Origin of the sequence: uncultured Anaerococcus sp. (assembly GCF_947253225.1) — a bacterium.
Taxonomy (GTDB): Bacteria; Bacillota; Clostridia; order Tissierellales; family Peptoniphilaceae; genus Anaerococcus.
In genome coordinates, this window is the sequence record NZ_CAMXYR010000003.1 from 1 (window position 1) to 57,671 (window position 57,671).

Below are 57,671 nucleotides of genomic sequence, written 5' to 3' on the forward strand. Positions count from 1 at the left end.
GAAAACCAAAAACTCGCCATAGCCCGTGCTATCTACAGAGAAAATGCCAAGGCTATGATAATGGATGAGCCAACGGCTGCCCTTGATGCCCTTGCCGAGGAGAAAATCTACAGGGACTTAGAAAAAATAAGCCAAGGAAAAACTTTAATCTTCATTTCCCATAGGCTAGCTTCAACTAGATTTTGTGATAGGATAATGCTCCTTGACGGTGGAAGGATAAGAGAAATCGGCAGTCATCAAGAGCTTCTAGCGAAAAATGGACTCTATAAAGAAATGTACGAATCCCAAAGAAAATATTACAAGGAGGATGCAGATGAAAAATAAATTTAAAGCCTTGTGGCTTTTTGCCAAAATAATAGCAAAAAACGACCCCCTCTACCTAGGAGTTATCCTCCTTAACGCCCTAATCAATTCAGCCGTAACCATGGTAGATGTCTTTGTGCCAATGATTTTTATCAATCAAATCACAAGTCCAAGACCTATAGGAGATTTTATAAAAATTGTAAGTATTCTAGTTCTAGGAAAAATCCTCCTAGATGTCATTAAGAGGGTAGCTGGCAGGGAAGAATTTGTAAGACGTCAAGGAATAAATGACTACCTAACCTTTGAGCTTGCAAAAAAAGCCATGGACTTAACCTATGAGAATATAGAAAATCCCCACACCCTCGACCTAAAGGAAAAAGCCAATGCTGCCATCCGTATGGGCTCTATCCACAACCTCCTATGGTGTTTGCGTGAAATAATCACAAGCCTATCAACCATGCTTGCGACAGCTTTAATCATAATAAATTTCTCCCCTTATCTTGTAGCTTTTTCTATAGGAATTTCTTTACTTATAATTGTAACGAGCATCAAAGAATCTGCCTTTACAAGAAAGTTTGACTTAGAAATTGTTGATGTAAATAGGAGATTTTCCTACTACTTCTCCTTGATGGGTGGACCTTCCTACCAAAAAGAAATAAGAGTCTATGAGCTAGGAGATTTGATAAATGCAAAGGTCAAAAATTACCTCGATAAAATGCTCAATCAATTTAACAAGAGATATGCCTATGAGGCAAACATGAGTGCTATAAAAATTTTCTTAGAAACTATTCTAAGATTTATCTCCTACAGCTATGTGGCAATGAGGACCTTGTCAGCGTCCTATGGCCCACAAATTACTTTTGGCGAGTTTTCTCTAGTGATTTCTGCCAATGAAAACTTCATGAAAGCCTTTCAAGCCATGTTTACTGAAACTGGCGACTTTATCCTAAGCCTTGCCAACCTCATCCCCCTCTATGACTTCATCAAACTTGATAGCGATAAGGAGAAAAACCTTAAGGATGCAGGAGCTTTTGAAAGCCTCGAATTTAAAAATGTATCCTTCGCCTACCCAGCTAGCGACAGGCTCATCCTCGATGATGTTTCCTTTAAGATAAAGAAGGGAGAAAAAATCTCCATAGTTGGAGTAAACAATGCTGGAAAGACAACCCTAGTAAAGTTAATAGCGAGATTTTTTGATATCAAAGATGGAGAAATCCTCTACAACGGGACAAACATCAAAGAAATCAACAAGAAATCCCTCTATAAAAAAATTTCTGCCGTCCTCCAAGATTTTTCCATCATGCCTTTTACAATCAAGGAAAATATCCTAGCTAACAAGGCTTACGACAAGGAAAAAATCGATAATATTTTAAAGGAAATAAGCCTTGATGAGAAGGTAGCTGACCTAGCCTATGGACTTGATACCTACATGAACAAGGATATCTACGAAAATGCAACCGACCTGTCCCTTGGCCAAAAGCAAAAGCTTGCCATAGCTAGGTGCCTTTACCAAAATCCCGTCCTAATCATTTTAGACGAACCGACAGCAAGTCTCGACCCCCTAGCAGAGGCGAAAATCTACGAGCAATTTAATCAAATGACCTCTGGGAAAACTTCCATCTTCATCTCCCACAGGATGAGTTCAACAAGGTTTACCGACAAGGTTCTAGTCCTAGATGAAGGTAAAATCAAGGCCTTTGACTCCCACGAAAATCTAATGAAAACCGATAACATCTATTCCAGACTCTACAAATCCCAAGCCAAATACTACCAATAAATCAACATTTGGGCAGGCTAGCTAAGACTACTTAGCTAGCCCTCTTTATTTGTAAAGTATCTTAAATATTTACTAAAAAAACATTGTTAAATTTATAATTATATCATATAATACTGGTGGAGATAGTATTTAAGGTTTGAAACTATACTCTTTTACACCATTATATTAATTTTGAAAAAATGAGCTTATATACTTAATGAGACTCAAAATATTTTGTTAGCAAGCAAGGTTTTTGTCTTTTTATTAAAGTGCATTTCCTTGCTTTTTTTTAGGAGATTTTATGAATATTGAAATGTTAGAAGGAAAAATTCATAGGGCTAGGGTAACTGAAGCCCAACTAGACTACGTCGGTTCTATAACTGTCGATGAAGTCTTGCTCGAAGGTGCTGGTATCAGGGAATACCAAAAAGTACAGGTAGTTGATGTAAATAATGGAAATAGAATTGAAACTTATACTATTGCTGGAGAAAAAAATAGCGGGGTTATTTGCCTAAATGGTGCCGCTGCTAGACTTTTTTCTGTCGGTGATAAAGTAATTATCATGGCCTATGCCTCTTATAGTGAGGATGATTTAAAGGATTATAGGCCAAAGGTTGTTTTTGTTGATGATGAAAATAAAATCAAAAAAATTTTATCATACGAAAAACACGGAACTTTAGCTTAGATAATTTTAGTGGTGTATGAGGCTATCTCTAAAATTTTTTAGAGGAGAAAAAATGAAAGTTATTAAAAAAGTCAAAGACTTAAGAGAAGTTTTGAAGGTCTACAAAAAAGAAGGAAGGACAATAGGTCTTGTTCCTACTATGGGATTTTTGCACAAGGGCCATGCAAGCCTTATCAAAAGAGCAGTTAGTGATAATGATATCGTAGTTGTTTCCGACTTTGTCAACCCTATCCAATTTGGTCCAAATGAGGATTTGGATGCTTATCCACGAGATATTGAAGCTGATAGCAAGCTTTGTGAGAGTCTGGGTGCTGATTTTATCTTTAACCCTGACCCAAGTGAGATGTATCATGACAAAAAGGCCTTTGTAGATATTGAAGGACTTTCTGATAACTTGTGCGGATCAAGAAGACCTGGCCACTTCAGGGGCGTTTGCACAGTTTGCACAAAATTATTTAATATAGTAGGTCCAGACAGGGCATATTTTGGGCAAAAGGATGCTCAGCAACTTGCTATAATCAAAAAAATGGTAGGTGATTTGAATATACCAGTAGAAATCATCGCCTGCCCTATTGTAAGAGAAGATGACGGTCTCGCCATGTCCTCAAGAAATACTTACCTTACTTCCGAAGAAAGAAAAGCCGCCCTCTGCCTTTCCAAAGCAATCTTTGCTGGAGAAAAAATGGCAAAAGAAGGAGCTTCTGTAAAAGAAGTTTTGACAAAGATGGAAGAAATAATTTCAGCAGAGAAACTCGCAAAAATCGACTACATAAGTGCAGTTGACCTAGAAACAATAAAAGATGTAGATGATTTTTCTAAAGCCACCTTGGTTGCCCTAGCAGTTTACATCGGCAAAACTAGGTTGATTGACAACTTTATATACGAGGTCTAGGATGGGAAGTTTTTCAAAAATCTCAGAGAAAATAACTCAAAATATCGGCCTAATAATTGTAATATTTTCTGCCATAGCCTACTTTGCACCAAGATATTTTTCTTGGATGACAACTTACACAACAATTTTTCTCGCCCTCGCCATGTTTGGAATGGGAACTAGCATAAACTCCGATTCCTTAAAGAAAATCCTTAGCCACCCTAAGAACATTTTCATAGGAGCTTTGGCACAATTTACAATCATGCCCCTCCTTGCTTGGCTTTTGGCTCTTGCTTTTAAGGTTGATAAGGATCTTGCCCTAGGACTAATCCTTGTTGGATGCTGTCCTGGAGGAACCGCCTCAAATGTGATAACCCACATAGCCGGTGGAGATGTTTCTATGTCAGTTTCAATGACAATTTTATCGACCCTCCTTGCTCCAATCCTTACACCATTTTTGGTATATCTTTTGGCAGGAAGGTGGGTTGACGTTTCAATCTTAGCTATGGTTAAATCTGTCCTTACAGTAGTTTTAATCCCTGTTCTAATGGGCATTTTCGCCAAAAAATTAAGTCCTGAGAAGATGGAAAAGTCCAAGGCAATTTTCCCCCTAATCTCCTCCCTTGCAATTATTTTAATAATTTCAGGCATAATCGGAGCAAACGCTGAAAAAATCGCTAAATCAGGCCTAATAGTTTTGTTGATAGTGATGATTCACAACGGCCTAGGCCTTGTGCTAGGACTTGGAGTTGCTAAAATTTTCAAAATGGATTATGACAAACAAACAGCCCTCGCAATCGAAGTCGGCATGCAAAATTCTGGCCTTGCCATCCAACTTGCTAGTGCAAACTTTGCCCTAAATCCCCTAGCAACCCTTCCTGGAGCCATATTTTCAATCTGGCACAATATATCAGGGTCAATTTTCGCATCAATAAGAAGAAAAGATAACAAACAATTCGCCTTTGCTAAGGTCCGATAATTTTATAAGCTAATATCTAAACAAGTAAAAGAGTGGTTAATGCTAGCTAAGCTAGTATCCAACCACTCTTTCCTATTGCTAAATTTTAAGAAGGACTTATATCCTTCCCGTCAAAATACCTTAAATTCTTCAACACTTAAATCCGTTTCTATGTGGTTTAAGAAATCGGTCATCTCTTGGCTAGATTTAGGATACATCCTAAAGCTCAAATAATAAAGTTGGTCCTTGTATTTGAGATTGTAGGCCCTCTTTGATATGTTATTTTTTTCTATATATTCATCTATATCCCCAACAACATTGGAATCATGCGACTTTATCACTATATTATATTGGTCGTGTTTTTGGAAGATATCTGCCTTATACAAGAAGTTTTGCAAGATTATAATTAGAAATGCCGTTACAATGGCAAGAAAATACATACCTGCCCCAAAGGACATCCCAACTATAGATGTTGTCCAAATTCCAGCAGCCGTCGTAAGACCTGTAACATCGTTATTTTTCACAAATATGATTCCAGCTCCCAAAAAACCAATCCCAGATACGATTTGAGCCGCAACCCTTGCTGCATCATAAGCCTCTACATCATAAAAGCCGTACTTGGAAATAATCATAGCAAGACAAGAGCCCAAACAAACTATGGTGTGAGTCCTAGACCCTGCCGACTTGTTTTTGCTCGCTCTCTCTGCCCCAATGGCATAACCACTTAGGCAAGCTAACAATATTCTCAAAAGTAAATTCAAATTCAAATCCCAATCCATAATTTCCTCCTAAAAACAAAAAGGCAGTGAGAAAAATAAATCCATCACTGCTCTTATCTATACAATTATAATGATAATTCTATCACAATATCCTAATATGTCAATAGCTTTTTTCCTAAAGGCAAGTTTTTTATAAAAATCAAGGAAAAGGTTTTAAAAATATTTGACGAATTATTTAGAATATATTATAATTATAAAAACTGAATATTTTAGAGATAAGAGAGTTGTAAGTATATGGGTTAACCTATACTTTTTTATTTTCTAAAAATTGTTTTCATTATCTATTTAGGAGGAATTATGTTAAATATTGCCCACCGTGGTTTCAAGGGATCCTACCCCGAAAATACCATGCTCGCCTTCAGGAAGGCAGTCGAAGTTGGTGCAGACGGGGTGGAATTTGATGTCCACCTTACAAAAGATGGACACCTAGTTATTATTCATGATGAAAATCTCATCAGAACTTGTGGAGTTGATGTTTTGGTTAAGGATTTAAGCCTAGCTGAGCTAAAAAAATACGATGCCGCTTTTGCCTATGAGGCCTACCATGAAGAAATTCCAAGTCTTAGGGAGTATTTTGCCTATGCCAAAGACCTCGACCTTGTAACAAATATCGAGATTAAAAATGGTCTTTATTTTTATGAGGGTATCGAAGAAAAACTATATGCCCTTATTAAGGAATATTCTATGGAGGATAAGGTGATTATCTCATCTTTCAACCACCAAAGCATCCTTAGGATGAAGGAGCTTGATGATAGCTTGGCCCTTGCCTTTCTGGAAGAGTCTATTCTAGTTGACCCAATAGGCTACCTAAAAGACCATGCTATAAAAATCTACCATCCAATCGCTCAGACTTTTGATAAGGCCTTGGTGGATAAGTTCCACGAAGAAGGAATTACGGTCAACGCATGGACAAGCGATAAGGTACCTTATAATTTTAAAGAATTAAACGATATTGGTTTTGATGCGATAATCTCAGATTATCCAGATAGGTTCGTTAGAGAACTTGGCTAAGAAAAGGAGAATATATGAAAGAATTTGAACTTATACTAGAAAATATTAATAAGATGCTCTGGGGCAACTGGCTTGTCTTTGTTTTATTGGGACTTGGAATTTTATATACCTTTGCGACAGGCTTCGTCCAAGTTAAGCACTTTGTTTACATAATGAAGGAAACTTTGATTAAGAGTTTTAAGGAAAGAAACCTAGAAAAAAGAGAGGGTTCTCTTTCAACCTTCCAAGCTATGATGGTAACCTTGGCAGGAAATATCGGCGGTGGAAATGTCGTTGGTGTTGCAACAGCCATAGTTTCTGGTGGTTTTGGAGCAGTTTTTTGGATGTGGCTTGCTGCCTTTTTTGGCATGGCCCTAAAGTATGGAGAAATCATCCTCTCCCAATTGTATAGAGGCGAAGATCAGGAAGGAAATATCCTCTCAGGTCCTATGTATTACATAAGAGATGGTCTAAAATCACCAAAGTTGGGTATAGTTATAGCCATCCTCATGACCATAAAAATGATGGGAGCAAATCTTGTCCAATCAAATACCATTGCTACTATCTTGCAAGATAATTTTGGCTTCAATAATTTGCTTACAGGTTTCATTCTTACAGGTCTTTTGTTTGTTATAGCTATCGGTGGCCTAAAGAGATTGGCAAAGCTTGCAACTAGCCTTGTTCCAATAATGTCAATTTTTTATGTAGTTTTATGCCTACTAGTTATCCTTATAAATATTAAAAACGTGCCTTTAGTTTTTAGGGAAATATTTACCCAAGCCTTTTCTTTTAAGGCAGCAGCAGGTGGTGTGGCAGGTACTGTTATAGCCAAGGCCATGCAATATGGTATAGCAAGGGGTATGTATTCAAATGAGGCTGGTGAAGGTACTGCACCATTCGCCCACGGAACAGCTATAGTAAATCATCCAGTAGAAGAAGGAATAACAGGAGTTACAGAAGTATTTATTGATACAATCCTCATCTGCTCAATGACAGCTATCACAATAGGTGTTTCTCAAATACCTTTGGATGGAGAAACTATCAAGGCATCAAACATGGCAATCCAAGCCATAGGAACAGTTTACCAACCCCTATCCTACTTGGCAATTTTCGCCTTGTTGATATTCTGCTTTACAACCCTCATGGGTCAATGGTTCAACGCAGCCAAGTCCTTTACCTATGCTTATGGAGCAAAGTTTACTGACAAAATTAAATACATTTATCCTTTCCTCTGCATCATTGGATGTCTCGGAAAGATTAGCCTAGTATGGACTGTCCAAGATATAGCTATGGGACTTGTAATTATCCCAAATATGTTAGCCTTGCTCCTCCTAGTTAAGGAAGTTCGTGTCCAAACTAAAGATTATTTTGATAAGCTTAAAAAATAGCAAGCAAAAAAGGTGGCTAGAATAGATAGCTATTCTTCCACCTTTTATCTAAAGGGATTGTAGAATCTTCCCTTGTTTACAAAGAATAAAGCAATTCCTATTATTACTAAGAAAATGCTTAGACCTACCACCAAAAAATCTCTTTTGGTCAAGGGTCTTTTTTTGTACCAAGTTCTTGTTTTTTCTTTGCCAAAACGTCTAAGTTCCATGGCTTGGGAGATGGTTTCAATCCTTTCTAGGCTATCAAAGATTAGGGGAAGGATTATGGCTGTAGTCGCCTTAATTCTTTTGCCTAAGCTAGTTTTTTTGCTCATTTCTAGTCCCCTAGCTTGGCTTGCCTCCTTAATTTCCTCAAAGGATTTTTGGATATCTGGAATGTATCTTAGGGCAAGGGCAACCGCATAGGAAATCTTGTAGGATAGGCCTAGGGAGTTTAGGCTTGCCGCAAATTCAGAAGGGTCTGTCCCAAGGATAAAAACTAGGGCAAGGGGAATGGTAGAAAAGTACTTGAGGGCAACATTAAGTTCATAAAAAATTTGCTCCTTAGTTATAGAGTACCTACCAAATCCCTGGCAAAGAAGGCTTCTGCTAGCATAAAGCCCAACCCCATATTCTGGTTCAAAAATATAGATGGCGATGAGGTTTATTAGCGAAAATCCCGCAACTATTTTTACCAAAAAGGAAATATCATCCCATTTAATTTGGGCAAGTCTTAGGGCATAGATTGAAATTGCCATAACGAGAATTAGAAATCTGGTATCGTAGCTGGTCATGACTATGATTGACAGGAGGAGGAAGGATGTAAGTTTGCTCGTTCCTGAAAGTTTGTGGATAGGGGTGTCTTTTTCCATGTAGGCTAAGCTATTTTTCAATTCTTTGCCCCCTTTCATAGGCTATAAATTTCTCGATAAAGTCCTTGGCAGATGTTTGGGGAAGTCTTTCTCCAAGTTTGTAGAGAGAAGTTTCTGCCAAATGAGCTTTTTCTAGGAGGGTTTTGTCAGAAAAAAGCTCAGCTGGACTTATATCTCTTAGGATTTTCCCATCGACAACCACCAAGCTCCTTTCTGTGTATTCTTGAATTAGGTGCATATCATGACTAATCATTAAGATGCTTATTTGAAGAGTATCCCTCAAGTTTTCTATAAATTCCATCATTTGACTGTAGTGGTAGAAGTCTTGACCTGCTGTGGGTTCGTCCAAAATAATAAGCTCTGGATCTAGGACGAGGATGGCTGCTATACTAACCCTCCTTCTTTGTCCGTAGGAAAGAGCAGATATAGGCCAAGACTTGTAGGCCCTTAGCCCACATATATCGAGGACTTCCTCAACCTTTTTTCTAATCACTTTTTCATCTTCTCCCCTTAGCCTAAGACCTAGGGCAACTTCATCATAAATCATGGTTTTGGAGAGCATGGAGTTGGGATTTTGGAGAACGAAGCCGATTTTTTCGGCAATTTCCTTGATGGATAGGGTCTTGCTTTCGATATCTCCTATCCAAATTTCTCCCTCATCAGGTCTTAGAAACCCACAAAGAAGCTTGGCAAGGGTTGATTTGCCAGCCCCGTTTGGTCCTACTACACTTACAAGCTCTCCTTTTTTCAAGTTAAAAGAAATATTATCAAGAACTTTCCTCCCTTCATAGGAGAAGGACATATTTTTTACGTCAAGGATGACTTCTTTTGACTCCGACCTCTTGGTTGGCTTAATTTGCCCAACCCGCCTTTCAATTTTTTCCAAATCTTCCCTAGCTAGGGAAAGCTTGTCAAGGCTTGATAGGTCAGGGAATTTCTCAAGGTCAACTCCACCATAGGCTAGGGCATCGAGGTAGAGGGGGTTTCTTATGCCAACTTTTCTTAGAAGGTCAGTCCTAAGGAGGTCTTTGGGCTCAGAGTCAAAAATAATTTCTCCCTCATCCATCAAGATAATCCTATCTGGTTCAAGAAGGAGGGCTTCTTCAAGTCTGTGCTCGATTACAAGGAGGGTATAGCCTAAATCCTCGCACAAGCCTTTGACAAGTTTCATCACATCTCTTCCTGCCCTGGGGTCAAGGCTTGCCAAGGGTTCGTCAAGAAGTAGGATTGGCACATCAGATACCAAAACTCCAGCTATAGCCACAACTTGCTTTTGCCCACCGGATAAGTCCCTCGGCTTTTTATCAAGCAAGTTTAAAATATTAAGACGCTCTGCCCACGCCCTTACTTCATCAAGCATCTTTTCACGACTTACATTATCATTTTCCAAGGAAAAGGCTATATCTTCGCCAACGCTAAGGCCTACGAATTGCCCGTCCGTATCTTGGAGGACTGTTCCAACAGCAAGGGATAGGTCAAAAATCGTGGCTTGGTCAACTCTCTTGCAATTGACTATAATTTTCCCAAGCATAGATCCAGAGAAGGTGTTGGGAATCTGTCCGTTGATGGCTTTAGCAAGGGTTGATTTGCCAGAGCCAGAAGGCCCTGCAATTAGGATTTTCTCGCCCTTTTTTACCTTCAAATTTATATTTTTGAGATTGGCTTCTGCCTGACTTTTGTATTTAAAGCCGAAGTTTTCGAGGTCTATAATATAGTCCATCGGCTAGATATCTTTCCTAAGACTTCCCTCTTGGGTAGTTCTTTTAGCATAGGCTGTTAGGAGGATGCTACCTAAGATTAGGACAGATACCGAGTTAAGACCTGCTGATACCAAGCCTTGGGTAAATACCTTGTTGGCTGGTTCCTTATAAATTAGGATATCAAGACTTGGTGCAAGAAGACCCCAAGCTATGATGTTTGTAAGAATTTGACCGATATTAAAAACTATCAAATCTTTTTTGCTAAGAGAACCACTCCTTAGCTTAATTTTTCTTCCTACAAGTCCGTAGCCAAGCCCACTTACTCCTGAACAAATAACCCAGCTCCACCACAAGCCGTAAGTTAGCAAATCCTTGATGGCATGACCAATAAGGCCAACCAAGGCTCCTGTTACAGGACCAAAAATCACAGCCATGAGGGCCAGGAAGGGGTAGGTTGTTTCAAGAGATGTATTTGGAATACCGATTGGAATTGATATAAATCTGCCCAAGATAAAAAATACGGCAGCTCCAACTCCAGTGGCAACTATCTTGGTAATTGAATTATTGGTGTTCATAAAAAGTCCTTTCATTTCATATACTTATACAAATATTATAGTTAAAGCCCAAAGGCTAGTCAATCGCTAGGAATAAAATAAGAAAAGGAGTTGTTGCAAGGGATGAAATCCACTTATCTTGCAACAGCCCCTCCTATCCTTATTGGTCGGATGAATTGTCGGTATCTTTAGAATTATTGCCTAAGATTGAATCAAAAATCGACCTGAAAAATTCTATAATCTTATCCCAAAGTCCACTATCCTTGGCTTCTTGGGCAACCTTGTTGATGCTATCCTTGTTGTCTTCATAAAACTTACTAGCCTTATCGGTAAGATCTCCTGCAAGTTTTGTGAGATTTTCCTTAACCTCTGCACTATCTACAGCCGAAGTATTTTGGTAGTTTTCAAAGTAGTTAACCAAAATTTGGATATTATTATTTGAAAGAATATCTCCCATGTTTACATTATTTAGGGCATCTTTAATATAGACTGCGATTTGGTCGGCTGAAGCCGTTTCGCCAGTTTCTTCCTTGTGGTCGGCAAGTTTTTTCTTAACATCAATCACAACGCTATCGAGCTTTTTGCTATCAAACTTATCCTTGCCCTCATTTTCCTTGGCAACAGAAGATACAGTTTCAAGTTCTTCTTGGGCAGTTTTTGTTCTCTTGCTATCGAGCTTGTTGCCACGCATTTCTTCTGACTTATAAACTCCAACCAAGGCTGATTCTCCAGTAACTCTTGTGGGACTTGCCACAAGAATATCTGCTGAATTAATCCCAGCTGTGATTGCTGCATTGGTGTACTGACCTTCAGTGATGTCTGTAATATTATCCTTAGTTACAATATCAACCCTCACACCATTTTTCTTAGTTCTCTTAACAAAAACGGAAGAAATCATATTAGAATCTGGTGCAGAATAGCCTAGGTATTTTTCAAGGTCTGCCCCATCCACATAGCCAATATTTGCATTAGTCTTATCAGCCCCTACCTTGTCTGCTACAAGGTTCATTTGCTCTTCATTTAGGGCAACTCCATAAATCAAATCGTCCTTAGCTGGATCGAAGCCATCAGCAAAGCCTAGGCTAGGAAGGAAGATAGCTAGAGCCATAAGCCCTGCAATAATCTTATTTTTCATAGGTCCTCCTAAAGTTTTTCTATTTTTTCAATAATTGGGTCAAGGTCTGGCATGGAAATATCTTCTACTAGACCTGAGTCGATTTTTTCGGCAATAGTTGGGTCAATTGGAAGTTTGGCAATGGTATCAATATCATATTTCTTGCAAACCTCATCAAGCTTGCCCTTACCAAAAATCTCGTGCTTTTTTCCGCAATCAGGACACTTGAAATAGGACATATTCTCCACAAGACCAATGATATTTTTGCCCATCATCTTCGCCATCTTGATTGATTTTTCAACAACCATCTCCACAAGCCCTTGAGGAGTAGCAACAGCAACAACCCCATCAATAGGTAGGGATTGGAAAACTGTTAGGGGAACATCGGCAGTTCCTGGAGGCATATCGACAATCATATAGTCAATTTCACCCCAATCCACATCAGTATAGAATTGTTTCAAAACATTCGTTACTATAGAGCTTCTCCACACAACAGGATCAGTCTTATCACGAAGAATCATATTAACAGAAATCAACTTAATCCCATCACGGGTTGTGGCAGGATTCATAATCCCTTCCTTGGTGCCCCTAACTGGCTCATCTATTCCAAAAGCCTCTGGCATAGATGGTCCTGTAATATCGGCATCAAAGATTGCGACCTTGTAGCCTTTTTTGCTAAGACCACTAGCAAGAAGGGCAGAAACAGAGGACTTACCAACTCCTCCCTTACCGCTCATTACGGCAACAACCTTCTTGATGGAAGAACCCTCGTGGACTTTGATTTTAAATTTATCTAAATTAATATTTTTCTTTTGCATAATCTCTCCTTAACTTTTACCTGACTAGAAGCTACTAGCCAAGCCTTGTACCTTAGTATTATACTTGTACTTGTAAAGAAGTTAAGTATTTTTTCTCAATCCTTCTTTATTTTTCATCCAAAGGAGGATACTTGCACTTATTTTCATAGGGTGGATCTAAAACTTCATAAGAATTACTTATCTCTAAGAAAATCCTATTAAAACGCAAGTTCTCGCCCCTTCTATGAGTCCAAGGATAGTAGGAATACCTATAGGTTAAAGCTCTATCATCCTTGTACTTTACCAAAATCTTATAACCCCCGTTCTTGTAGTCCTTGAAAATCTCCTTACTTTCGATATTGGTATCCTCAATCCCCTGGGAAAGCCTATAGGCCTCATAGGCCCTTAGGGCGAACTTTCTTTCTACAGGATAAACAAAAATCAAAATCAAACAAGAAATCACAAGAATTCCAATAAATATTTTCCTCATCCTTCTCATATCAATCTCCTTTACTACTATTATAAGACTGGTAAAGAATTTTTCTAGTCGTCTTGGTTTTAAGCAAAAAAACAGGAGCCTAAGCTCCTGTAGCCTTAACTTCCTTTAGAAATCAATCTTCATATCTCCATCTTTGATAAGACCCTTATTTCTCATAATTTTATAAATAACAAAGGATAAAACGGCAGGTAGGATTATCTGTAGGACTAGGATACTTACAAGAGATCCTAGCCCCATAGCATTTACCGTTCCAATTTGACCAACTAGACCACTTGTTCCCATTCCAGAACCTAAGGGAGTGTTTTTCATCTTAAAGACCAAAGTCCCAACAGGAGCAAGGATGGCACTAGCAAGAGTTGGCGGTAACCATATCCATGGATTTTTGATAATATTTGGCACTTGGAACATACTAGTTCCAAGCCCTTGGGCGAGGAGTCCCTCAAGTCCATTATCCTTATAAGAAATTACAGCAAAACCAACCATTTGGCAACAACATCCCACAGTGGCAGCTCCTCCAGCAAGTCCACTAAGGCTTAACATCATGCAAATTGCTGCTGATGAAATAGGAAGAGTAAGAGCCATACCAATAGTAACAGAAACCACAATTCCCATAAAAAATGGTCTAAGCTCTGTAGACTTCATGATAAATAGACCTATCGCCTTCATAAAACTTGCCACATAAGGACCAATCAAATCTCCAACCAAAATTCCAACAAGGATAGTGATACTTGGTGTTATGATTATGTCTAGCTTGGTAGATTTTGAAACAAGCTTACCAAACTCAACCCCAAAAATCGTAGCAAGAAATACTCCTACAGGACCACCCAGCTCATAAGCACCAAGGCCAACAATTGTTGAAGCAAAAAGCACTAGATTGGGTGCCTTAAGAGATGCTGCTATGGCAACGGCAATGGCTGCCCCACTAGCCTTTTGGGCAAGAGGCCAGAGCCTTTCCGTAAGGTAGGCTATATGTAAGCTTTGCCCCAAACTATTTAGGATAGTTCCAACCAATAGTGAAGCAAAAAGACCAAAGGCCATAGCTCCCAAGGCATCAATAAAATAAGTTTTCCAAGATAAATTAATTCCTTTTTTTCGTAAAAATTCCATATTATTCCTCCAATGTATATATTCTAACACAAAATTTCCCCATTGTATATACAGTGGATAAGTTTTTCTTTATTCATATCACTTATGGAAGATATAAAGGAGTTTTTACCATTATTTCCAGCGGTTTCTATTTTTAATATTTTTGCTAATTTTCTAATTTTCTTTTGTATTTTTCTGCTAGAGTACTATTTGTTCTAGTGGTTGCTTTTTACTATCACAACTAGATCTTCTAATAGTTTTTTTCTATACCTTTAATGTTTCTTCTAACTGTTTTCTTGTCTGCTATCTCTAATATTTATTCTAATAATTTTTCTCTAATATCATTACTGTTTCTTCTAACTGCTTTCTTGTCTAAAAATCTCTTCTAACTCTTATCTTGTTTTTTTCTATTCTTGCCATCTCTTTTATTTTGAAAGCTAGTCTACGAGAAAACCCCTTTCTCTAAGCTTGTTTTCTATATCTAGCTTATCTTTCTCCCTTCTCACTTCTATGGTGTGATAGTGGATATTGTCGGTCAAATTTTTTAGGGGTGTTGCCTCATCGATGGATTTTAGGAAGGAATCGACCCCATTTCTTGAGCTTATGTCTAGGTCTTTTCTTATCATCCCATAGGTCTTGTGGTTTACAAAAACATCAACCACCCTTCCCCCTCCGTCAACTATGGTATTTAGCTCTTCTTTGATTCTCTTATCATCATGGCTAGATTTTATTATAAAGGTCAGATGATTTTTGCCAGCAAGCTTGTAGCCCTTGTTGGTGGATATTATTTCATAGCCAGCTGCCTTTAGGATTGATATATCTTTAACGATTACTTGTCTGGTTACCTTAAACCTTAGAGCAAGTCTTGAGCCAGATATTGGTTTTTCTTCATCTTGCAGTGTTTTAATTATTGCTAGTTGTCTGTTTTTTGTTTCCATATTAACCTCTATATCACTGTACCTCAAAATTATATTTGACATTTTATTTATTTGTTGTAATATATACCTAAGAACTTTGATGAGATGAGTAGCCAAAGTGTTTATAATAAAGAGAACCCATGGTTGGTGTGAATGGGAATTGTGAATCTTGGTGAATAAAGACTCTGAGTTTTGTCGGGGATGGTTTGATCTGGCAACGGGGCTTGCCCGTTATAGCAAGAGAGTATGATTGTACTTATTGAGATGTATGCCGTGAGGTCTACTAAAATTAAGGTGGTAACGCGAATTTCGCCCTTATTGCTTCCATGATGGAGGCAGTAGGGGCTTTTTTTTACAATCAAATTTATTGAGAAAGGATTATATTATGAAGAAATTTTTGAACTTAATGCTTGCGATTGTCTTGTTATTTACACCTTTGACGAGGGCAAAGGCAAGTGAGGATGACACTTTTAGGATAGGGATGGAAGTAAACTACGCACCATACAACTTCTCCCAAGTAGATGATAGCAATGGAGCCTACCCTGTAAAGAACTCTTCTGGAGAATATGCTAATGGCTATGACGTGCAATTTGCCAAAAAAATTGCTGATGGGCTTGGCAAAAAACTAGAGATTTATAAGATTGAGTGGGACGGACTTATTCCTGCCCTAACTAGTGGCAAGATTGATGCTATTATAGCTGGTATGAGTCCAACAGAGGAGAGGTTAAGGCAAATAGATTTTTCTAAGCCTTACTACCACGCTAAGATGGTTATGGTTACCCAAAAGGATTCAAAGTATGCTAGCGCTAAGTCAATTAACGACTTTGAGGGGGCAAAAATCACTGCCCAACTTGGTACTTTCCATGTGGATATGATTGATCAGATGAAGGGTGTCAACAAGCAAGAACCTATGGATTCTTTCCCAACTATGATAGCTGCTGCTAATGCAGGAACTATTGATGGATATGTTTCTGAGGAAGCTGGGGCTCAATCAGCTATTGCTTCTAATCCAAAGCTTACATATGTAAAGTTTGATGAGGGAAAGGGCTTTAAGACTAACGAATCTGATACAACTGTTGGTGTTGGTATTGCTAAGAATTCTCCTCTAACTGCCCAAATCAACCAAATCCTCGATGGGATGGATATTGAGAAGGAACAAGAAGAGATTATGGGAGCTATGACTAAACTTACAGCCGATGAGGAGAAAAGCGAGGGTTTCTTCGATGAAGTTAAGTCCATTTGGTCAACTTACTCAGCTCTTTTCCTAAGAGGTGTTGTTAATACCCTAGTCATAGCTGTAGTTTCAACTATCCTTGGATTTTTGATAGGTCTTGTTGTTGCAGTTATCAGAAGAAGTGAGGTTAAAAAGAGCGATAACGCACTATCCTACTACTTCCATAAGCTAGTTAACTGGATTCTTGCAGCCTATGTAGAAATCTTTAGGGGAACTCCAATGATGGTTCAATCCGTAATAATTTTCTATGGCTTGAAGCAATATTTTGATATAGACTTATCGACAATGTTTGCGGCAATTCTCATTGTATCTATCAATACAGGAGCCTACCTATCAGAGGTTGTTCGTGGGGGTATTAATTCGATTGACAAGGGACAGTTTGAAGCTTGCAAGGCAATTGGTATGACCGAGTCTCAGGCTATGGTTCATGTTGTTCTTCCTCAAACTATTCTTACCATCCTCCCATCTCTTGGTAACGAGTTTGTAATCAACATCAAGGATACATCTGTTCTTAACGTAATTTCTGTAACAGAGCTATTCTTCATGTCTAAGTCAGTTGCAGGATCAACCTACCAATATTTCCCAACTTACCTAATAACAGCAGTAATATACTTTGTCCTAACCTTTACTATCACAAGAATCCTCTTGGTTCTTGAAAGAAAGTTTAATGATAAGGACTTTATAATGGAATCATCAACAGGAGCGAGAAATGTCTGAGATAATTAGAGTAAATAATTTAGAGAAAAAATTCGGGGACAACATAGTCCTAAAGGATATCAATATGGAAGTAGACGAAGGAGAAGTAGTTTCAATTATCGGTTCATCAGGATCTGGTAAGTCAACCCTCCTGCGTTGTCTAAATCTTCTTGAGAAGCCAACAAGTGGAGAAATCCTCTACAGGGGATCTAACATTCTAGATCACAAGTTTGACCAAAGGAAGTTTCGTTCTAGGGTGGGCATGGTTTTCCAAAACTTCAACCTTTTCAATAACAAGACAGTCCTAGAAAATTGTATGCTAGGTCAGCTTAAAGTTTTAGGCAAAAGCCACGCAGAAGCCGAAGAAACTTCAAGAAAGTTCCTAGAGTCTGTAAATATGCAAAATTATGTCAACGCAAAACCTAGTCAAATCTCTGGCGGACAAAAACAAAGGGTGGCAATAGCTAGAGCCCTTTGCATGAACCCTGATGTTCTACTATTCGATGAGCCAACCAGTGCCCTTGACCCAGAAACTGTAGGCGAAGTTCTTGATGTAATGACTAAGCTTGCTAGAAGTGGGATGACAATGATAGTAGTAACCCACGAGATGGACTTTGCCAGGGACGTTTCAACTAGGGTGCTCTTTATGAACAAGGGAATTATCCTAGAAGATGGCAGTCCAGAAAAAATATTCACCAACCCAGACAACGACAGAACTAAGGAATTTTTAAAGAGATTCCTAGAAGATTAGATGAAAAAAGTAGATGAAGATTGACTCTCATCTACTTTTTTTGACTATTTTAGAAGGATTTTTATCTGTTGGCTGTGGCTACTAGTGGGATGCCTGTTTGGGCGATTGATTTTATTACAACATCGCCAACTTTGACTGGTGCTTTAATTGTGGCTTGGTTGATTTCTTTCATAGCTTGGGCCATCTTATCTTTTGGGATGGCTTCTAGTGTTTTTACTGGAACTGAGTAGGAGCTTCCACCTTCTAGCTTGACTGTTGAGGTGATTGTCCTTACTGGGTTTGTTACTTCATTTCTAGCGTAAACTTCTCCCCTCTTGCAGGTATTGCCTGTTATTTGGGTGATTGTTCCATCATCTTCCATGGTTACTGTTACACTACAACCTAGAGGACAATTTATACATGTTAATTCTCTTTTCATATTTCCTCCAATTTGATTTCTATTTCTTTAGCACCTTCGCCTAGGTCAGATTTTTTGAGGGTTAGGTTTTCCATCTCTCCTGGGGCATAGACTAGTTTTTTCTTTTTTGCTACTTCCTTACCATCTACAAACATTTTTAGGATTCTATTTTGGTAGACGTTGTTAACCCTAAATCTCACAATCGCTGTATCTGCCATGGTGTCTGGGTTGATATATTGAGGAAGGGTATAGCTGATTCCATCTCCTGCTTTTAAATAGATTGGTGCAGTTTGTGCTTCTTTGAACTTTTCTTCTATGTAGGCTGCTGCAGAGGTTGCTGCTAGTTCACTTTCTTCTGTTACATAGTCTACCAAATCGTGAACATGGAGGACGTTGCCACAAGCAAAGACTCCTGGGATATTGGTCATTAGTCTGTCGGATACAACTGCCCCCTTGGTTTTTGGATCGATTTCAATTCCAGCTTCCTTAGTTAGTTCGTTTTCTGGAAGTAGACCTACAGAAAGAAGGATGGTGTCGCAATCGTAGTGTTTTTCTGTACCAGCAATTACCTTCATGTTTTTATCTACTTGAGAAAGGGTACAACCTTCAACCCTTTCCTTGCCTTCTATGCCTGAAATGGTTGTGTTAAAGTAAAGAGGAATGTTAAAATCGTCCAAGCATTGGACAATGTTTCTCTTTAGTCCTCCTGAATATGGCATGATTTCTGCCACGCATTGGACTTCCGCTCCTTCTAAGGTCATTCTTCTTGCCATAATTAATCCTATATCTCCAGAGCCAAGGATTACAACTTTCTTGCCTGGCATATAGCCTTCAAGGTTAATCATCCTCTGAGCAGTTCCTGCTGAATAAACCCCCGCTGGACGGCTACCGGGAATGTTTAGGGCTCCCCTTGGTCTTTCCCTGCAACCCATAGCAAGGATTACTGCCTTGGGTTTTATGGTAAACATTCCATTTTCTTCATTCATCAAAGTTAAGGTCTTATCATTGGCAAAGTCCATTACTATTGTGTTTAGGAGCACATCTATATCTCTTTTTTCCACTTCGTCGGCAAATCTTTGGGCATATTCAGGACCTGTGAGTTCTTCCTTGAACCTATGTAGGCCAAAACCGTTGTGGATACATTGGTTTAGGATGCCTCCAAGCATCTCATCTCTTTCTACAAGCAATATGTTTTTTACACCGAGGTCATAGGCCTTGGCTGCCGCAGCTAGTCCTGCAGGGCCTCCTCCTACTACTACTAAATCATAATTTTTCATCCCTTAGCTCCTTACTTTACATGTCCCTTTATATAATATGAGTTTTTGCTATTTTTAACTATATCATCGTAGTTTTCGCCAAGCTCTCTGGCAAGAATCTCCATAACTCTTGGCAAACAGAAGCCCCCTTGGCATCTACCAGCTGTTGCCCTTACCCTTCTTTTGACGCCATCAACAGTTCTTGCACCCAATGGGCGATTGATGGCTGCAACTATTTCTCCTTCTGTTACCTTCTCGCACCTACAAATTATTTTTCCATAGCTCTTGTCTTTTTTGATTAGATCATCATGCTCTTCAATGCTTAATTCGCTTGTCTTTGGGATTGGCTTTCTGTCGTAGGTGAAGTCCTTATTTTCAGGAAGCTTTAGCTTATCACTTACAAGCTTTGCCATATATTCGCCGATAGCTGGAGCTGAAGTAAGCCCTGGAGATTCGATTCCTATACAGTCAAAAAATCCATCAAGACTTTCTTTAAGGATAAAATCTCCTCCTTTTTCGTGAGCTCTGTTTCCTGAAAATGATGTGATTACCATTCTTACAGGAACATTTACAACTGTGTCGTTGGATTTTTCTATAACTTCTTCAAGGTGTTCTCTAGTTGTCCTAAAATCTCCCTTATCATCTACAAAGTCAGATGTAGGACCCACCAAGGTGTTGTCATCAATGGTTGGAGAAACAAGGATGCCCTTACCCTTATCTGAAGGAAGGTTGAACATAACGTGGTTTACAAAACCCTTGGTGTCCTTATCAAGAAGGAGGTATTCCCCACGTCTAGCTCTGATTTCAAACTTCTCATCGCTAACCTTATTATGAATTTCATCAGAATAAAGACCTGCCGCATTTATAACTGTCTTGGTTTCATATGTAGATTTTTCTGTAACAACTTCCCAATATCCATCTTTTGAGTTAGTTTCGATCACCTTTTCATTAAATTTATAGTCGCATCCATTGATATTTGAAACCTCAGCAAAGGCAATATTCATCAAAAATGGATCAACAATTCCAGCTTCCTTGCAATAGAGGGCATAGCAAACATCTTCGGACACATTTGGCTCCATCTTTCTCACCTCATCGCCATTAAGGATTTCCATCCCTCCTACACCATTTTCAATCCCTTGGTCATAAAGCTCTTTTAATTTTGGGTAGTCCTTCTCATCGTGGCAGAGGACAAAAGTTCCGATTTGCTTGTAAGGAAAGGATAATTTCTTAGCCTCATCAGCCATCATATGGTTGCCTCTGACATTCATTTTTGCCTTCATTGTACCAGGATGGGCGTCATAGCCCCCGTGGCAGATACCGGAGTTAGCCTTGGATGTTTCAGTACAAACATCTTCATTTTTTTCTATTAGCAGGAATTTTCCTTCTTTCTTGGATAATTGGTAGGCAATGGATGTTCCTGTAACTCCTCCGCCTATAATTATAGCATCATACATATCTTCCTCCATAAATTTTCGGATAGAAAAAAGCAAGCCAAAGTAGGGTCATACTTTAGCTCGCTTCCTCTAATCATTATTCTCTTGTTATTATATTATCACAAATTTTATCTTTTGTAAATTATTCTTCGTAAGTTTTTGCCCAGCTAAAGGATCTGTCGACTGCTCTTTGCCAGTTCCTATCTTTCTTATCTCTTTCATCTCGACTAATTGATGGGTTAAATTCTCTATCAACTTGTCTATAGGCTCTGATTTCATCAAGGTCCTTGTAATATCCTACCGCAAGACCAGCAAGATAAGACGCTCCGAGGGCAGTTGTTTCCAAAGTTTTTGGTCTTTCTACCTTGGTTTGAATCATATCAGCTTGGAATTGCATCAAGAAATTGTTGGCACTTGCTCCACCATCAACCTTCAATTCGTGGAGATTTCTTCCACTATCCCTAGACATGGATTGGAGAACATCGTTGGTTAGGTAGGCAAGGGATTCGAGGGTTGCTCTTACTATATGGTATTTGTTAGTTCCCCTTGTAAGTCCAACTATAGACCCTCTGGCATAAGCATCCCAGTAAGGTGCCCCAAGACCAGTAAAGGCTGGAACAACATAGCAACCATTAGTATCGTCCACCTTGCAAGCCATATACTCTGTATCATCGGCAGCATCGACAATCCTAAGTTGGTCTCTAAGCCATTGGATAGCAGAACCTGCAACAAAGATTGACCCCTCAAGGGCATATGTAACCTTGCCATCCCCAAGTCCCCAAGCGATTGTAGTAACCAGACCATTTTCTGATTTTACAGCACTTTCTCCTGTATTCATTAGGAGGAAGGCACCTGTCCCATAAGTATTTTTGGCATCCCCCTCATCAAAACAAGTTTGACCGAAAAGAGCTGCTTGTTGGTCTCCTGCTATACCTGCTATTGGAATTTCACCATCGAAGTAACCTGCAAAGGTATTTCCATAAACGTGAGAAGATGGTTTTACATCTGCTAACATGCACTTTGGAATATTTAAGATTTCGCATAGTTCATCATCCCATTCTAGGGTGTGAATATTAAAAATCATAGTTCTTGAAGCATTTGAATAATCTGTTACATGAACCTTGCCACGAGTGAGATTATAAATTAGCCATGTATCGACAGTTCCAAAAAGCAGTTCGCCATTTTCCGCCCTTTGTTGACCATTTTCAATATGATCTAGAATCCATCTAATCTTAGTTGCTGAAAAATATGGGTCTACAACAAGCCCCGTCTTATCTTGGATAGTTTTTCTGTAACCATCTGCCACAAGTTTATCCGCCATATCAGCTGTACGACGACATTGCCAAACGATTGCGTTATAAACTGGCTTACCAGTCTCCTTTTCCCAAACTATAGTTGTCTCTCTTTGGTTGGTAATACCAATAGCCTCTATTTCACTAGCATCTATACCGAGTTTTGCAATAGCTTCTGTGCAAACTCCAAGTTGAGTTGACCAAATTTCTGTAGCATCATGTTCCACCCAACCTGGATGTGGGAAGAATTGGGTAAATTCTTTTTGGGCCACAGACATGATTTCACCTTTTTTGTTAAAAATGATTGCTCTATTACTTGTTGTTCCAGCATCTAGTGCCATGATATATTTTCCCATAATATCTCCTTTTACATTTTCCAAACATCTGTGTTAGAAGATGATATAGCAATAGCGTTAGCCTTTAGAGCCTCCACCACATCGGATTTCTCCTTGATAAGTCCTCCCGCAACAATAGGAATCCTAGTTCTTTTCGATAAATCAGCCAATACCCTTGGCATAATTCCTGGAAGAATTTCAATAAGGTCGCAATTAGCTTTTTTGACAGTTTCTTTGACATTCTCATAAGATAGAGAATCCAAAACAAAAAATCTTAGGATGGCAAAAAGTCCTATCTGCCTAGCATAGCTGGCATTTTGGGGCCTTGTCGTAATAATTCCATCAGCCTTAGTGTAATTTTTAATAAAAGATGCAGACAAAGGGGAGCTTGACAAGCCTTCTATTAAATCCTCATGAACCATAACTATTTTCCCCTTACTTTTAAGTTTATTTACTATGTGGGGGATGCTTTCTACAGTCCCAAAAAGCACGAAAACTATTTTGTTTTCACTATCCAAAGAGTCTCTTAAATCTTTGTTGTTCTTAGTAGCCATGATTATGGGATTTTCATACATAGCCTCGAAAATCTCTTCCTTTGTCATACAACCTCCAAAATACAGAAAGCGAGCATGTATATATCTACGCTCGCCTTCTCTTTTATATTCTCTTACAAGTAGTTTACCATAAAAAATAAATGCTTGCAATCATTTTCATATTTTTCTTTAATTATAAATAAAACTGGTATTTACTTAGTCAAGCCAAGGCTTTTCCTAGGAAAAGGATAGGAGTTACTTGAAGTTTTCATCGTCCTTCTTGCCCTCGCTGATACCTTCTGAGGAAAGCACTTGTGGAATAGTCTTTAGGATAATCTTTAGGTCATTTAGGAAACTAACTTTACTAGCATACTCGCCGTCAGTTTCTGCCTTCTTCCTAGGTGGGAGATTGTCCCTACCAGATATTTGACTAAGACCTGTAATTCCTGGCTTTACACGAAGAGCGTCAAAGTCTTTTCTTAGTTTTATAAGCTCTTCTTCCTTGAGAATTACAGGCCTTGGTCCTACAAGGCTCATATCCCCTTTGACAATATTTATTAGTTGGGGAAGTTCATCAATGGAAGTCTTTCTTATGAATGCTCCAACCTTGGTGATGTAGCTTGTAGCATTATCAAGCTCCCAAGTAGCTTGGTCTTTGGGCGCTTCCATCTTCATCGACCTAAACTTATAGCACAAGAAAGGAATCCCATCCTTACCCGATCTTTCTTGGATGAAAAAAATCTTGCCCTTGGGATCTTCAATTTTTATTGCCAAAGCTGTTAATAAGAATATCGGAGATAGTAAAATTAGGGCAAGTCCTGCCAAAAGTCTATCTATAATATTTTTAACATACTTTTCATACATATTTTACTCCGTCTATCAAACAATTTTCCTAGGAAACATCATCCTATATCTTACTCCACAAATAAGGAAATTTCATCATCGCTTAGTTCCCTGTATTCTCCCTCTTGTAGGTGACCATCAAGTTTTAAAGCTCCTATGGCAAGTCTCTTTAGGTCAACTACCTCGTTGCCACAATTAGCAAAGAGCCTTTTTACTAGGTGAAACTTGCCTTCGGTTACGGTAACTTGCGCCTCATTTTCTTTTAGAATTTTAAGGTTTGCTGGTCTTGCTGTGTAGTCGTCTTCCTTGATATAGACTCCCTCTTTGAAAATTTCTATAAGACTTTCATCAATTGGATCTCTTGTCTTAGCTAGGTAGACCTTTTCTGTGTTAGAATTTGGGCTTGTAACCTTGTGGATGAATTTGCCATCAGTTGACAAAAGCAAAAGTCCTGTCGTGTCCTTATCAAGTCTTCCTGCTATGGAAAGGTCAAGGTTTTTGTAGAAATCATCCAAAAGGTCAATGACAGTTGGATCCCTATCCTCAGTTGCTGACAAATATCCCTTTGGCTTGTTCATCATTATATACAAATTTTCAAAGTAGTCTACGAAGTGGCCCATGTAGTAAACCTCGTCGACCTTTGGGTCAACTTGGATGGAAGTATCTTTTACAAGATTTCCATTTACTTCAATAGCTCCTTTTTTGGCATTTTTCTTGATATTCTTTCTTGTATCAAGACCTGAATTGCCTATCATCTTATCTAATCTCATCTTCTGCCTTTCTCAAGCACCCTACTAGTAGCAAGGCTAAGCTCGTCAAATGATTCATAAAAACCACGCAAATACTCGCTACCCTTGGGACTTATATAGTAATACTTTCTCCTTGGTCCTATCTTTGACTTCTTGTAGGCACCTAGGATAAAGCCTTTTTTTGATAATCTTTGAAGGATTGGGTAGACCGTTCCCTCAGTCATGGCATAGAACCCAGAGTTTTTTAGCTCCTCAACGATTTCATAGCCGTAGGTTTCGTTATTTTTTATTATATGGAGGATAATCCCCTCGATTACTCCCTTTAACATTTGAGATTCTATCATAATATCACCTACCTATATTGTATAACATAGTAGACTAAATGCAAGCTCTCTTACAGTAAAATCGCATAGGGCAAAGCTTACACTCGCCCTTATCTGTTGTTTTTTCGTTAAAGTTTTCGTCTACAATATTTCTTGCTATCCTGTCTATGGCAAAAATATCAAAATCCTCTTCTTCAACCCTTATCTCCTGATCTTTTTCTATGAAGTAGAGTAACATCCCTGTCGGATTTTCTCCATTTTCCTTCATTAGATTTTTGTAGGTTATAAGCTGTCCCTTGTATTTTTCAAGAGCCTTTTCATCAAAAGAGCCCGTCTTTAGGTCGATTATGGTTCCGTCTTTTAAGATTAGGTCGAGGCTACCTTGGAGGATATAAAAATCCCTATCAGCCTTGTAATTTGCCTCGCTATTTCTCACATCAAATCCCATATTTAAAAGGTTTGATATGCTTGCTATATAGGCAGGATTCTTCTCTAGGAAGGCCTTCATATCATCCTTGATGAAATTATCCGAGTAGAGGTATTCAGCAAGGGCATGAACCCTGCTACCAAAGGTCAAACTTTTAGTTTTATGAGTTTTGTAGGAAAGTTTCCTCAAAAATAGGTACTTTTGGGGGCAGGTATGGTAGATGGCTATATCTGTAGTATAGGCTAGGATAGGCTTATCCTTTTTTTCTGCTTCTTTTTTGAATGCTATTGTAGAAAGATTGGAGCTTGAATCTAGGCTATTGGCAAAGGCCTTGATTCTTTTATCCCTTGAATTATCAAAGACGACCAAAAGATTTTTCGCCCTTGTAAAGGCTGTGTAATACTTCCTATAAAAATCTAGCTGGTCTTGGTCAGAACTTGGTTTTCTCTCATACTTTTCCAAAAATTTCTCCCCAAATCCCCTCGGATAATCATTAAGGCTTGAAACAAAAACTACATCAAATTCCAAGCCCTTGGCCTGGTGGATGGTCATAAAGTTAACCCCATCCTCGAAAGAATCTTCCTCATCGTATTCTGCTAGGGCGTTATTCTTATAATAAACATAGAGGTAGGAGAAGATAAATTTTAGCTTTGAACTTTCTTGGTAGGTAAAAATATCATCAAAGTCGACACATAGGCTAAGGAACTTGCCAATATTTTTCTGGATTCTCATCTTGGCACTTTCGTCTTTGGCCCAACCTATAATTTTCTGGTGAAAATCAAGGCCCAAGGCTCTATATACAATAGCAGAGAGTTTTTCTCCCTCTCCAATCTTATTTAAAAAGTCCCTTATTTCATCATTGGCCCCTAAGTTTTCATCTTCTAGGATACTTGCCAGATACTTTCTGTACTTATTTTTCTTCCAGTCCTTTTGGCCAGAAAAATCAAGGTGAATCTTATCGACTCCAGCGTATTTTAGGAGGATATAGACCATAAGACGAATTTCTTTCCTATAGAAATACTGATCACTCTTCCTATTTATCACCCTAAGACCCGATTTTTCCAAGGCTAGCTGGAGGGTTGAGGGAAAATCATTGTAGAAAGACGGAAAAAGAAAGGCGATTTGCTTGGCCTTGATTTTTTTTGTTAGGTGGTTGACTATAGCCACAATATTTCCAATATTTTCTGCCCTCGCCCTAACTATGGTGTTGGGGTTTTCCACTTGGTCAACTGCCATCAAGTCTTTTTTGCCCGTTGGCTTTACCTTGTCTATGAAGGTCTTGGCCTTAGCAACTATAAATTGGTTTGACCTATAATTTATCATAAGCTTGTAGGCTGTCGACCTTAGTCCAGTTTTTTGGTAAAATCTTTGGTCAAAGTCTAGGAGGTTGTTGGCTGATGCTCCCCTGAAGGAATAGAGGGCTTGGTCATCATCCCCAAAGACAATAATATTTCCCTTATTGCCTAAGTTGAAGGCGATTTCTTCTTGGATAAGGTTGGTATCTTGGTATTCATCCACCACAACAAGGTCAATTTCCCCTCTAATTTTTTCACCTATAAGGGGATCGGCTAAGAGGTCATGAAATCTCTTTAGGATTAATTGGAAATTGATAAGACCCAACCTATCCAAAAGCCCCTCATAGGTCCTATAAATTGCATAGGCAAGCCTATCCCTGGCATCTTCAGATTCTTTAAGGGCTTGTAAGTCGAGCAAATTGTTTACGATGCTTTCAAAGATTTCCAAAACCTTGGAGGTCGGATTCCCTTGGATTAGGTCAGAAAATCCTTCAAGGCTTGTGAAAAGCTCAATGTTTTCCATCAACAAATACTCTTCCATATTTGAGTCAATTACTGTAAGGCTGAAGAACTTATCATCAAGTTTCCTAAATTTTTTGATAAAATCAATGGCTAAGGAGTGGAAATTTCCTATCATCATATTTTTTAGGTCAACGTTTAGCTTATCTTGCTTGAGCTTACTAATAATTCTCGTATTTAACTCTCTAGCAGCCTTTTTGGTAAAGGTTGTGATTAGGATTTTGTTGGGAGAAAATCGTCCTCTCTTGATTTCTTCTGCCACAAAATTAACTATGGTATGGGTCTTTCCTGTACCAGGCCCTGCTAGGACATAGGCTGGCAATTTAGCGTTTTTTATTATCTCTTCTTGGTCTTTATTAATCATAAAACTTTCTCATAGCAAATCCTAGCCTTAGGAGTGCCATCCTCATCTATATGGATTTGTCCAAGTTCCCTAAAGTCAAACTTAGCCAAAAGCCCCCTCATCCTAAAATTATCCTCGTGAGTGTCAATCCTTAACGAATCCCTAGCTGATTTTTGTGCAAAGTCAAGAACCTTTTCCATAAACTTTGTCCCAAGACTTGGTATTTTCCCGCTGGTATCGACCATCATAGTGTGGACTACCAGATAATTTTTTCCCTTGAATTTATCCTCGTGGATAGTGTAAGTTTCTTCTACAGTAGGAGAAAGAAAGGCATAGCCGACAACTTTGCCATTTTCCTCAAGGACATAGGAACCCTTGTTTGCTAGTTGCTTCTTGACTATCTCGATATTGGGATTGGTCTTTTGCCATTGGTCGACCCCATCATCGTGAAGGGACTTTCTAGCCATGGCTATAAGCCCTCCTATATCCTTCAAATCATCAGTCCTAGCCTTTCTAAAATCCATAAATTTCCTCCTTCTTACTCTTCTTATTATACTCCCTAAATTCCTTAGCTTGGTTTGTAAGATAATTTAACAACCTGTATAATGATACTATAATAAAGACAGGAAGGAATTTTATGTACGATTATTTAATTATAGGAAATGGAATTGCTGGCCTATCAGCAACCGAAGAAATCAGAAAAAAAGACGAAAACGCAACAATCCTCATAGTTTCAGAAGAAAAACCATCTACCTATTGGAGAACAAGACTATCAGATTTAATAAGTAAAGACTTCACTGATGATGAAATTTTTGTTAAAAAACACCCTTGGTATAACGAAAGAAAAATCGAGGAAAGACTTGCCACTAAAGTAGAGAAAATAGATCCAGAAAAAAGAATTGCCTACCTTACAAATGGCGAAGAAATCGCATTTGCTAAGGCTCTACTTGCAACAGGAGCTACAGCCTTTGTTCCACCAATCAAAAATGTAGATGCCCAAGGAGTTTTTGCTATTAGAACTGTGGACGACTTGAGAAACTTCAAAAATTATGTAGCTGGCAAAAAAGAAGTTGTCGTAATCGGTGGAGGTATCTTGGGCCTTGAGGCAGCCTTTTCCGCCCAAAAACTCGGACTTTCAATTACAGTTATAGAAAGCTTCGACTACCTTTTAGCTCGCCAACTCGACCGTGAACTTTCAGAAAAACTTGAAAGTAAGCTAAATGAAATGGGAATTAAGACCTTCACAGGCAAAAATACCGAAGAAATCTTGACCAAAGATGGTGTAGTTTGTGGAATAAAACTTTCTGATGGCACAACAATCTCAGCTGATGCAATCATGGTTCAAGCAGGAATCAGATCAAATATCAAAATCGCCCAAGATTCAGGCCTTCAAACGGAAAGGGGAATCATGGTTGATGACCACCTAGAAACAGCCCATAAGGGCATATTTGCAGCTGGAGATTGTGCTCAAATCGGTAAATTTACCATAGGTCTTTGGACTTCTAGCCAAGAGATGGGCAAAATCGCTGGCCACAACATGACTGGAGATAACGAATCCTACATTCAACCAAAACCATTCTCAACCCTCATGCTTGGCGATATCAAGCTATTTTCTGCTGGAATGAACTCTGGCGAAGGAGTTGAGGAAGAGAAGAAAGAAGTAGGAGCAAATATCTACAAACTTTTCAAAAAAGATAACTCCTATGTTGGAGGCATCCTCTGGGGCGATATCAAATACCAAGCAGATGTCAAAAACATAGTATTTAACCATGTAGATCCACAAGAAACTAAACTCGGCACAGAAGTTTTTGGAAAGTAAGAACCCACCTATAAGTTATAGAAAAACCACTAGCCCGTAAGTAAGCCTAGGTTTACTTTATGGGCTTTTATAATAGATACCTCATCCTCATATCCCCATCAAAGCTTAAAGCAAAATATATTTACACTTAAAAAGAAGTCGGACTTTTATTGCCGACTTCAAGCTTTTTCAATTTTTCTCTATGATTGTATTAATAGCCGCCTGAACAGCTTGGTACCTATCCTTATCCGACTTTGCCGCTAGGCAGGTTATCAAATATCTTTTGCCATCTTTTTCATACAAGGCAAGTAGATTATAAGATTCAGCCATAGTACCAGTCTTTAACCCCTTGATATATTTATTGTAATATAGTGAACCTCTATCCAAAAACTCATTAGTGTTTTTCCAGGTAAAATCTCCCTGGATAGTGTGGATGGTAAAGGAGCTTTCTCCCACACATTCTCTGACAAAGTCATAGGCAAGGAGCTTTAAAGCTACCCTATTGATATCATCCAAATCTGTGTAAGCCTGAGTAGAAAAGCCACTAGGGTCGAAGAGGTCTGTATTTGTATAGCCTTCTTTTTGTAGGTAGTCTTTGAGGTTTTTCACAAAGTATTCTACATATTCTTTCGTGCTATAGCCATCTCCAAGCTCTTTTTTACCAATATTATAGGCCAGTGCATAGGCTGCATCGTTGCCAGAAGGGACAAGCATGGCTTGGATTATTTGCTTGACTGTATATTCTCCACTTCTTAAATCTGCTAGGGATGAGCCCTCAGGAACAAGGCTTATGAGTTCATCACTTATCTCGACCTTATCATCTAGCTTTACCTTAGTCATCGCATAATCTATTGCAAAAAGCTTAGCTAGACTTGCGACAGATGGCAATTGTTTGCCACCCTCATAGAATAAATACTTTCCCTCATCAAGGTCATAGACCGAAAAAGCCAGGGCATCTTCAGGAACTTTTACGTCTTTGGTATTCACTATAAAGTCTACCTTGTCATATAAACTTTTATAAAGTCTGGATTCTAGAATTTTATTCTTAAATAAGCCAAATGTTCCTAGAAGTATTAGCAAAAGAATGAATCCTCTAGTTAAAAATTTCTTTCCTTTATTATTTTTTTTCATATTTTTCCTATCCTCTTAGCTCTATTTATTAAGATTATATAAGTTAGCCTTTATTTTTCAATCATTAAATTCTATAATCCATATGAAAAAAATGATAAAGGTTTATTTAGTCTTACTTTTAAATTAGACCTATTGAGCTTTCAAGCAAAAGAAAAAGGGGAGTTTCCTCCCCCGCCTTACTCCCAATCATGGATTGAGGTTCTGGTTTTTAATACATACCTGGCATACCTGCTGGCATTTGTGGTGCTTCTTCTTTTGGTAGGTCTGCTACTGCTGCTTCTGTTGTTAGAATCATTCCTGCAACTGAAACTGCATTTTGTAGGGCAGATCTGGTTACCTTGGTTGGTTCTACGATTCCTTTCTCGAACATATTTACAAATTCATCATTGTAAGCATCGTATCCCTCGTCTTTAGCAGATTGTTTAACTTTTTCTACTATTACAGAACCATCCATACCAGCGTTTTCTACGATTTGTCTTAGTGGAGCTTCTAGGGCTTTTTGGATTATTATAGCACCAGTTTTTTCATCTCCCTTTAGGCTTTCTTCAAGTTTTACCACTTTTTCGATTGCACCAATTAGGACAACTCCACCACCTGCAACGATTCCTTCTTCTACTGCAGCTCTTGTTGCTGATAGGGCATCTTCAATCCTATATTTTTTCTCTTGCATTTCAGTCTCTGTTGCAGCCCCGACATTGATTACTGCAACTCCACCCGCAAGTTTAGCAACTCTTTCTTGAAGTTTTTCTTTTTCATATTCGCTATCTTCTTTTTCAAGTTGTTGACGAATTAGAGCTACTCTCTCACTTAGGGCAGTCTTGTCACCCTTGCCTTCTACGATTGTAGTGTTGTCCTTGTCAACCTTAACTTTCTTAGCTGAACCAAGCATTTCGATAGTTGTATCTTTAAGATCCATGCTAAGCTCTTCGCTTATTACATTAGCTCCTGTAAGGATAGCTATATCTTCAAGCATAGCCTTTCTTCTATCTCCATAGCCAGGTGCTTTCACAGCTACAACATTGAAAGTTCCTCTTAGTTTGTTGAGGATTAGGGTTGTGAGAGCCTCTCCATCAACATCATCTGCGATTATTAGTAGAGGTTTAGCTGCTTGAACAGCTTGTTCAAGTAGAGGTAGGATTTCTTGGATGTTTGATATCTTCTTGTCAGTTAGAAGGATGAATGGGTCATCAAGTTCTGCTATCATCTTTTCGTTGTCTGTTGCCATATAAGGTGATAGGTAGCCCTTATCAAATTGCATACCTTCAACTACATCTAGGTAGGTGTTGGTTGTTTTTGATTCTTCTACTGTGATTACTCCATCATTGCCAACTTTTTCCATAGCATCAGCGATGAACTTACCAATTTCTGGATCTGCTGATGAGATTGTTCCAACATTTTCTATAGCTTGTTTATCTTCTACTTCTCTTGAATTTTCTTTGATGTAGGCTACAACTTCGTCAGTTGCTTTCTTTAGTCCCTTTTGTAGGACTACTGGGTTTGCTCCAGCTGCAAGGTTCTTTAGACCTTCTTTGATTATAGCATGAGCTAGAACTGTTGCTGTTGTAGTTCCATCTCCTGCTACATCATTGGTTTTTGTGGCAACTTCTTTTACAAGTTGAGCTCCCATATTTTCAAACCTATCTTCAAGTTCTATATCTTGGGCAATTGTTACACCATCGTTTGTGATAGTTGGTGCACCATAAGCCTTATCAAGAACAACATTACGTCCCTTAGGTCCAAGGGTTACCCTAACTGCATTTGCTAGTTTATCAATTCCTGCTTCAAGACCAGCTCTTGCTTCTGATGAAAATTTAATATCTTTAGCCATATCTACGCTCCTTACCTATTCTACAACTGCTAGTATATCATTGTATTTAACTACGATATATTCACAATCATCAAGTTTTACATCAGTTCCTGCATATTGAGAATAAATTACCTTATCTCCAACACTTAGGGAACCTTTTTTCTTTTCGTCATTTTCTATATCGCTAGAAATAGCCACAACTTCTGCGTATTGTGGTTTTTCTTGGGCACTTTCTGGAAGTACGATTCCTGAGGCTGTTGTCTTTTCTGCCTCAGCTTTTTTTATAACTACTCTGTCACCTATTGGTTTAAGCATCATAATAATCTCCTTTTTATTTCTTTAGCACTCTTTACTATCAAGTGCTAACTTACAATATTAATATACTAAGCCTAAAAATTTTTGCAAGTTTTATTTACATAATAGGCCAAGCGACTTACAAGATGTGGGATTTTATCAAGACTAACGCTACAAATAGCCACACGAATCCCCTTATCGGAAGGAATAGTAAAGATATTTTCCCCCTCCAAGCTCTCGCTAATTTCAAAGGCCCTATCCGTTGGAACGAAGGTGAAAAATCCACCAAAATATGGAATCATAGTTAAGGACTTGTCCTTAGCCCTTCTTACAAACTCATCGGCTCTTTGCTCTAGCATTAGCCTAATATCTTCAAGTTCCTTTAAGTATTCTCCCTTATTTTCTTCCCTTTCAAGGTCAATCAAGATTCTTTGGGCAGCATGAGTTCCGTTTGACCAATTGCACCTAGCCGTAAGTGAAATAGAGGCCTCAAATTCTTCTATATTTTCCTTGCTTGAAGAAATCCCAATAGCAGCACCCGACCTAAGTCCATAGGCAGTGTGGGACTTACTCATTGAATAGCAAACTACCACCATCAGATTATCTGGTAAATCGGTAAATTTTTCAAAAAATCTCTTTTGCTCATCGCCATCACCAGCAAATTCTATATAGGCGACATCCACTATTAGGGTAATCCTTTTAGCCTTATCTCTAGCTTTTTCCCTCAGAAAACCAATAAGTAAGTCCCACTCGTCATCAGATAGGGAATACCCACTTGGGTTGTTGCCTGGTGAATTTATAAGTACCGCAAGCCTATCCTTATTTTTTAAGTTTTTATTAACCTCATTTTTGAAGGCTTCGATATTGAACCTATAGGCCTTATCAAAAAATTCATAAGTCTTAAAGTCTCTTTCAAACTCTTCACAGATTTTCTTGTAAGGAGACCAATAATAATCATGACAAACAACAGGATCTCCCCTATCCACATAGGAAAAAATCGCAGACCTAATCGCTCCAGTCCCTCCTGGTGTTGAAATAGCACTAATATAAGCCTTAGGCTTATAAGAGCCAAAAAGAGATTCAACAACCAATCTCCTATAATCCTCTTCTCCCTCAATCGGAGCATAGGAGGCTATGACCTTCCTATCCATCTCATCAAGCCTCTTGTAGACAGAAGCTAAGGCAATAATATTGCCATCATCATCAGCAAGAGTTCCAAGACAAGCATTGATAACTGCATCTTGCCCATATTTTCTCTTAGCATCAGCCACTCTCTTGTTAATCGCAAAGGCAAGGTCTGGTCCCTTATTCCAGCTTCCCTTCCTAATTGTCATTCCCATATCTTCCTCCTCGTTTGTCTTTATTATACTATTTAATTTTAAGGTACTTTGGGTATTTATAAAAAGTAAGGAGAATTTATGACTGATTTTGATAAAATAAAAGAAAATTTAAGCGATATTTCCTACAGGGTAACTCAGGAAAATGCAACAGAAAGACCTTTTTCCAGTCCTTATGATGATTTCTATGAAGATGGAATCTATGTGGATATAGTTAGTGGTGAGGCACTTTTCGCATCAATTGACAAGTACGACGCTGGTTGTGGGTGGCCATCCTTTACCAGACCCATTGATGGCAGGATGGTCTACGAAAAAACCGACCTAAGCCATGGCATGGTAAGAACTGAAGTCAGAAGCAAAGGGGCGGATAGCCACCTAGGTCATGTTTTCCCAGATGGTCCTGTCGAAGATGGAGGTTTAAGATATTGCATAAATGGTGCAAGCCTACGCTTTATCCCCAAGGATAAGTTAGAAGAAGAAGGCTATGGCAAGTATTTAGTTCTATTTGATTGAAAAAAGCTCCCAAAATCTGGGAGCTAGTTTAACTTTATTATCTCTGTATTTTATATTTTTAATAACCCAGCTTTAAGCCTTGTTTTTTAAAATCTCATGGCTTGTAGGGTTTTTTTATAAGTAAGCTTATTTTCTCTCAAAGTAATTTATAATCATCTTTCCTAGAATCTTAATTATTGCAAAAAACTTCCTATAAACCTAGATACATCTTCCCTAGCTCTTATATTCCAATATTATTGATATTTGTATAAGGATTTTTACAGGATAAGCCCTAAAAAATAGCAAAGTCTACCTAAATATCTTCCTCAAAATAAAAATCCAAGTTTAACAACCAATAATCCTGTAAAGCTCAAAATAGATATTTATTCTTACAAAGCCCCAAAGAAAAAGCAGATGAATTTTAGTTTTCATCTACTTTCCTATATCCTAGGCTCTTAAATAGAGCTTTCTTATTTTATTCTCAATCTTTGGACAAATCTACCTACTACAACAACCAATAGGATACTACCGACTATAGCACCGACTAGATAGAAAGTCTTGGCTCTTTTGGCAGACTTTGCCACACTACCCTTGGCAATTTTTATCTCTTCATCTTTACTAGCTTGGACTTCGTCCTTGTCATATCTTATGCAGTTGACAAGAAGTCTATCAGGTCTAGGTGGATAGAAAGGGTGGCAGGTAAGAAGGGTTAGGATATCTTCATCCCCTCTTTTTTCTAGCCTATCCCAATCATAAGGTCCTATTACTTCCTTGTCACTTACCTTGTAGTGGAGAGTCTTTCCAGCTCTTTTTACATAGACATCATCTCCTTTTACAAGGTCATTGATGAAAAGAAACATATCATCTCCCCACCAGTCCCTATGCCCTGCTATTACAGACCTTGTGCCCTTGCCACCTACAGGAATACTCGTTCCCTCAACTTGGGCAACTCCAATAGAAATATGGTAAAGACTTGCATCCAAATAGATAGGCAAGTTCTTGCCAAGCTTAGGAATGACCAGATAAGCAAAAATTTCATCAGAATTTTTGAAATAGTTGTAGGAATTTTTGTTATCATTTGTTGTGAAAGGGTCAAGGATGCTGGTGTCTGATTTTTTAACCAAGTCGTTATATTTTTTTGCTGCTTCATTTTCATCAGCTATTTCCTTGGCTGTCCTTTGAGCTTGTGCCTTATCAAATTCTTCCATCCTCTTATCATAAGCAAGGTCATTTATGGTTCTTTTGGCAAGGGGGAAGGTTATAAAACCAAGACCAAGTATAATCATCAAATATCCTAAAATGCTAATCTTCGTCAATTTTAAATGTTTTTTCAATATTTTCCACCTCTCTTCTAAGCCTGATTGACCTTCTTTTCTCCCTAGTTGATACTACAATTAGAAAGGCCAAAATTGGCATAAGGATTAGTAAAAGTTGCATGAAATCTGGTCTAAACCTTGGCGTGTTGGCTATACCATCATCGATGGCTGTTTGGTAGGGAATCCTATAGCCTCTTACCAAAAGTCTGTGGGAGTTAATCATGTAAGGAGTACAAGTAAGAAGGGTAGCATAGTCCTTACCTGCTTCCACAAGGATTGGTTCAAAATTGCTAGGCTCAACTACCATTATCCTATCAACCCTGTAGGCTAGGGTTCCTTGAATATTGTGAATATAGAAAATATCTCCTTCAACCAATTGGTCAAGATACCTAAACATCACAGCCTCTGGAAGCCCCCTGTGAGCTGTGATAACTGTGTGAGTCGAAGCTCCTCCTACTGGAAGAGAAGTTCCCTCCAAGTGGCCTGCACCTTTTTGGAGAACCTCTTCACTCGTTCCTGCATAGATTGGCAAATCTTGGTTAATCTTTGGTATTTCAACGTGACCGATCATCTCATTGACTTCAAGCATATGGGCATAGTAGGCACGAGCCTCTTGGGTTTTTTTATTGTAGGGATCTGAAATCTTGGATGGGTCTAGGGTCTGGTTATAAATCCTTGCAAGCTCCATCCTCTTGTTCATTTCCTTTTCATCAATATCCTTGCTCTGCTTGACAAACTCGACAATCTCATCTTGCGATTTCAATTCGTAATATTTTTGAGAAATCATAGGATAGGAGAAGATTAGAAGTCCTATAAGAAAGATTAGACCAAATTTTAATTTATCCTTCAAATTAGTCCTCATCTTCTGACACCTCTGATTGACCGCTAGCAGTCACTTCTTCTTGCCTTTTCTTAATATCTTCAATTTTCTTAAAGTATCTCTTGTTGTCCCTTCTTAGCTTGATTAGATAAATTATTAGGATAATTATTAGAAGTAGGGCTATAAAGAATAGGATTCTAAAGATCCAGTTGGCCTTGGTTGTCCTAATCAATTCTTCATCAACAGCTGGCACATATGGAACCCTATGACCCCTAACGATTAGCCTATGGGAGTTAATCATTATTGGTGTGCAAGTTAGAAGGGTTACATAATCATGGCCTGGTTCAATTAGAAGGTCGGAGAAGTTAGTTGGTTCTATAACCTTTTTTTGGTCAACTTGATAGGCGATAATCTCTTTTATGTTGTGTATATAGAATTTATCTCCGATTTCTAGTTCATTTAGGTGGGTAAAGAGGGTAGCCTCTGGCAGACCTGAGTGGGCAGTAAGAACTGCATGGGTTGAGTTTCCTCCTATTGGAAGAGAAGTTCCCTCCAAGTGACCTACACCTTTTTGCAAGACTTCTTCTGATGTACCTGCATAGATTGGAAGGTCTTGGTTGATTTTTGGTATCTCAACGTGACCAATCATCTCGTGGACTTCAAGCATTCTCGCATACTCTGCCCTACCTGCTTCTTTTTTCTTCTCGGAATATGGATCTTCAGATACGACATTGTTCAAAGATTCGTTATAGGCACGGGCAAGTCCCATCCTTCTTTCGATTTCTTCTGTTGCAAGTTTGTCAACACCCTCAGAAAAGACTGCTACTTGATTGTTGGACTCAATCCTATAATAGAGCCTACTAACCAAGGGATACAGAGCCACCATAAAGCCCAAAAGGAAAACAAGTCTAAATAACCACTTGGCCTTCCTACTGGGTTTTTTTCTTATTTTCTTTTTCTTATTTTTCTTAAAAATAGCCATCTAATTTTCCTTTACAAGCAAAATAGATACGATAAAGCACCGCATCTATTCTCTCAATTAAGCTCTTTTTACTTTCATATCTTGGTTTCTTACAATAGCGAACCCACTTGCTATAAGAATAAGGCCTGTAGCGAAGAATACTAAGATTCTAATATCACCAGTCTTAACAAGAGGTCCTCGTGGTCCTCTAGTTGGTGGAGTTGGAGGAACTTTCCCCTTTTTATTAGTTATAACTAGCTCAGCTTCAGCCAAAGATGAACCATTGATTTCAAATTCTATCGGAGAATTATCTATCACATACTCACCTGGTACAGAAATTTCCTTGAGATAGTAGGTTCCAAATTTAAGATCTCTTACTTCGAACCTACCATTTTCATCAGATTCTACTACATATTTTTTGCCATCTTTTTCTACATCGACAAACTTATCACCAAGCTTTTGGCTAAGCTTAAACTTAGCTCCCTTGATTTTTACCCTAGTATCATCGGCATCAACTTTGACGAACTTACGACCGCCCTTTTCTTCTTTCTTGCCCTTGGGCTTAACATTTATGATGTGGAGGAAGTCTTGGACTTTGACTTCATTTCCATTTTCATCTTTTTGGGTGTAATAAATTACTCCATTTTCATCTACATTAAATTCATATTTTTGACTAGACTTTTCATAACCTGCTGGAGCTTCTTTTTCCAAGAAATAATAGCCCTCGCCTTTTTTCATATCTCCCAAAAAGATAAGACCATCCTTGTCAGTAACAACTTCTGGACTTCCTTTTTCATCAAGGAGATAACCATACCCATACTTTTTGGTATCTTTGCTGAAATTTAGCTTCTTGCCTTCCTTGGTATAGACTTCAAAAACAACGCCTTCAAGAGCCTTTCCATTATCGTCAGTCTTCTTGGTAAAAGGGATTCTCTCGTTCTTAACCCTTACTTCCTTGCCATCCTCTACAGTAAAGTCCTCACCCTTGATATTAGCATTTTTGTTATTATCATATTCCCCACTAGCCTTAATTTCCTTGAAATAGTAGCTTGGACCTTCTGGCAAATCGCTCACTTCAATCTTTCCATCAGTATTGGTTTTAAGGACTGGAACATAAGCTTCAGTAATCTTATCAGCTGTAGGTTTATACTTATAAACTCCAGCCGACCCTTCTACAGAAACAAGCTCATCCTTTAAGCCTGTATCATCAACCTTCTTATAAAGCCTGAAACTTACCTTATCAAGCCTTACAGCTTCATTTCTTGAGTCAGTCTTAATCAAAGTTATTTTTTTGCTAGGAACTTCCATCTCACTTTTCATAGAAATAGCAAGAAGGCCATCTTTCATGTTCTTATTAGGAATTTCTACAAGGTTAGTAACTAATTTTTGAGACTTGCCACTTTCTATCCTTTTCGCCATCCTAGCTAGGGATTCTTTACTTTCCTTAATAAGATAATAAGATTTTTCACCCTTTTCTTGAACTAGAGGAATTTCTATTACTTCCTTTGAAATTGTTTCATCTAGGACAGACTCCTTGCTCAACTGACCCTTATATTTAAGTTCAGCATCAATCTTATCTTCATCATCAATTTCATCAAAGTGTTTGGCAGTTTTTAGGATATCTCCTTCAATAAGATTTTCTTTTGATAACTTCCATATTTTGACAGTTCTCTTGCTAGATTTGCCTGTTTTTTCCAAAACATCTATCAAAAGTCTAATAGTATATTTTTCTCCATCAGCAGGTGAACTTTCCTTGGCAGCTACTGAAATTTTTGGCAAAAATAGTATATGCACAAGCATAAGAACTGGCAGTAAGAGTGCAAGTATCCTCGATTTATACTCCCTTTTCATAATTCCTCCTAGGTAATATTTTAGTAAAATTCTAAATGTATTAAGTAATTTCTTGTATGTAAGCAAAGGCAAAGACCCTCTTTTGTAAGGGTTTATTGAGAAATATTAGTTTCTTAAATATCTATAATAAATCTCTACTTTTCATTATTATTATAACATAGTTTGCTAAACAATACCACAAAAAACTAGTAAGTTTGTAGCTTTTCTTAGATATATTTCTCGAATTACTTATTTCTAAATATTTTACCCAAATATGAGATGAAATTTACTTTTAACCCTAAAAGCTTGTGCAAAATAGTTACTTGTTTTAGAACTCGCCAAAAAACTGTAAGCTACCAATATAAAATTGCTATGCATTTTTTATTTATTTTCTGTCCTTATATTTGCTAGGTCAAAATTTATAAAAATAAAGAGCGTTTATAAAGCAAATTTTTTTACCTTATCTCCGCTCTTAGTTAAGCCTAGTTTTAGTCTTGGTTATTTAGTTAGGATTTTCTTTAGGTATTGACCTGTGTAGGATTGTTTAACCTTAGCGATTTCTTCTGGCGTGCCAGTGGCGACTAGCTTTCCACCCCCATCACCACCCTCTGGTCCCAGGTCGATTAGGTTGTCTGATACCTTGATTACATCGAGATTGTGTTCAATTACTACAACTGTATTATCTTGGTCTACTAGCCTATTTAGAACATCTATAAGCTTGTGGACATCTGCCATGTGAAGACCTGTCGTCGGTTCATCTAGGATGTAGAGAGTTTTTCCTGTCGATACCTTGGCAAGCTCTGTGGCAAGTTTTACCCTTTGAGCCTCACCTCCAGATAATTCTGTGGATGGCTGACCGATTTTTATATAACCAAGGCCTACATCATAAAGGGTTTGGAGTTTTCTTACTATGGTTGGGTGATTTTGGAAGAACTCTATTCCCTCTTCTACAGTCATATCTAGGACATCTGATATATCCTTGCCCTTGTATTTGACTTCAAGAGTTTCTCTGTTGTATCTCTTACCGTGGCAGACCTCACAAGGCACATAGACATCTGGTAGAAACATCATATCAACCTTGATTGTTCCATCTCCCTTGCAGGCTTCACACCTTCCTCCTTTGACGTTAAAGGAGAATCTTCCCTTGTCGTAGCCTTTCATTTTAGCTTCGTTGGTCATGGCGAAGACATCTCTTATGGCATCAAAGACCTTAGTATAGGTAGCTGGGTTTGAACGAGGAGTCCTACCTATTGGGGATTGGTCGATAGCTATTACCTTATCAATCTTATCAAGGCCAATTATCTCCTTGTGCTTGCCTGGTCTAATCTTAGTCTTGTTGATTTTTTTCGTGGCTGCCTTGTAGAGAATTTCATTTACTAGAGAAGACTTACCAGAACCTGACACGCCTGTAACTGTAGTAAGGGTGCCTAGAGGGATTTTCACATTGATGTTTTTGAGGTTGTTAGCTCCTGCTCCTTTGATTTCTATAAAGTCGTCTGACTTCCTTCTTTCTTTAGGAACAGGGATTTTCTTCCTTCCTGCTAGGTAGTCTCCTGTTATGGATCTTTTTTCTGCCATAATATCATCAAGGCTACCCTTGGCTACAATTTCTCCCCCATGGATGCCCGCCTTTGGCCCGATATCGACAATGTAGTCGGCCTCTCTCATTGTATCTTCGTCATGTTCTACAATAATCAAAGTGTTTCCTATATCGGTTAGGTTTCTTAGGGATGCTATCAATTTGTCGTTATCCCTTTGGTGTAGGCCAATGGATGGCTCATCCAAGACATAGCAAACCCCAACTAGGCCCGAACCTATTTGAGTAGCAAGTCTTATCCTTTGGCTTTCCCCACCTGACAAGGTTCCAGCCGCCCTATTTAGGGTAAGGTAGCTTAGACCTACATCATTTAGGAAGGAAAGTCTTGCCTTGATTTCCTTGATAATAAGCTCAGCGATTTTTATTTTCATTTCTGAAAGCTCAAGATTTTCAAAAAACTCTACGGACTTTTCTACAGAAAGTCTAGTTAGGTCGGATATATTTTTATCTCCTACTTTGATTGCAAGAACTTCAGGTTTTAGCCTATCTCCATGGCAAGTTTCGCACTCTTCCTCTGACATATATTCTCTAAATTTTTTCTTTTGGGCATCTGAATTGGTTCTTTGGTAACGGTCAAAGAGATTTTTGATTGCCCCCTCGAAAGGACCTGTATATCTCTTTCTTCCAGAAAAATGGCTATCAAAAACAAAAGAAAGATCGTAGGATGTACCCTTTAAGATATCATCGATCATCTTCTTTGGAGCATCCTTGATAGGCTTATCATAAGAAAAGTCGTAATGGTCAGCTATGGCTCTAACTACTTCATAATAATAGGACCCCTTGGTTGATGTTGCGTAGCAATCTATGGCTCCCTCGTTGATTGATAGATTGTAGTCGGGAATTACCAAGTCCTTATCGATTTGGAGGTGAAAGCCTAGACCATTACAATCAGGACACATTCCAATCGGTGCGTTGAAGGAGAACATATTTGGGCTTATTTCAGCTAGGCTAACATGGCCTTCTGGACAAGCAAGCTTGGATGAAAAAAGAATTGGGTCTTTGCCGATTACATCTACTAGGAGCAGGCCATCGGCAAGTCCCAGGGCTGTTTCTATAGAATCAGCAAGCCTTGCCTCTATGCCTTCCTTGACCACAATCCTATCCACAATTACAGATATATCGTGTTTTTGGGTTTTCTTTAGGTCAATCTCTTCTTCCAAATCATAACGAGTGCCGTCAATCATTACCCTCACAAAACCGTCCTTTTGGATGTTTTCTAGGGCTTTTTTGTGGCTACCCTTTTTGCCTCTAATTACTGGAGCAAGAATTTGTATTTTGGTTTTTTCTTCCATCTCCATAATCTTATCTACCATCTGGTCAACCGTCTGAGCCTCAATCGGTTTTCCACATACTGGGCAGTAGGCATCTCCAATTCTTGCATACAAAAGCCTGTAATAATCGTAAATCTCTGTAACAGTTGCCACAGTTGACCTAGGGTTTCTGTTGGTTGTCTTTTGGTCTATTGAAATTGATGGGGAAAGTCCCTCGATAGAGTCAACATCCGGTTTGTCTAGGTTTCCTAAAAATTGTCTAGCATAAGATGAAAGACTTTCTACATATCTCCTCTGACCTTCTGCATAGATTGTATCAAAGGCAAGAGTAGACTTACCAGACCCAGAAAGTCCTGTAAATACAATCATCTTATCCCTCGGCAAAGTTAGGTCAACATTCTTTAAATTGTTGGTCCTCGCTCCTTTTATTATAATATCGTGTTCTGTCAACTAAGCACTCCTGTAAAATTCTCTTTCATGTTCTTGATTTGGTCACGAAGGTTGGCTGCTCTTTCAAAGTCAAGCTCTTCGGCTGCCTTATACATCTCAGCCTCCATATTAATCAAGATTGTTTCTATATCATCTTTGCTAAATTCTTCAATCTCTTCTTCTTCGTTTTTCTTGGTGATTTGGATAATCTCGCCTATATTTTTCTTGATAGTAGTTGGAGTTATTCCATTTTTCTCATTGAAATCTTCTTGAATCTTCCTACGGCGTTCAGTTTCATCAATAGCCTTTTGCATGGACTTGGTAATCTTATCTCCATACATTATCACCCTACCTTCGGAGTTTCGGGCAGCCCTACCTATGGTTTGGATGAGGGAGGTTTCTGAACGTAGAAAGCCCTCCTTGTCTGCATCAAGGATAGCGATTAGGGAAACTTCTGGTATATCAAGTCCTTCACGGAGGAGGTTGATACCAACAAGAACATCAAATTCTCCCAGACGGAGCTCTCTTATTATCTCACTTCTTTCGATTGTTTTAATATCTGAATGGAGGTATTTTACCTTAATTCCATTTTCAGTTAGGTAGGTTGTCAAGTCCTCTGCCATCTTCTTGGTAAGGGTCGTAACAAGGACTCTTTCCTTCTTGGCAATAGTCTTGTGGACTTCCTCGATAAGGTCGTCAATCTGATTTGCTGTCGGTCTAACTTCTATAATAGGATCAAGCAGACCCGTTGGTCTTATGATTTGCTCGACCATCTTGCCATGAGTTTTTTCCATCTCATAAGGACCAGGTGTTGCAGAAACATAGATAGCTTGCTTGATAAGCTTCTCAAACTCATCAAATTTGAGTGGTCTATTATCTAGGGCAGAAGGTAGCCTAAAGCCAAAATCAACTAAGTTTTGCTTACGGGACCTATCTCCCTCATACATACCTCCAACTTGGGGAATAGAAACGTGGGATTCGTCCACCATTAGGACAAAATCTTCTGGGAAATAATCTATCAAGGTATAAGGTCTAGACCCTGCTGGTCTTTGGCTTAAATGTCTTGAATAGTTCTCTATCCCCGAACAAAAGCCAATCTCCCTAAGCATCTCTATATCATACTTAGTCCTTTGCTCCAGCCTTTGGGCCTCTAAGAGCTTATTTTCCTTATTTAACTCAGCTAATCTTTCCTCAAGTTCCTCTTCTATAGAGACAATAGCTTTCTCGGTTTTCTCGCTAGATGTAGCGTAGTGACTGGCAGGATAAATATAAGCGTGGCTAATTCTTGCTGTTACCTTGCCAGTTAGAGAATCAAACTCAGATATCTGATCTATTTCATCTCCAAAAAACTCAAATCTTATAGCCTTTTGGTCAAAACCTGCAGGGAAAACATCTAGGATATCCCCCCTACGTCTAAAGGTTCCACGAGTAAATTCAACGTCATTTCTCACATATTGAACGTCAATGAGCTTTCTCATCACATCTTCTGGACTGATTTCCTGACCAGGTCTAAGAGAAACTACAAGCTTTTGATACTCTATAGGATCTCCCAAACCATAAATACAAGAAACACTAGCAACAATAATTACATCTCTCCTCTCGAAAAGTGCCATAGTTGCTGAGTGTCTCATCTTATCAATCTCATCATTGATGGAAGAATCCTTGGCTATATAGGTGTCAGTTGCTGCCACATAGGCCTCTGGCTGATAGTAATCATAGTAAGAAACAAAATATTCCACAGCATTGTCTGGGAAAAAATCCTTGAACTCCGTAAAAAGTTGGTAGGCCAAGGTCTTGTTGTGGGCAAGGACAAGAGTTGGTCTTTGAACATTTTGGATGATATTTGCCATGGTAAAGGTCTTGCCCGAACCTGTTACGCCACGAAGAATTTGGTGGTGGCAACCATCCTCAATCCCCTTGGATAATTTTTCTATAGCTTGGGGTTGGTCTCCCCTCGGTTTGTATTCTGAATTTAATTGAAATTTCATAAAAACTTCTTTCTATATATAAATAATAACTATGAGCTTGTTATATAAATATACTAATTTAGCCCTAGATTTCAATTCTTAGTAAAAAGCTTGCCTATGCTTTTAATCCTTTAAAAAAATATTGACATCGCTATTATATATGATATAATATTCATATGAATAATTGTTCATATGAAAGGAGTGGCATGGATAAAAATTTAAGAAATATAGATGAAACAACTCTGATTGACCTTGCCGATTTGTTCAAGGTTTTCTCAGACTCTACTAGAATGAAGATAATGTATAGGCTCTTTGATGGAGAAGTCAGTGTAGGAGATATAGCTACAAACCTTGATATGAGCCAGTCAGCCATCTCCCACCAACTCAAATACCTAAAAGAGACAAATCTTGTCAAAAGCAAGAGAGATGGCAAGAGCATTCTCTACTATTTGGCAGATGACCATGTGAAAATTATTATTAAAACTGGACTTGAACACATAGAAGAATAAGGAGATATTATGAAAAAGAAATTTAAGATAGAAGGACTACTTTGCGCTAACTGTGGCAACAAAATTGAAAGTGAAATTAAGAACTTGGATGGGGTAAATGACGCAAATATTTCAGTTCTTACAGAAAAAGTTAAGCTTGACCTAGCTGATGATGCCAATGTGGAAGAAATTCTCGCCCAAGCAAACAAGATTGCCGATAAAATTGAGCCAGGTTCAAGGATTATAGCTGGGTAAGTATATGCTTAAAAATATGACCGATGCCCACAAACAGACTCTCCTCAACCTCATCGCCATTGGGCTACTCGCAACGGTTTTGGAGCTTTCATCAAGATTTTTCTTCTTGGGAGCTTTGAGAAAATGGGGATTTTTCCTCCTTTACATAATCTCTTCCAAGGAAGTCTTGCTGAAGGCTTTTAAAAATCTCAAGAGGGGTTCTGCCCTTGATGAGAACTTCCTTATGGCGATTGCAACTATAACTGCAATTATAATCGGGGAATACCTTGAAGCTGTTGCAGTTATGCTCTTCTACTCTTTTGGAGAACTTTTTGAGGAAATTGCTACCCACAAGTCAAGGGAGAATATCAAAAGCCTTCTTGACCTTGTGCCTGATGTAGCCAGACGTGTATTGGAAAATGGGCAAACCGAGGAAGTCGACCTTGACGATATAGAAGTCGGAGATATCCTCCTTGTTCGTGATGGTGAAAAAATCGGTGTAGATGGCAAGGTCGTAGAAGGAAGTGCCAGCCTTGATACTTCATCTATCACAGGAGAATCTATGCCAGTAGAGGTTGAAGTTGGAGATGAAGTTATATCTTCCTCCCTAGTCAACCAAGGTATAATTAAAATCATGGCTTTAAAGGAATTTGATGATTCAGTTGCGGCAAAAATTATGGAGTTAATAGAAGACTCTGCCTCCTCTAAATCAGATAGCGAAAAATTCATCTCAAAATTCGCAAAGATTTATACCCCAATAGTGGTTGCTTTTGCCATCCTTCTTGGAATTATCCCTCCCCTATTTTGGGGTGGCGTATGGCAAGACTACCTCCTTCGTGCAGCGACCTTCTTGGTTCTCTCCTGCCCTTGTGCCTTGGTGCTTTCAGTGCCCCTATCTTTTATGTCAGGGCTTGGACTTGCAAGCGAAAATGGAATTTTAATCAAGGGTAGCCAATACTTTGAAAGTCTAGCTAAGGCGGATGTCCTTCTTACAGACAAAACTGGAACTCTCACAACGGGTAAGTTCGCCATCCGAGATATCCAAATCGAAGAAGGTTTTGATAGAGATGAAGTCCTCGATTACCTCTATAATATCGAGCTAATGTCAACCCACCCTATAGCTAAGGGAATAGTTAAAAACCTAAATCGTCCTGCCAACAAAAAACTATTTACTGAGCTTGTTAATGAAAAAGGCTTGGGTGTTTGTGCAAAAACTACAGCTGGCAAGGAAGTAAAGGTTGGTTCTAGTAAGTACATCAATCTTACAGAAACCTCTTCTCGTGCCATCTACATGGCAATAGATGGCAAATTGTGTGCGAGCGTCTTTGTAGAAGATGAAATAAAAAATGGGGCCAAGAGAACCCTTACCAAGCTTAAAAAAATCTTCAAAGAGATTGCCATAGTTTCTGGAGATAGTCAAAAAGCCGTTGGAGAAACTGCCCAAAAGCTTGGACTTACTAAGTTTTATGCAGAAGTTATGCCTGATGAAAAGCTAAGGATTATGAAAACTTACCAAGCAAATGGACATCCATGTATCTTTGTTGGAGATGGGATAAATGATGCACCTGTCCTCAAAAATGCAGATGTGGGGATTTCTATGGGAGATACAGCGAGTGATCTGGCTATAGAATCATCCGATATCCTAATAACTAACGGAGAATTTAGTCAGCTTGCTAGGCTTATGAAAATAGCTGAGCTTACCAACTCTACAGTGAGGGAAAATATCATCTTCATCATGATTGTCAAAATCCTAATCCTAATCCTAGGTCTTTTAGGTCATGCCAATATGTGGATGGCCGTAGGAGGAGATGTTGGAGTATCAATAGTTTCCATCCTTTGGGCTATGAGAATTTTAAAAAAGAAAATATAATTTTAGCTGAGATATAAGCTATCTCAGCTTTTTTTGTCAAAATTTTTAACTATTGCCCAGATTTTTGATATAATGTTAGGGATAGTAATATAAGCTTAAATTTGCTTAATAAGGAGAAATTTATGAATTGTATAGTAGCTCAATCAGGTGGTCCAACAAGTGTGATAAACTCGTCCCTTGCTGGTGTAATCCAGGCAGGAATCGACAATGATTTTGACAAAATTTACCTAAGTCTAAATGGTATAGAGGGCATCCTCCATAGGAATATTAGAGAAGTTGATAAGGATAAGTTTGAGAAAAATAAGGCCAAAGACAGACTTATGGCTCGTCCATCATCCATCCTCGGTTCTTGTAGGTTTAAACTTCCCAAGGATATAGATGATGAAATCTATAGAAAGATTTTCGCCTTCCTCAAGGAAAAAGAAATAAATGTCTTTGTCTATATCGGGGGCAATGACTCTATGGATACAGTCAAAAAGCTAAATGAATACATCCAAAAATACAAGATTGAAGATATCAACGTTGTTGGTTGTCCAAAAACAATTGATAACGACCTAAATGGCATGGATCACTCACCAGGTTTTGGGTCAGCTGCCAAATACATAGCCCACACCCTAAGAAATATCAGAAACGATGTCGATATCTACGACCTAGAGTCTGTAACAATTGTTGAAATCATGGGCAGACACGCAGGTTGGCTCGCAGCCTCATCCCTTCTTGCCAATCACAAGATGGACAAGGATTTGGTAAATCTCGTCTACGTTCCAGAAATTAACAAGTCTATCGAAGAAATAGTTGCTGATATTAAAGAAGAGATGAAGGCAGAAAAAAACCTAATCATAGCTATGGCAGAAGGCTTTAGAGATAGGGACTCCTACCTAGACAAACAAATGTTCACCAACTCAGATGATGGATTCAACCACCCAATCATAAGCGGAGTTGCCCAAAGGCTCGCCGACTATCTAAGAGAAAAACTTGGCGTAAAAGCTAGGGCTGTCGAGCTAAACATAGTCCAGAGGACTGCCTCAACCATCTCAAAAACTGACACAGAAGAGGCCTTCAAGCTTGGCTACAAGGCCCTAAGTCTTGGCATCAACCAAACCAACCTCATCCCAGTTCTTAGGAGAAAAGAGAGCCAAGTTTACGAAATTTTCTACACAGAAGTCGAACCCGACCTTATCGCCAACAAGGAAATGAAAATCCCAGAAACATGGCTTGCTGACAAAAATACCTTCCAAGAAAAAATGATGGCCTACGCCCTTCCACTAATCCAAGGCGAACTCGGTCAAAGCTTCGAATCAGGCATGCCAGTCTATGTAAATCTTTGTGATTTTACCAAATAAAAAGGATGCTTAAAATTTATTAATAGTAATTGTCCCATCATCATAAAACCCTCCCAATTTTAGCTAAGCTAGTCAAGCTAGGTTAGGTATTTTAAAAATCTGGGGACTTGGACTTAACCATAAGTCCAAGCCTTATGATGGGACAATTTATTAATTTTAAATCATCCTTTTTTAATTTACTTTATCCAAGGCGAGAGTTTTAGTTTACGAAGCCTAATAAGACTTCTACAAAAAACTCTGATTTTCTCCCTAGACCAAGTAGTTTATCCTATAATTATCTTCTAGTCCAAGTCTTCTCCATTAGAGGCTATGACTTTCTTGTACCAATAAAAAGATTTCTTCCTAGTTCTCCTTAGGCTCCCTTTCCCAAAATCATCACAATCCACATAGATAAACCCATACCTCTTGCTCATCTGTCCCGTACTTGCAGAAACAAGGTCGATTGGACCCCAAGTTGTGTAGCCAAAAAGGTCTACCCCATCAATCTCCACTGCATCTTTCATATTTTTGATATGCTCTCTTAGGTAGGCTATCCTGTAGGCATCATCTACATAACCATTTTCATCAGCCACATCTCTAGCCCCTAACCCATTTTCAACGACAAAAATCGGTTTTTGGTACCTATCATAAATCTCATTTAGGGTTGTCCTAAAACCAAGAGCATCTACCTGCCAGCCCCACTCGGTTCTTTGAAGGTAGGGATTGTCAATAGTTTTCTGTAAATTCGACTTAGAAAGGGCCACCTTCTTATCACTTGTTACAGTCTTTGTCGTGTAATAAGAAATCGAAATAAAATCAACAGTGTTTTCCCTCAAGATTTTCTTATCTTCATCGGTAATTTCAGGCAAGATTCCCTTTTTCTCAAGCTCTCTAAGCTTGTAGGTTGGATAATATCCCCTAACTTGGACATCAGTAAAGAAATAATTATCTCTGGCTACCTTTTGAGCTTCAAAAACATCCTCAGGCTTGCAAGTTGCTGGATAAATCACTCCTGAATTAAGCATACAACCGACTTTTATAGTAGGATCAATTTCATGGGCGATTTTTGTGGCATAGGCACTAGCAAGAAATTCATTGTGGATAGCCTGATACATGGCTTCTTCTTGATTTTCTCCATCCTTAAATGAGAGTCCAGCTCCCATAAAGGGTGCTGCTAGAATCATATTTATTTCATTGAAAGTCAGATAATACTTAACCTTTCCCTTAAATCTTTCAATGATTGTCCTAACAAAATTTTTATAAAAACCAACAACTTTCCTACTTCTCCAACCTCCATACTTTTCGCAAAGGTTCATAGGAAAATCAAAATGAGTTATGGTAATAAGTGGTTCAATCCCATGCTTTAAACATTCATCAATCAGATTTTCATAAAATTCTAGCCCCTTTTCATTAGGACTTAGCTCATCTCCTTTAGGAAAAATCCTAGTCCAAGCTATAGAAAACCTATAGACCTTAAATCCCATCTCAGCAAAAAGACCTATGTCCTCCTTGTAGTGGTGGTACATATCTATGGCTGTTTTTGCTGGGTAGAAATTTTTGTCATCAAAGTCGTAAGCTTCTTTCTGGCCTGTAATTACTGGAACCCTATCCTCACCTACTGGACAGAGGTCTACATTGGCAAGCCCCCTCCCATCAAGGTCAAAGGCTCCCTCACATTGGTTGGCAGCAGTAGCTCCTCCCCACAAAAAATTTTTCCTAAATGTCATAACAACTCCTTTTCTTTATTAACGCAAGTCCTATGCTTTTCTATAACTACCATACCACAAATACAAGTTTATTAGCATAAAAAAAGTGCCCCAAGTTTCACAACTTATGAGGGCACTCCTATTTATAAAATTTACAATTCTTCCCTAGCTTGGTTAAGCTCGACAAAGATACCAACAACCTTGACTAGCAAGCTCGTAAATACCAAAACAAAGAGGCTTGGAAGTAGCCAAGATAGACCTTCTTCGTAAAGAGGAAGAGCCTTTAGGATATTACCTACAAGGCCTAAGTTTAGCTTAAAAGTCTTTATAAGAACTTCTATAAATGGCAAGACTACTGCAACTGATGCTGTTAATAGGTAGCTTTCCTTGGTATATCTTACATAATCGTGGCTTATGCCCATAACTATCAAAACTAGGGCTACAGGATAGATTATTTGCAAGAGGGGTACAGAAAAGGCTAGTAGCTTGTTCAAGCCAAAGTTCGCCATTATGAAAGAGAATAAAGTCCATATGCAAACCCAAGTTCTGTATGATAATTTGTTATTAAATAGCTTTTCAAAATAAGACCCACCACTTGTTATAAGACCTACACAAGTTGTAAGGCAAGCTAGAGTGAAGATAAAGGCAAGAAGAATTAAGCCAAAGTTTCCAAAAGACAACCTAACTGCTTCAGTTAAGACTTCTGCCCCATTTTCATAGCCTTGGAACTTCCCAGATCCAATCATTCCTACACTTGCAAGCATGGCATAGACTACAAAGAGGACAGAACCTGCAAGCAAACCTGCCTTTACTCCATACTTGGTAACTTCTTTCTCATCAGTAACCCCGAAACGTCTTACAGCCTGAGCAATTACAAAGCCAAAGTTTAGGGCAGCTACAGCATCCATAGTATCATAGCCTGCCAAAAATCCCTTAGTAACTGGAGCTTTTAGGTAGTCGCCACTTGGAGCTGCTACAGCCTTATCCATAGTTACAACCCTTAAAAACATCAAAGCTATCAAAAGCAAGAGAGCTGGAGTTAGGTATTTACCGACTCTTTCCACAAGCTTATTTGGTTTAAGGCAGATGGTTAAAGCTATGGCAAAAAATACTAAAGTATAAACAAGCCTTGCAAGACTAAGGTTGATGCTTACTGGTATATATGGAGCTATAGCCATCTCAAAAGGCACAGACCCTGCTCTAGGTATCCCAAGTCCAGGTCCTATGGATAGGTAGATAGCTGTTGTAAACACAACAGAAAACAAAGGACCCACCCTATTAGATAAGTTTGATAGACCATTAGTCTTGCCCACTACTATTGAACCCATAACAGGGAATAAAACAGCGGTAACACTAAAGGCTAATAAAGAAACAAAAGTAGCACTTCCTGCTAGATTTCCCAAAAGAGGTGGGAAAATCAAATTGCCCGCTCCAAAAAACAAGCCAAAGAGCATTATGCTAACTTGTAAGAATTCACTTCTAGTCAATTTTTTCATTATTTCCTCCCAAAATTTAATACAACAATACTTATCCATCAAAAAAGTCCCTTGTCTAATCTTAGACAAAGGACGAAAATTTCCGCGTTACCACCTTTATTCTTATATAAAATAAGCAGCTCAAGCATCCAACAATGCAGGGTTTCGATAACGCCAACCATGGCGACACATCCTACTTGGTTCAGACATGCAAAAGAAAAATGATTTTCGTACCTACTTCCGAGATTGGATCCCACCAGCTACCAACTCTCTGAGCTCATCCATAAGCCTACTCTTTTTTTCGTAATTTTTATAAATAATTATTGTTGAATATATTATAAGGTCAATAAGGAACTTTGTCAAATATTTTTTCAATAAAAATACATATGATTTTATATATTTCATCACAAGCTTTTGTATGCCACCCCTTACATAGTCATAGACTCTCTCCTTGGGAATAGCGTATAACTATTATATCCCTAATAAAGTCTAAATTCTTATGGCTATTAGCTTGTGAAATTATCATAATAATTTATAGGTGAAATTTATAAAGATAAAAGCCCCTAGCCCTAGAAGCTCCTCTTAGAAAAAGTCATAAAGGACAGGCTTTAAATCATAGACAATCCAAAGTCTCGGCTTGGCCCTTGATTTTTCCTAAACTTCCAAGGCTTGGGGCTTTCAATATTCATAATTTTAAGGGATGCTATAAGAAGTTAATATCCCAGACCAAAACCTAGTTTGTATTCATTTCCACACTCATCCTTGTAGGCGTAGGTCCTTCCTTCAGGCATGTACTTGTCTTTATCATAACCTGGGACATCGTTAGGACTTATGCAGATTCCTTCTTCATCTACTGCTATAGCTTCTTCTCCCTTAGGAAAGGTGAATGGGAGTCTACCTGTTGGGGAGTATTTTCCTGTTAGTATATCCATCTGGGCTGATGAAAGAGTTTCAAAGTGGGCTAGGAGGGCATCTGCTTTTTCTTCTGCTTTTCCTAAAAGCCAAGGCATGGTTGAGTTTACAGTTATTATTAGTTTCGCTCCATTTTTATCAGCAATTTTTCTGTATTCATCAAGCTTTCCTATATTTGCTACTGTTGTCTCGGTGTATTCACTGCCATCTGTTGCCTTGTTGGTTTTGTTTTCACAAAGGTCAAGTTCAAGAAGACCTGGAGTTGCTGAGAAGTAGTTGCCTGATTTTGGTGTGATTTGGACAAAGATATATTCTGCATCCTCAACATCTTCAACTATTTCTATATCTTTCCTATCTCTTAGCTCTCCGATGGTTTCTTTTCTGAAGGTCTCTGCCTTTTCTTCTTCCTTGTGGAGGAAGTCTATATAAACTTTTGCCTTATCCTTCATTGGTAGGGTCTTGTCCTTGTTTTTTAATAAAACTACTGAACGTTGGTGGGCAGAGTAGGCTTTTTTCTTATTTTCTATATCTGCTACAAAGTCTTTTGCCCTTTGTGGGTCAACGTAGGTTTTATCGTCAAATAAACCTAGGTCAAACATTTCTGTTAGCAGTCTAATATTTGCTTCAATTAGCCTTTCTCTTGTTATTTTTCCTTCATCATAGGCCTTGATTATCCATTCCACTTCATTGGTATCGGAAATTAGGTCAACTCCGTTGTTGATAGCACAGGCTGCACGGTCTTGTTTATCTAGGTGCATCATCCCCCAAGCCATGTTATCTAGGATTCCTGAATCTGAGTTGATGTAGCCCTTAAAGCCCATTTCTCCTCTTAGGATGTCTTGGATAAAGTATTTGTTAAAGGCAAAACCTACTGGTTCAAAAGGAATTTTTTCTCCCTTATAGTTTTGAACTGCTGATTTGTCGTGGGCAGGTATTGAATAGTAAGGCATGATTGATGAAACTTTTTTCTCTGCTGCTGCCTTAAATGGTGGAAGATGGTATTTTTCAAGGGAGCCAGGAGTCCTATAAACATTGAATTTACCTTCTTTATAGTGAGGGTCGAAGCCATTTTCCCTAGCTCCACCTCCAGGGAAGTGTTTCATAGTTAAGGCTACAGATTCGCTATTTAGTTCATCTCCTTGGAAGGCTTCGATTAGGTCTTCACCAGCCTTGGTTATTAATTCTACATCCTCTCCCAAGGTTCCGTAAAATCTTTGCCATCTTGGATCTGTTGCTGTATCAATCATATACATATAGCCTTTTCTTAGCCCAGAATATTTCCACTCATCTCTTGCAATTTCTCCAAATTCCTTGAAGATTGAGTATTCATAATCTCCATCTGGATGGTAGTTTCTTGCCTTATCTCCAAGGTAGGCTGCTGCAAGACCTAGGGTTGATGGGTATGTTGTAAATACACCAACTGCATCGTTCATACCGAAGGTTCTTTCTGCATTTTCATTTCTTGAGTTTGATGCTATTATTACTGGAATACCAAGTCTTGAGCTTTCTGCAACTTCGTTCATAGCATTTGTCCACTTAGCTATTTCCTCCTCAGAGAAGTTATCTCTTAGGATGAAGTGGCGTAGGTTTTTGTTGAGTATATGTCCTGTTGAACCGTGGTTTACTTGTCCTATAAAAATATTTGTATCTTCGTAAACTTCTTCATCAAGCAGACCATCATAGCTTGTTTTTTCCTTATCTTCTTGGGCAAGACCCATTCTTTGGGACTTGATCATCATGTTTCCAGCTAGCTCTTCTATAGTCATCCTATAGGCTAGGTCCTTGGCACGAACGCTTGATGGAAGTCTCCAATCTTCGTAAGGATCCAAAACTCCATTCCCATTTAGGTCCTTAAATTCCAAACCCTCATTTTGGATGAGTTTCTTATTTCTTACCTCTAATTTTAATTGTCTATCCATATTTCCTCCTTAGTCTTTCTATATTTTTACCCTAGAGCTTGTAAAAATAATTTATTTAGAAAAAATCCCCTCGCTAGGGGATTAAATCTAGTTAAGCTCTCTTTTCATCAAGTATTTTAACGTTTTTAGCAACTGTCTTTTTATCTAATGGATAGATAAACCAAGTTACAAGTCCACTTACACCAAGTGCAATGGCTGGAATTAGGGTCGATACAGCGTATATTCCCATAGCAACTTCAGAAGTTTGGGTTGTGGCACCAGAAACATAGCCAACCATTGTTAGAGCAAAACCACCAAGACCTCCTGCAAGGGCTTGACCAAGTTTTCTCGCAAAGGAGTAAATTGCATAAACTGTTCCATCATCACGTCTACCATTTTTAATTTCCAAATCATCAATTACATCTGTAATCATAGCCCAAGTTAGGGTATTGAAAATCCCTAGACCAAAGTAGGCAAAGGATGTTCCTACAAGGAATACATACATATTATTTACCTTGAGGATGAAAAGGAGGATGTAAACTGCAGATGAGAAAAGGAAACCAAAGGTTGAGGCTTCTTTCTTGCCCCACTTTTGACCAAGTTTCATAGCAGTTGGTGCTGTTATAAGCATTGGTAGTTGAGCAAAAAGTCCTGCTAGAGCCATGCCTTTTCCATTTTGGAAGTAAACTCTAAAGATGTAGGCATTCATTGAACCAACAAGTAGCATAGCCATCAAAAGAAGAATCGCCATAACAATTACAGATATCAAGGATCTGTTTAATAGGACATGGCCAATTCCCTTAGTTTTTGGAAGATCTTCTGCTACTTTAAAATTATTTAGTTTTATTCTTTCCTTAACTCCTTTAAAACAAATCATATAAGAAACTACGGCAAGGATGCCATAAGCTCCTGCAACTAGAGGAAACCTACCCATGAGGAGGATATCTTCTCCACCTGCTGGATTTGCCTTAAAAAGTAACATTGGTGTGATAAAACCAATGGTAAGGCCTGCTATTGTAGCACCTAAAGTTCTAAAAGTTGAAAGTTCAGTTCTTTGGTCAGGATCAGCTGTAACTGCTGAGGCCATTGAGCCGTAAGGTATATTGATAAAGGTGTAGCAAATTGAACCCCAGAATATATATGAAGCATACATATACACTAGCTTGAAGGTCATTGACATATCCTTTAGTCCTGTTTGGAATAGTAAAAAACCTGCGAAAGCAACAGGAATAGCTCCCCATTTAATAAATGGTCTAAACTTTCCGTCCTTGTTGCCCTTGAATTTGTCTACAATTCTTCCCATACCGACATCAGTGAAAGCATCTACTATACGGCTAGCAAGGAAGAGACCTCCAACAACCTTTGGGTCAATTCCCCATACATCTGTATAAAATAGCATAAGAAATCCTGCTATAAAGTTGAAGGTAAAGTTATTTGCTATATCCCCAAAGGCGTAGCCAATCTTATCGGCCCAGCCAAAAGGCTTATTTGTTTTTTGCATAATTTTCTCCTAGATATTTTGTCTTTTCTCATGTAAATATTTGGCATTTTCGTAAACTTTTTGTCTACCAAGTGGGTAGATTACTAGGTAAACTATGGCTGCCAAGAGAATTGTAACTGCTGGAAGTAGGGTTGAAATGTTATAAATTCCTGCTGTTACCTGGGGGTCAAACTTACTTGCTGCACTATAATTTATAGATGTTAGTAGAAATCCTGTAAGGCCAGATGCTGCCGCTTGACCAAGTTTCCTAGAAAATGAGAACGCTCCATAAATCGCCCCATCATCTCTCCTACCCTTGTTTACTTCAAGATCGTCTATTACATCTATAATCATAGCCCAGCTAGTTATTCCTTGGAAGGTAGTTCCGATTTGGAAAAGTATCACAAGGAAGATGAATATTCTCACATCTGTCAATTGAAGGAAGTAGGCAGCAAGGTAGCTTGCAGCTGATATTAACAAACCGAATACTGTTACTTCTTTCTTGCCAAATTTTGCCGAAAGTTTTGGTACAATTGTAGCCATTAGTAGGGTGATTACCATTTGGCTTGTTCCCACAAAACTCATAGCCTTAACATTTCTAAAATAGTTTGGATATAGGTAGGAGTTCATTCCACTTACTGCCATTACTGATAAAAGGAAGAAGAGGGATGCTAATATCAGACCTATGAGGGCTCTTGATGAGAACATTACCTTGAAGGTTGCAATGAATGAAAATTTCTCATCGCTCTTTGGAATCTTCACCCTCTCAGTTGTTAGCTTGAAACAAAGCATGTAGGCAATAATTGCAAGAATTGAACAAGCTAAGGCAAAGATGGCCATCTTATTTCCTGAAAGAATTTCATGACCATTTTGGTCTTTATAGTAAACAAACATCGGTCCAATTACTGCTATAATGAAGTTACCGATTTGACTTCCTATAGTTCTCCATGTAGAAAGGTGGGTCCTGTGGTCAGGGTTTTCTGAAACTGCTGAGGCCATTGACCCATAAGGAATGTTAATAGCTGTATAGGCAATAGAGCCCCAAAGTATGTAAGTTCCATACATCCACACAAGTTTCACTGCCATAGGCATATCTTTAAAATAGGTTGGATACAAGAGGAAACTCGCTAGGGCAACTGGTCCTGCTATTCTTCTAATCCAAGGAAGGAATTTTCCATCCTTGGTTGGTGGTGTTCTATCAACTATCTGCCCCATACCAACATCTGTAAAGGCATCTATTATTTTCGCTACAAGCATCATTAATCCTACACTAGCTGGGCTTACTCCCATAACATCTGTGTAAAATTTCATGAAAAATACTGATGAAAGGGCAAAGGAGAATCCATTGCCCAAATCTCCAAACATGTAGCCTACTTTATCGCTTATGCCAAACGGCTTTACTTTCTTCTGCATATTACTCTCTCAAATTATTTTATTACTATCGCTTCTTCTTGGCATTTTAAGCAAAGCTCCTGAGCCTTGAAGATATGTTCTTGGGTCATGGCATTTTCTGTGCCATTTATACAATCGAGTATCATCTCTCCAAAGAATGGAAATCCAAC

General features: G+C 38.6%; 49 protein-coding genes, 1 pseudogene and 2 other annotated features (1 of these 52 running past the window's edge). Of the genes and pseudogenes, 15 read left to right on the forward strand and 35 right to left on the reverse strand.

Annotated features, from left to right (window positions below; all coding sequences use genetic code 11):
• The 5 genes and pseudogenes from Q0W95_RS00730 to Q0W95_RS00750 form a co-directional block, all read left to right on the forward strand.
• A pseudogene (locus tag Q0W95_RS00730) lies at positions 1 to 324 on the forward strand (ABC transporter ATP-binding protein); the annotation flags it as partial.
• On the forward strand, positions 314 to 2,080 hold the full coding sequence (locus Q0W95_RS00735) for an ABC transporter ATP-binding protein (RefSeq protein WP_297788577.1): 1,767 nt from the start codon (positions 314 to 316) through the stop codon (positions 2,078 to 2,080). The pseudogene Q0W95_RS00730 and the gene Q0W95_RS00735, both read left to right, overlap by 11 nt.
• 280 nt (positions 2,081 to 2,360) lie before the next feature.
• Positions 2,361 to 2,744, forward strand: coding sequence for an aspartate 1-decarboxylase (gene panD, locus Q0W95_RS00740; RefSeq protein ID WP_297788580.1), 384 nt, complete (start codon positions 2,361 to 2,363; stop codon positions 2,742 to 2,744).
• 52 nt (positions 2,745 to 2,796) lie between these two features.
• Positions 2,797 to 3,636, forward strand: a complete 840-nt coding sequence (gene panC / locus Q0W95_RS00745) for a pantoate--beta-alanine ligase (protein WP_297788584.1) — start codon at positions 2,797 to 2,799, stop codon at positions 3,634 to 3,636.
• A 1-nt stretch (position 3,637) separates the two neighbouring features.
• Positions 3,638 to 4,594: a bile acid:sodium symporter family protein gene (locus Q0W95_RS00750; RefSeq protein ID WP_297788587.1), complete on the forward strand. Its 957-nt coding sequence runs from the start codon at positions 3,638 to 3,640 to the stop codon at positions 4,592 to 4,594.
• 110 nt (positions 4,595 to 4,704) lie between these two features.
• On the opposite strand, the gene Q0W95_RS00755 is transcribed toward Q0W95_RS00750, so the two are convergent.
• Entirely contained in the window at positions 4,705 to 5,352 is a 648-nt protein-coding gene (locus Q0W95_RS00755) for an MgtC/SapB family protein (protein WP_297788590.1), read from the reverse strand.
• A 297-nt stretch (positions 5,353 to 5,649) separates the two neighbouring features.
• Here Q0W95_RS00755 and Q0W95_RS00760 point away from each other — a divergent pair, with 297 nt between their 5' ends.
• Positions 5,650 to 6,363, forward strand: a complete 714-nt coding sequence (locus tag Q0W95_RS00760; protein ID WP_297788593.1) for a glycerophosphodiester phosphodiesterase — start codon at positions 5,650 to 5,652, stop codon at positions 6,361 to 6,363.
• Between the two features lie 14 nt (positions 6,364 to 6,377).
• Positions 6,378 to 7,730: a sodium:alanine symporter family protein gene (locus tag Q0W95_RS00765; protein WP_297788596.1), complete on the forward strand. Its 1,353-nt coding sequence runs from the start codon at positions 6,378 to 6,380 to the stop codon at positions 7,728 to 7,730.
• Positions 7,731 to 7,774: 44 nt separating this feature from the next.
• Here the strand turns inward: Q0W95_RS00765 and Q0W95_RS00770 are convergent, their stop codons facing one another.
• The 8 genes from Q0W95_RS00770 to Q0W95_RS00805 all read right to left on the reverse strand — a co-directional run bounded on the left by Q0W95_RS00770 (position 7,775) and on the right by Q0W95_RS00805 (position 15,269).
• Positions 7,775 to 8,602 carry an energy-coupling factor transporter transmembrane protein EcfT gene (locus Q0W95_RS00770; protein WP_297788599.1) on the reverse strand — a complete coding sequence of 276 codons (828 nt, stop codon included), beginning with the start codon at positions 8,600 to 8,602 and terminating at the stop codon, positions 7,775 to 7,777.
• Positions 8,592 to 10,301 carry an ABC transporter ATP-binding protein gene (locus Q0W95_RS00775; protein WP_297788602.1) on the reverse strand — a complete coding sequence of 570 codons (1,710 nt, stop codon included), beginning with the start codon at positions 10,299 to 10,301 and terminating at the stop codon, positions 8,592 to 8,594. The genes Q0W95_RS00770 and Q0W95_RS00775 overlap by 11 nt, the downstream gene beginning before the upstream one ends.
• 3 nt (positions 10,302 to 10,304) lie before the next feature.
• On the reverse strand, positions 10,305 to 10,856 hold the full coding sequence (locus Q0W95_RS00780; RefSeq protein ID WP_297788605.1) for an ECF-type riboflavin transporter substrate-binding protein: 552 nt from the start codon (positions 10,854 to 10,856) through the stop codon (positions 10,305 to 10,307).
• Between the two features lie 139 nt (positions 10,857 to 10,995).
• Positions 10,996 to 11,970: a DUF1002 domain-containing protein gene (locus Q0W95_RS00785; protein ID WP_297788607.1), complete on the reverse strand. Its 975-nt coding sequence runs from the start codon at positions 11,968 to 11,970 to the stop codon at positions 10,996 to 10,998.
• 8 nt (positions 11,971 to 11,978) lie between these two features.
• Entirely contained in the window at positions 11,979 to 12,767 is a 789-nt protein-coding gene (locus Q0W95_RS00790; RefSeq protein WP_297788609.1) for an Mrp/NBP35 family ATP-binding protein, read from the reverse strand.
• 106 nt (positions 12,768 to 12,873) lie between these two features.
• Positions 12,874 to 13,245 (reverse strand): DUF3139 domain-containing protein, encoded by a 372-nt coding sequence (locus Q0W95_RS00795; protein WP_297788612.1) that lies wholly within the window; start codon positions 13,243 to 13,245, stop codon positions 12,874 to 12,876.
• Between the two features lie 105 nt (positions 13,246 to 13,350).
• The gene (locus tag Q0W95_RS00800; RefSeq protein ID WP_297788614.1) at positions 13,351 to 14,352 is read right to left on the reverse strand and encodes a PTS transporter subunit IIC; all 1,002 of its coding nucleotides are present in this window, start codon (positions 14,350 to 14,352) and stop codon (positions 13,351 to 13,353) included.
• A gap of 416 nt (positions 14,353 to 14,768) precedes the next feature.
• A complete protein-coding gene (locus tag Q0W95_RS00805; protein WP_297788617.1) occupies positions 14,769 to 15,269 on the reverse strand; it encodes a transcription repressor NadR in 501 nt (166 codons plus the stop codon).
• 67 nt (positions 15,270 to 15,336) lie between these two features.
• Positions 15,337 to 15,568, forward strand: a binding site (T-box leader).
• 65 nt (positions 15,569 to 15,633) lie between these two features.
• Between Q0W95_RS00805 and Q0W95_RS00810 the strand changes: the two genes are divergently transcribed.
• Both Q0W95_RS00810 and Q0W95_RS00815 read left to right on the forward strand, forming a co-directional pair.
• On the forward strand, positions 15,634 to 17,199 hold the full coding sequence (locus Q0W95_RS00810; protein WP_297788620.1) for an ABC transporter permease subunit: 1,566 nt from the start codon (positions 15,634 to 15,636) through the stop codon (positions 17,197 to 17,199).
• The gene (locus Q0W95_RS00815; protein ID WP_297788622.1) at positions 17,192 to 17,929 is read left to right on the forward strand and encodes an amino acid ABC transporter ATP-binding protein; all 738 of its coding nucleotides are present in this window, start codon (positions 17,192 to 17,194) and stop codon (positions 17,927 to 17,929) included. The genes Q0W95_RS00810 and Q0W95_RS00815 overlap by 8 nt, the downstream gene beginning before the upstream one ends.
• Positions 17,930 to 17,990: 61 nt before the next feature.
• Here the strand turns inward: Q0W95_RS00815 and Q0W95_RS00820 are convergent, their stop codons facing one another.
• From Q0W95_RS00820 to Q0W95_RS00865, 10 genes are all read right to left on the reverse strand, one after another.
• Positions 17,991 to 18,347, reverse strand: a complete 357-nt coding sequence (locus tag Q0W95_RS00820) for a DUF1667 domain-containing protein (protein ID WP_297788626.1) — start codon at positions 18,345 to 18,347, stop codon at positions 17,991 to 17,993.
• The gene (locus Q0W95_RS00825) at positions 18,344 to 19,603 is read right to left on the reverse strand and encodes an FAD-dependent oxidoreductase (RefSeq protein ID WP_297788629.1); all 1,260 of its coding nucleotides are present in this window, start codon (positions 19,601 to 19,603) and stop codon (positions 18,344 to 18,346) included. Before Q0W95_RS00825 ends, Q0W95_RS00820 begins: the two co-directional genes overlap by 4 nt.
• Before the next feature lie 11 nt (positions 19,604 to 19,614).
• Positions 19,615 to 21,036, reverse strand: a complete 1,422-nt coding sequence (locus tag Q0W95_RS00830; protein ID WP_297788632.1) for an NAD(P)/FAD-dependent oxidoreductase — start codon at positions 21,034 to 21,036, stop codon at positions 19,615 to 19,617.
• A gap of 121 nt (positions 21,037 to 21,157) precedes the next feature.
• On the reverse strand, positions 21,158 to 22,663 hold the full coding sequence (gene glpK / locus Q0W95_RS00835; RefSeq protein ID WP_297788635.1) for a glycerol kinase GlpK: 1,506 nt from the start codon (positions 22,661 to 22,663) through the stop codon (positions 21,158 to 21,160).
• 11 nt (positions 22,664 to 22,674) lie between these two features.
• Complete coding sequence (locus tag Q0W95_RS00840) at positions 22,675 to 23,244, reverse strand: glycerol-3-phosphate responsive antiterminator (RefSeq protein WP_297788638.1); 570 nt, start codon at positions 23,242 to 23,244, stop codon at positions 22,675 to 22,677.
• Between the two features lie 186 nt (positions 23,245 to 23,430).
• Positions 23,431 to 24,039: a sugar transferase gene (locus Q0W95_RS00845; protein WP_297788641.1), complete on the reverse strand. Its 609-nt coding sequence runs from the start codon at positions 24,037 to 24,039 to the stop codon at positions 23,431 to 23,433.
• Between the two features lie 50 nt (positions 24,040 to 24,089).
• Positions 24,090 to 24,788 carry a pseudouridine synthase gene (locus tag Q0W95_RS00850; protein WP_297788644.1) on the reverse strand — a complete coding sequence of 233 codons (699 nt, stop codon included), beginning with the start codon at positions 24,786 to 24,788 and terminating at the stop codon, positions 24,090 to 24,092.
• Positions 24,785 to 25,111, reverse strand: a complete 327-nt coding sequence (locus Q0W95_RS00855) for a PadR family transcriptional regulator (protein WP_297788647.1) — start codon at positions 25,109 to 25,111, stop codon at positions 24,785 to 24,787. The genes Q0W95_RS00850 and Q0W95_RS00855 overlap by 4 nt, the downstream gene beginning before the upstream one ends.
• Before the next feature lie 34 nt (positions 25,112 to 25,145).
• A complete protein-coding gene (locus Q0W95_RS00860; RefSeq protein WP_297788650.1) occupies positions 25,146 to 27,695 on the reverse strand; it encodes an ATP-dependent DNA helicase in 2,550 nt (849 codons plus the stop codon).
• Positions 27,692 to 28,198 carry a GNAT family N-acetyltransferase gene (locus tag Q0W95_RS00865; protein ID WP_297788652.1) on the reverse strand — a complete coding sequence of 169 codons (507 nt, stop codon included), beginning with the start codon at positions 28,196 to 28,198 and terminating at the stop codon, positions 27,692 to 27,694. The genes Q0W95_RS00860 and Q0W95_RS00865 overlap by 4 nt, the downstream gene beginning before the upstream one ends.
• Positions 28,199 to 28,311: 113 nt before the next feature.
• Here Q0W95_RS00865 and Q0W95_RS00870 point away from each other — a divergent pair, with 113 nt between their 5' ends.
• Positions 28,312 to 29,493, forward strand: a complete 1,182-nt coding sequence (locus tag Q0W95_RS00870; RefSeq protein ID WP_297788655.1) for an FAD-dependent oxidoreductase — start codon at positions 28,312 to 28,314, stop codon at positions 29,491 to 29,493.
• A gap of 168 nt (positions 29,494 to 29,661) precedes the next feature.
• Here Q0W95_RS00870 and Q0W95_RS00875 read toward each other — a convergent pair whose 3' ends face one another.
• From Q0W95_RS00875 to Q0W95_RS00890, 4 genes are all read right to left on the reverse strand, one after another.
• Entirely contained in the window at positions 29,662 to 30,603 is a 942-nt protein-coding gene (locus Q0W95_RS00875; RefSeq protein ID WP_297788659.1) for a serine hydrolase, read from the reverse strand.
• Positions 30,604 to 30,811: 208 nt separating this feature from the next.
• Positions 30,812 to 32,431 carry a chaperonin GroEL gene (groL, locus tag Q0W95_RS00880; RefSeq protein ID WP_297788662.1) on the reverse strand — a complete coding sequence of 540 codons (1,620 nt, stop codon included), beginning with the start codon at positions 32,429 to 32,431 and terminating at the stop codon, positions 30,812 to 30,814.
• A gap of 15 nt (positions 32,432 to 32,446) precedes the next feature.
• Entirely contained in the window at positions 32,447 to 32,728 is a 282-nt protein-coding gene (locus Q0W95_RS00885) for a co-chaperone GroES (RefSeq protein WP_297788665.1), read from the reverse strand.
• A 71-nt stretch (positions 32,729 to 32,799) separates the two neighbouring features.
• Complete coding sequence (locus Q0W95_RS00890; RefSeq protein WP_297788668.1) at positions 32,800 to 34,044, reverse strand: aminotransferase class I/II-fold pyridoxal phosphate-dependent enzyme; 1,245 nt, start codon at positions 34,042 to 34,044, stop codon at positions 32,800 to 32,802.
• Between the two features lie 78 nt (positions 34,045 to 34,122).
• Between Q0W95_RS00890 and msrB the strand changes: the two genes are divergently transcribed.
• Positions 34,123 to 34,554, forward strand: coding sequence for a peptide-methionine (R)-S-oxide reductase MsrB (msrB, locus tag Q0W95_RS00895; RefSeq protein ID WP_297788672.1), 432 nt, complete (start codon positions 34,123 to 34,125; stop codon positions 34,552 to 34,554).
• Positions 34,555 to 35,003: 449 nt separating this feature from the next.
• Here msrB and Q0W95_RS00900 read toward each other — a convergent pair whose 3' ends face one another.
• The 6 genes from Q0W95_RS00900 to uvrB all read right to left on the reverse strand — a co-directional run bounded on the left by Q0W95_RS00900 (position 35,004) and on the right by uvrB (position 44,745).
• Positions 35,004 to 35,819, reverse strand: coding sequence for a class C sortase (locus tag Q0W95_RS00900; protein WP_297788675.1), 816 nt, complete (start codon positions 35,817 to 35,819; stop codon positions 35,004 to 35,006).
• 16 nt (positions 35,820 to 35,835) lie between these two features.
• The gene (locus Q0W95_RS00905) at positions 35,836 to 36,711 is read right to left on the reverse strand and encodes a class C sortase (RefSeq protein WP_297788677.1); all 876 of its coding nucleotides are present in this window, start codon (positions 36,709 to 36,711) and stop codon (positions 35,836 to 35,838) included.
• Positions 36,701 to 37,651: a class C sortase gene (locus Q0W95_RS00910; protein WP_297788680.1), complete on the reverse strand. Its 951-nt coding sequence runs from the start codon at positions 37,649 to 37,651 to the stop codon at positions 36,701 to 36,703. The genes Q0W95_RS00905 and Q0W95_RS00910 overlap by 11 nt, the downstream gene beginning before the upstream one ends.
• Positions 37,652 to 37,708: 57 nt before the next feature.
• A complete protein-coding gene (locus Q0W95_RS00915; protein WP_297788683.1) occupies positions 37,709 to 39,481 on the reverse strand; it encodes a SpaA isopeptide-forming pilin-related protein in 1,773 nt (590 codons plus the stop codon).
• A 477-nt stretch (positions 39,482 to 39,958) separates the two neighbouring features.
• The gene (gene uvrA, locus Q0W95_RS00920) at positions 39,959 to 42,778 is read right to left on the reverse strand and encodes an excinuclease ABC subunit UvrA (RefSeq protein WP_297788686.1); all 2,820 of its coding nucleotides are present in this window, start codon (positions 42,776 to 42,778) and stop codon (positions 39,959 to 39,961) included.
• The gene (gene uvrB / locus Q0W95_RS00925; protein ID WP_297788689.1) at positions 42,775 to 44,745 is read right to left on the reverse strand and encodes an excinuclease ABC subunit UvrB; all 1,971 of its coding nucleotides are present in this window, start codon (positions 44,743 to 44,745) and stop codon (positions 42,775 to 42,777) included. Before uvrB ends, uvrA begins: the two co-directional genes overlap by 4 nt.
• 185 nt (positions 44,746 to 44,930) lie before the next feature.
• Here uvrB and Q0W95_RS00930 point away from each other — a divergent pair, with 185 nt between their 5' ends.
• The 4 genes from Q0W95_RS00930 (at position 44,931) to Q0W95_RS00945 (ending at position 48,659) form a co-directional block, all read left to right on the forward strand.
• Positions 44,931 to 45,233: a metalloregulator ArsR/SmtB family transcription factor gene (locus Q0W95_RS00930; protein WP_297788692.1), complete on the forward strand. Its 303-nt coding sequence runs from the start codon at positions 44,931 to 44,933 to the stop codon at positions 45,231 to 45,233.
• A 9-nt stretch (positions 45,234 to 45,242) separates the two neighbouring features.
• A complete protein-coding gene (locus Q0W95_RS00935; protein WP_297788695.1) occupies positions 45,243 to 45,467 on the forward strand; it encodes a heavy metal-associated domain-containing protein in 225 nt (74 codons plus the stop codon).
• Positions 45,468 to 45,471: 4 nt separating this feature from the next.
• Entirely contained in the window at positions 45,472 to 47,316 is a 1,845-nt protein-coding gene (locus tag Q0W95_RS00940; RefSeq protein ID WP_297788698.1) for a heavy metal translocating P-type ATPase, read from the forward strand.
• A 122-nt stretch (positions 47,317 to 47,438) separates the two neighbouring features.
• Positions 47,439 to 48,659, forward strand: a complete 1,221-nt coding sequence (locus Q0W95_RS00945) for a diphosphate--fructose-6-phosphate 1-phosphotransferase (protein ID WP_297788700.1) — start codon at positions 47,439 to 47,441, stop codon at positions 48,657 to 48,659.
• 281 nt (positions 48,660 to 48,940) lie between these two features.
• Here the strand turns inward: Q0W95_RS00945 and Q0W95_RS00950 are convergent, their stop codons facing one another.
• From Q0W95_RS00950 to Q0W95_RS00975, 6 genes are all read right to left on the reverse strand, one after another.
• Positions 48,941 to 50,365 carry a 6-phospho-beta-glucosidase gene (locus Q0W95_RS00950; protein ID WP_297788703.1) on the reverse strand — a complete coding sequence of 475 codons (1,425 nt, stop codon included), beginning with the start codon at positions 50,363 to 50,365 and terminating at the stop codon, positions 48,941 to 48,943.
• A gap of 131 nt (positions 50,366 to 50,496) precedes the next feature.
• On the reverse strand, positions 50,497 to 51,840 hold the full coding sequence (gene brnQ, locus Q0W95_RS00955; protein ID WP_297788706.1) for a branched-chain amino acid transport system II carrier protein: 1,344 nt from the start codon (positions 51,838 to 51,840) through the stop codon (positions 50,497 to 50,499).
• 65 nt (positions 51,841 to 51,905) lie between these two features.
• Positions 51,906 to 52,133, reverse strand: a binding site (T-box leader).
• A 399-nt stretch (positions 52,134 to 52,532) separates the two neighbouring features.
• A complete protein-coding gene (locus Q0W95_RS00960; protein WP_297788709.1) occupies positions 52,533 to 54,650 on the reverse strand; it encodes a glycoside hydrolase family 3 N-terminal domain-containing protein in 2,118 nt (705 codons plus the stop codon).
• Positions 54,651 to 54,741: 91 nt separating this feature from the next.
• On the reverse strand, positions 54,742 to 56,130 hold the full coding sequence (locus tag Q0W95_RS00965; RefSeq protein WP_297788712.1) for an MFS transporter: 1,389 nt from the start codon (positions 56,128 to 56,130) through the stop codon (positions 54,742 to 54,744).
• 9 nt (positions 56,131 to 56,139) lie between these two features.
• Positions 56,140 to 57,522 (reverse strand): MFS transporter, encoded by a 1,383-nt coding sequence (locus tag Q0W95_RS00970; protein WP_297788714.1) that lies wholly within the window; start codon positions 57,520 to 57,522, stop codon positions 56,140 to 56,142.
• A gap of 14 nt (positions 57,523 to 57,536) precedes the next feature.
• A protein-coding gene (locus tag Q0W95_RS00975; protein WP_297788716.1) for a Gfo/Idh/MocA family oxidoreductase crosses the window boundary here: on the reverse strand, positions 57,537 to 57,671 show its 3' end. It continues 945 nt past the right edge of the window; the window shows 135 of its 1,080 coding nt (coding positions 946-1,080); its start codon lies beyond the right edge, outside the window — the gene reads right to left on this strand; its stop codon occupies positions 57,537 to 57,539.

Excerpts from the sequence above, each read along its gene's own strand:
- Q0W95_RS00800 (WP_297788614.1), bottom strand. The coding sequence starts at position 14,352 with ATGGAATTTTTACGAAAAAAAGGAATTAATTTATCTTGGAAAACTTAT.
- Q0W95_RS00795 (WP_297788612.1), bottom strand. The coding sequence starts at position 13,245 with ATGAGAAGGATGAGGAAAATATTTATTGGAATTCTTGTGATTTCTTGT.
- Q0W95_RS00960 (WP_297788709.1), bottom strand. The coding sequence starts at position 54,650 with ATGGATAGACAATTAAAATTAGAGGTAAGAAATAAGAAACTCATCCAA.
- Q0W95_RS00790 (WP_297788609.1), bottom strand. The coding sequence starts at position 12,767 with ATGCAAAAGAAAAATATTAATTTAGATAAATTTAAAATCAAAGTCCAC.
- Q0W95_RS00870 (WP_297788655.1), top strand. The coding sequence starts at position 28,312 with ATGTACGATTATTTAATTATAGGAAATGGAATTGCTGGCCTATCAGCA.
- Q0W95_RS00905 (WP_297788677.1), bottom strand. The coding sequence starts at position 36,711 with ATGAGGACTAATTTGAAGGATAAATTAAAATTTGGTCTAATCTTTCTT.
- Q0W95_RS00750 (WP_297788587.1), top strand. The coding sequence starts at position 3,638 with ATGGGAAGTTTTTCAAAAATCTCAGAGAAAATAACTCAAAATATCGGC.
- Q0W95_RS00820 (WP_297788626.1), bottom strand. The coding sequence starts at position 18,347 with ATGAAAAGAGAATTAACATGTATAAATTGTCCTCTAGGTTGTAGTGTA.
- Q0W95_RS00755 (WP_297788590.1), bottom strand. The coding sequence starts at position 5,352 with ATGGATTGGGATTTGAATTTGAATTTACTTTTGAGAATATTGTTAGCT.
- Q0W95_RS00855 (WP_297788647.1), bottom strand. The coding sequence starts at position 25,111 with ATGATAGAATCTCAAATGTTAAAGGGAGTAATCGAGGGGATTATCCTC.
- Q0W95_RS00930 (WP_297788692.1), top strand. The coding sequence starts at position 44,931 with ATGGATAAAAATTTAAGAAATATAGATGAAACAACTCTGATTGACCTT.
- brnQ (WP_297788706.1), bottom strand. The coding sequence starts at position 51,840 with ATGAAAAAATTGACTAGAAGTGAATTCTTACAAGTTAGCATAATGCTC.
- Q0W95_RS00805 (WP_297788617.1), bottom strand. The coding sequence starts at position 15,269 with ATGGAAACAAAAAACAGACAACTAGCAATAATTAAAACACTGCAAGAT.
- uvrB (WP_297788689.1), bottom strand. The coding sequence starts at position 44,745 with ATGAAATTTCAATTAAATTCAGAATACAAACCGAGGGGAGACCAACCC.
- Q0W95_RS00915 (WP_297788683.1), bottom strand. The coding sequence starts at position 39,481 with ATGAAAAGGGAGTATAAATCGAGGATACTTGCACTCTTACTGCCAGTT.
- panD (WP_297788580.1), top strand. The coding sequence starts at position 2,361 with ATGAATATTGAAATGTTAGAAGGAAAAATTCATAGGGCTAGGGTAACT.
- Q0W95_RS00850 (WP_297788644.1), bottom strand. The coding sequence starts at position 24,788 with ATGAGATTAGATAAGATGATAGGCAATTCAGGTCTTGATACAAGAAAG.
- glpK (WP_297788635.1), bottom strand. The coding sequence starts at position 22,663 with ATGGGAAAATATATCATGGCACTAGATGCTGGAACAACAAGTAATAGA.
- Q0W95_RS00830 (WP_297788632.1), bottom strand. The coding sequence starts at position 21,036 with ATGTATGATGCTATAATTATAGGCGGAGGAGTTACAGGAACATCCATT.
- Q0W95_RS00910 (WP_297788680.1), bottom strand. The coding sequence starts at position 37,651 with ATGGCTATTTTTAAGAAAAATAAGAAAAAGAAAATAAGAAAAAAACCC.
- Q0W95_RS00785 (WP_297788607.1), bottom strand. The coding sequence starts at position 11,970 with ATGAAAAATAAGATTATTGCAGGGCTTATGGCTCTAGCTATCTTCCTT.
- Q0W95_RS00760 (WP_297788593.1), top strand. The coding sequence starts at position 5,650 with ATGTTAAATATTGCCCACCGTGGTTTCAAGGGATCCTACCCCGAAAAT.
- Q0W95_RS00890 (WP_297788668.1), bottom strand. The coding sequence starts at position 34,044 with ATGGGAATGACAATTAGGAAGGGAAGCTGGAATAAGGGACCAGACCTT.
- Q0W95_RS00875 (WP_297788659.1), bottom strand. The coding sequence starts at position 30,603 with ATGAAAAAAAATAATAAAGGAAAGAAATTTTTAACTAGAGGATTCATT.
- Q0W95_RS00825 (WP_297788629.1), bottom strand. The coding sequence starts at position 19,603 with ATGAAAAATTATGATTTAGTAGTAGTAGGAGGAGGCCCTGCAGGACTA.
- Q0W95_RS00735 (WP_297788577.1), top strand. The coding sequence starts at position 314 with ATGAAAAATAAATTTAAAGCCTTGTGGCTTTTTGCCAAAATAATAGCA.
- Q0W95_RS00885 (WP_297788665.1), bottom strand. The coding sequence starts at position 32,728 with ATGATGCTTAAACCAATAGGTGACAGAGTAGTTATAAAAAAAGCTGAG.
- Q0W95_RS00900 (WP_297788675.1), bottom strand. The coding sequence starts at position 35,819 with ATGATTATACTTGGTCTTGGTTTTATAACCTTCCCCCTTGCCAAAAGA.
- Q0W95_RS00765 (WP_297788596.1), top strand. The coding sequence starts at position 6,378 with ATGAAAGAATTTGAACTTATACTAGAAAATATTAATAAGATGCTCTGG.
- Q0W95_RS00860 (WP_297788650.1), bottom strand. The coding sequence starts at position 27,695 with ATGATTAATAAAGACCAAGAAGAGATAATAAAAAACGCTAAATTGCCA.
- Q0W95_RS00780 (WP_297788605.1), bottom strand. The coding sequence starts at position 10,856 with ATGAACACCAATAATTCAATTACCAAGATAGTTGCCACTGGAGTTGGA.
- Q0W95_RS00845 (WP_297788641.1), bottom strand. The coding sequence starts at position 24,039 with ATGTATGAAAAGTATGTTAAAAATATTATAGATAGACTTTTGGCAGGA.
- Q0W95_RS00970 (WP_297788714.1), bottom strand. The coding sequence starts at position 57,522 with ATGCAGAAGAAAGTAAAGCCGTTTGGCATAAGCGATAAAGTAGGCTAC.
- panC (WP_297788584.1), top strand. The coding sequence starts at position 2,797 with ATGAAAGTTATTAAAAAAGTCAAAGACTTAAGAGAAGTTTTGAAGGTC.
- msrB (WP_297788672.1), top strand. The coding sequence starts at position 34,123 with ATGACTGATTTTGATAAAATAAAAGAAAATTTAAGCGATATTTCCTAC.
- Q0W95_RS00965 (WP_297788712.1), bottom strand. The coding sequence starts at position 56,130 with ATGCAAAAAACAAATAAGCCTTTTGGCTGGGCCGATAAGATTGGCTAC.
- Q0W95_RS00865 (WP_297788652.1), bottom strand. The coding sequence starts at position 28,198 with ATGGATTTTAGAAAGGCTAGGACTGATGATTTGAAGGATATAGGAGGG.
- Q0W95_RS00840 (WP_297788638.1), bottom strand. The coding sequence starts at position 23,244 with ATGACAAAGGAAGAGATTTTCGAGGCTATGTATGAAAATCCCATAATC.
- Q0W95_RS00815 (WP_297788622.1), top strand. The coding sequence starts at position 17,192 with ATGTCTGAGATAATTAGAGTAAATAATTTAGAGAAAAAATTCGGGGAC.
- Q0W95_RS00940 (WP_297788698.1), top strand. The coding sequence starts at position 45,472 with ATGCTTAAAAATATGACCGATGCCCACAAACAGACTCTCCTCAACCTC.
- Q0W95_RS00935 (WP_297788695.1), top strand. The coding sequence starts at position 45,243 with ATGAAAAAGAAATTTAAGATAGAAGGACTACTTTGCGCTAACTGTGGC.
- Q0W95_RS00945 (WP_297788700.1), top strand. The coding sequence starts at position 47,439 with ATGAATTGTATAGTAGCTCAATCAGGTGGTCCAACAAGTGTGATAAAC.
- Q0W95_RS00810 (WP_297788620.1), top strand. The coding sequence starts at position 15,634 with ATGAAGAAATTTTTGAACTTAATGCTTGCGATTGTCTTGTTATTTACA.
- Q0W95_RS00775 (WP_297788602.1), bottom strand. The coding sequence starts at position 10,301 with ATGGACTATATTATAGACCTCGAAAACTTCGGCTTTAAATACAAAAGT.
- Q0W95_RS00950 (WP_297788703.1), bottom strand. The coding sequence starts at position 50,365 with ATGACATTTAGGAAAAATTTTTTGTGGGGAGGAGCTACTGCTGCCAAC.
- groL (WP_297788662.1), bottom strand. The coding sequence starts at position 32,431 with ATGGCTAAAGATATTAAATTTTCATCAGAAGCAAGAGCTGGTCTTGAA.